The 55,565-nt window shown below is 70.6% G+C and carries 51 protein-coding genes and 3 pseudogenes (1 of these 54 running past the window's edge); 25 read left to right on the forward strand and 29 right to left on the reverse strand.

Features of this window, described 5'->3' with window-relative positions:
• A pseudogene (locus tag ACIBH4_RS34280) lies at window positions 1-183 on the forward strand (hypothetical protein); the annotation flags it as partial.
• A 121-nt stretch (window positions 184-304) separates the two neighbouring features.
• On the opposite strand, the gene ACIBH4_RS34285 reads toward ACIBH4_RS34280, so the two are convergent.
• The 6 genes and pseudogenes from ACIBH4_RS34285 to ACIBH4_RS34310 form a co-directional block, all read right to left on the reverse strand.
• The gene (locus tag ACIBH4_RS34285; protein WP_362520213.1) at window positions 305-865 is read right to left on the reverse strand and encodes an acyl-homoserine-lactone synthase; all 561 of its coding nucleotides are present in this window, start codon (window positions 863-865) and stop codon (window positions 305-307) included.
• 217 nt (window positions 866-1,082) lie between these two features.
• Complete coding sequence (locus tag ACIBH4_RS34290; protein ID WP_362770200.1) at window positions 1,083-1,547, reverse strand: hypothetical protein; 465 nt, start codon at window positions 1,545-1,547, stop codon at window positions 1,083-1,085.
• 337 nt (window positions 1,548-1,884) lie between these two features.
• Window positions 1,885-2,538 (reverse strand): hypothetical protein, encoded by a 654-nt coding sequence (locus ACIBH4_RS34295; protein ID WP_362520210.1) that lies wholly within the window; start codon window positions 2,536-2,538, stop codon window positions 1,885-1,887.
• Between the two features lie 153 nt (window positions 2,539-2,691).
• Window positions 2,692-2,883: a hypothetical protein gene (locus tag ACIBH4_RS34300; protein WP_362770201.1), complete on the reverse strand. Its 192-nt coding sequence runs from the start codon at window positions 2,881-2,883 to the stop codon at window positions 2,692-2,694.
• A gap of 201 nt (window positions 2,884-3,084) precedes the next feature.
• Complete coding sequence (locus ACIBH4_RS34305) at window positions 3,085-3,342, reverse strand: tyrosine-type recombinase/integrase (protein WP_362770220.1); 258 nt, start codon at window positions 3,340-3,342, stop codon at window positions 3,085-3,087.
• Between the two features lie 343 nt (window positions 3,343-3,685).
• Window positions 3,686-3,961: pseudogene (locus tag ACIBH4_RS34310) on the reverse strand (hypothetical protein); the annotation flags it as partial.
• A 92-nt stretch (window positions 3,962-4,053) separates the two neighbouring features.
• Between ACIBH4_RS34310 and ACIBH4_RS34315 the strand changes: the two are divergent.
• A complete protein-coding gene (locus ACIBH4_RS34315; protein ID WP_362770203.1) occupies window positions 4,054-5,718 on the forward strand; it encodes a hypothetical protein in 1,665 nt (554 codons plus the stop codon).
• A 195-nt stretch (window positions 5,719-5,913) separates the two neighbouring features.
• On the opposite strand, the gene ACIBH4_RS34320 is transcribed toward ACIBH4_RS34315, so the two are convergent.
• Window positions 5,914-6,846 (reverse strand): site-specific integrase, encoded by a 933-nt coding sequence (locus ACIBH4_RS34320; RefSeq protein WP_362770205.1) that lies wholly within the window; start codon window positions 6,844-6,846, stop codon window positions 5,914-5,916.
• An 825-nt stretch (window positions 6,847-7,671) separates the two neighbouring features.
• Entirely contained in the window at window positions 7,672-8,850 is a 1,179-nt protein-coding gene (locus ACIBH4_RS34325; protein WP_362770207.1) for a site-specific integrase, read from the reverse strand.
• Window positions 8,851-9,021: 171 nt separating this feature from the next.
• On the opposite strand from ACIBH4_RS34325, the gene ACIBH4_RS34330 reads away from it, so the two are divergent.
• Window positions 9,022-10,188 carry a hypothetical protein gene (locus ACIBH4_RS34330; protein WP_362770208.1) on the forward strand — a complete coding sequence of 389 codons (1,167 nt, stop codon included), beginning with the start codon at window positions 9,022-9,024 and terminating at the stop codon, window positions 10,186-10,188.
• An 827-nt stretch (window positions 10,189-11,015) separates the two neighbouring features.
• Window positions 11,016-12,080: a hypothetical protein gene (locus tag ACIBH4_RS34335; protein ID WP_362520191.1), complete on the forward strand. Its 1,065-nt coding sequence runs from the start codon at window positions 11,016-11,018 to the stop codon at window positions 12,078-12,080.
• A 48-nt stretch (window positions 12,081-12,128) separates the two neighbouring features.
• On the opposite strand, the gene ACIBH4_RS34340 is transcribed toward ACIBH4_RS34335, so the two are convergent.
• Complete coding sequence (locus tag ACIBH4_RS34340) at window positions 12,129-12,866, reverse strand: SDR family oxidoreductase (protein WP_362770210.1); 738 nt, start codon at window positions 12,864-12,866, stop codon at window positions 12,129-12,131.
• A gap of 93 nt (window positions 12,867-12,959) precedes the next feature.
• Between ACIBH4_RS34340 and ACIBH4_RS34345 the strand changes: the two genes are divergently transcribed.
• From ACIBH4_RS34345 to ACIBH4_RS34360, 4 genes are all read left to right on the forward strand, one after another.
• Complete coding sequence (locus ACIBH4_RS34345; RefSeq protein ID WP_362520186.1) at window positions 12,960-13,823, forward strand: LysR family transcriptional regulator; 864 nt, start codon at window positions 12,960-12,962, stop codon at window positions 13,821-13,823.
• Window positions 13,824-13,916: 93 nt separating this feature from the next.
• Window positions 13,917-14,465, forward strand: coding sequence for a YciI family protein (locus ACIBH4_RS34350; protein WP_362770212.1), 549 nt, complete (start codon window positions 13,917-13,919; stop codon window positions 14,463-14,465).
• A gap of 124 nt (window positions 14,466-14,589) precedes the next feature.
• The gene (locus ACIBH4_RS34355; RefSeq protein WP_362520180.1) at window positions 14,590-14,892 is read left to right on the forward strand and encodes a metalloregulator ArsR/SmtB family transcription factor; all 303 of its coding nucleotides are present in this window, start codon (window positions 14,590-14,592) and stop codon (window positions 14,890-14,892) included.
• Complete coding sequence (locus ACIBH4_RS34360; RefSeq protein WP_362520176.1) at window positions 14,889-15,407, forward strand: SRPBCC domain-containing protein; 519 nt, start codon at window positions 14,889-14,891, stop codon at window positions 15,405-15,407. The genes ACIBH4_RS34355 and ACIBH4_RS34360 overlap by 4 nt, the downstream gene beginning before the upstream one ends.
• Before the next feature lie 160 nt (window positions 15,408-15,567).
• On the opposite strand, the gene ACIBH4_RS34365 is transcribed toward ACIBH4_RS34360, so the two are convergent.
• The 3 genes and pseudogenes from ACIBH4_RS34365 to ACIBH4_RS34375 all read right to left on the reverse strand — a co-directional run bounded on the left by ACIBH4_RS34365 (window position 15,568) and on the right by ACIBH4_RS34375 (window position 17,381).
• Entirely contained in the window at window positions 15,568-16,107 is a 540-nt protein-coding gene (locus ACIBH4_RS34365) for a DUF1062 domain-containing protein (RefSeq protein ID WP_362520173.1), read from the reverse strand.
• Between the two features lie 346 nt (window positions 16,108-16,453).
• Window positions 16,454-16,819 (reverse strand): annotated as a pseudogene (locus ACIBH4_RS34370) (VOC family protein); the annotation flags it as partial.
• A gap of 142 nt (window positions 16,820-16,961) precedes the next feature.
• Window positions 16,962-17,381 (reverse strand): DUF6223 family protein, encoded by a 420-nt coding sequence (locus tag ACIBH4_RS34375; RefSeq protein ID WP_362770214.1) that lies wholly within the window; start codon window positions 17,379-17,381, stop codon window positions 16,962-16,964.
• 227 nt (window positions 17,382-17,608) lie between these two features.
• Here ACIBH4_RS34375 and ACIBH4_RS34380 point away from each other — a divergent pair, with 227 nt between their 5' ends.
• Both ACIBH4_RS34380 and ACIBH4_RS34385 read left to right on the forward strand, forming a co-directional pair.
• Window positions 17,609-18,736: a histidine kinase gene (locus tag ACIBH4_RS34380; protein ID WP_362770216.1), complete on the forward strand. Its 1,128-nt coding sequence runs from the start codon at window positions 17,609-17,611 to the stop codon at window positions 18,734-18,736.
• Window positions 18,733-19,395, forward strand: coding sequence for a response regulator transcription factor (locus ACIBH4_RS34385; protein ID WP_362520164.1), 663 nt, complete (start codon window positions 18,733-18,735; stop codon window positions 19,393-19,395). Before ACIBH4_RS34380 ends, ACIBH4_RS34385 begins: the two co-directional genes overlap by 4 nt.
• Here ACIBH4_RS34385 and ACIBH4_RS34390 read toward each other — a convergent pair.
• Both ACIBH4_RS34390 and ACIBH4_RS34395 read right to left on the reverse strand, forming a co-directional pair.
• Window positions 19,359-20,213 (reverse strand): isocitrate lyase/phosphoenolpyruvate mutase family protein, encoded by an 855-nt coding sequence (locus tag ACIBH4_RS34390; RefSeq protein WP_362770218.1) that lies wholly within the window; start codon window positions 20,211-20,213, stop codon window positions 19,359-19,361. The genes ACIBH4_RS34385 and ACIBH4_RS34390 overlap by 37 nt on opposite strands.
• Window positions 20,210-21,067 carry a hypothetical protein gene (locus tag ACIBH4_RS34395; RefSeq protein ID WP_362520158.1) on the reverse strand — a complete coding sequence of 286 codons (858 nt, stop codon included), beginning with the start codon at window positions 21,065-21,067 and terminating at the stop codon, window positions 20,210-20,212. Before ACIBH4_RS34395 ends, ACIBH4_RS34390 begins: the two co-directional genes overlap by 4 nt.
• A 273-nt stretch (window positions 21,068-21,340) precedes the next feature.
• Between ACIBH4_RS34395 and ACIBH4_RS34400 the strand changes: the two genes are divergently transcribed.
• Window positions 21,341-21,715, forward strand: coding sequence for a formate/nitrite transporter family protein (locus tag ACIBH4_RS34400; protein ID WP_362520155.1), 375 nt, complete (start codon window positions 21,341-21,343; stop codon window positions 21,713-21,715).
• A 217-nt stretch (window positions 21,716-21,932) separates the two neighbouring features.
• Here the strand turns inward: ACIBH4_RS34400 and ACIBH4_RS34405 are convergent, their stop codons facing one another.
• Both ACIBH4_RS34405 and ACIBH4_RS34410 read right to left on the reverse strand, forming a co-directional pair.
• Window positions 21,933-23,288 (reverse strand): serine hydrolase domain-containing protein, encoded by a 1,356-nt coding sequence (locus ACIBH4_RS34405; RefSeq protein WP_362520152.1) that lies wholly within the window; start codon window positions 23,286-23,288, stop codon window positions 21,933-21,935.
• Window positions 23,289-23,583: 295 nt separating this feature from the next.
• A complete protein-coding gene (locus ACIBH4_RS34410) occupies window positions 23,584-24,837 on the reverse strand; it encodes an MFS transporter (protein ID WP_362769260.1) in 1,254 nt (417 codons plus the stop codon).
• A gap of 132 nt (window positions 24,838-24,969) precedes the next feature.
• Between ACIBH4_RS34410 and ACIBH4_RS34415 the strand changes: the two genes are divergently transcribed.
• Both ACIBH4_RS34415 and helR read left to right on the forward strand, forming a co-directional pair.
• Window positions 24,970-25,920 (forward strand): LysR family transcriptional regulator, encoded by a 951-nt coding sequence (locus ACIBH4_RS34415; protein ID WP_362769262.1) that lies wholly within the window; start codon window positions 24,970-24,972, stop codon window positions 25,918-25,920.
• A gap of 347 nt (window positions 25,921-26,267) precedes the next feature.
• Complete coding sequence (gene helR, locus ACIBH4_RS34420; protein ID WP_362520142.1) at window positions 26,268-28,418, forward strand: RNA polymerase recycling motor ATPase HelR; 2,151 nt, start codon at window positions 26,268-26,270, stop codon at window positions 28,416-28,418.
• Between the two features lie 85 nt (window positions 28,419-28,503).
• On the opposite strand, the gene ACIBH4_RS34425 is transcribed toward helR, so the two are convergent.
• On the reverse strand, window positions 28,504-29,394 hold the full coding sequence (locus tag ACIBH4_RS34425; protein ID WP_362769264.1) for a sigma-70 family RNA polymerase sigma factor: 891 nt from the start codon (window positions 29,392-29,394) through the stop codon (window positions 28,504-28,506).
• 105 nt (window positions 29,395-29,499) lie between these two features.
• Between ACIBH4_RS34425 and ACIBH4_RS34430 the strand changes: the two genes are divergently transcribed.
• Entirely contained in the window at window positions 29,500-30,261 is a 762-nt protein-coding gene (locus ACIBH4_RS34430; protein WP_362520136.1) for an NAD(P)H-binding protein, read from the forward strand.
• 148 nt (window positions 30,262-30,409) lie between these two features.
• On the opposite strand, the gene ACIBH4_RS34435 is transcribed toward ACIBH4_RS34430, so the two are convergent.
• From ACIBH4_RS34435 to ACIBH4_RS34445, 3 genes are all read right to left on the reverse strand, one after another.
• The gene (locus ACIBH4_RS34435; RefSeq protein ID WP_362520134.1) at window positions 30,410-31,690 is read right to left on the reverse strand and encodes a YibE/F family protein; all 1,281 of its coding nucleotides are present in this window, start codon (window positions 31,688-31,690) and stop codon (window positions 30,410-30,412) included.
• 146 nt (window positions 31,691-31,836) lie between these two features.
• The gene (locus ACIBH4_RS34440) at window positions 31,837-33,336 is read right to left on the reverse strand and encodes an FAD-dependent monooxygenase (RefSeq protein ID WP_362769267.1); all 1,500 of its coding nucleotides are present in this window, start codon (window positions 33,334-33,336) and stop codon (window positions 31,837-31,839) included.
• Window positions 33,337-33,444: 108 nt separating this feature from the next.
• Complete coding sequence (locus ACIBH4_RS34445; protein WP_362520130.1) at window positions 33,445-34,065, reverse strand: TetR family transcriptional regulator; 621 nt, start codon at window positions 34,063-34,065, stop codon at window positions 33,445-33,447.
• Between the two features lie 467 nt (window positions 34,066-34,532).
• On the opposite strand from ACIBH4_RS34445, the gene ACIBH4_RS34450 reads away from it, so the two are divergent.
• On the forward strand, window positions 34,533-35,537 hold the full coding sequence (locus tag ACIBH4_RS34450; protein ID WP_362769270.1) for an RNA polymerase subunit sigma-70: 1,005 nt from the start codon (window positions 34,533-34,535) through the stop codon (window positions 35,535-35,537).
• A 327-nt stretch (window positions 35,538-35,864) separates the two neighbouring features.
• Here ACIBH4_RS34450 and ACIBH4_RS34455 read toward each other — a convergent pair whose 3' ends face one another.
• Window positions 35,865-36,428 carry a dihydrofolate reductase family protein gene (locus ACIBH4_RS34455; protein ID WP_362769273.1) on the reverse strand — a complete coding sequence of 188 codons (564 nt, stop codon included), beginning with the start codon at window positions 36,426-36,428 and terminating at the stop codon, window positions 35,865-35,867.
• 232 nt (window positions 36,429-36,660) lie between these two features.
• On the opposite strand from ACIBH4_RS34455, the gene ACIBH4_RS34460 reads away from it, so the two are divergent.
• The 4 genes from ACIBH4_RS34460 (at window position 36,661) to ACIBH4_RS34475 (ending at window position 39,219) form a co-directional block, all read left to right on the forward strand.
• A complete protein-coding gene (locus ACIBH4_RS34460; RefSeq protein ID WP_362520126.1) occupies window positions 36,661-36,894 on the forward strand; it encodes a hypothetical protein in 234 nt (77 codons plus the stop codon).
• Window positions 36,891-37,373: a Clp protease N-terminal domain-containing protein gene (locus ACIBH4_RS34465; protein WP_362769276.1), complete on the forward strand. Its 483-nt coding sequence runs from the start codon at window positions 36,891-36,893 to the stop codon at window positions 37,371-37,373. Before ACIBH4_RS34460 ends, ACIBH4_RS34465 begins: the two co-directional genes overlap by 4 nt.
• A gap of 122 nt (window positions 37,374-37,495) precedes the next feature.
• Window positions 37,496-38,389: an ABC transporter ATP-binding protein gene (locus ACIBH4_RS34470; RefSeq protein WP_362769278.1), complete on the forward strand. Its 894-nt coding sequence runs from the start codon at window positions 37,496-37,498 to the stop codon at window positions 38,387-38,389.
• The gene (locus tag ACIBH4_RS34475) at window positions 38,386-39,219 is read left to right on the forward strand and encodes an ABC transporter permease (protein WP_362769281.1); all 834 of its coding nucleotides are present in this window, start codon (window positions 38,386-38,388) and stop codon (window positions 39,217-39,219) included. The genes ACIBH4_RS34470 and ACIBH4_RS34475 overlap by 4 nt, the downstream gene beginning before the upstream one ends.
• Before the next feature lie 475 nt (window positions 39,220-39,694).
• Here ACIBH4_RS34475 and ACIBH4_RS34480 read toward each other — a convergent pair whose 3' ends face one another.
• Window positions 39,695-40,870 carry an erythromycin esterase family protein gene (locus ACIBH4_RS34480; protein ID WP_362769284.1) on the reverse strand — a complete coding sequence of 392 codons (1,176 nt, stop codon included), beginning with the start codon at window positions 40,868-40,870 and terminating at the stop codon, window positions 39,695-39,697.
• Window positions 40,871-40,960: 90 nt separating this feature from the next.
• Between ACIBH4_RS34480 and ACIBH4_RS34485 the strand changes: the two genes are divergently transcribed.
• Complete coding sequence (locus ACIBH4_RS34485; RefSeq protein ID WP_362520114.1) at window positions 40,961-41,644, forward strand: TioE family transcriptional regulator; 684 nt, start codon at window positions 40,961-40,963, stop codon at window positions 41,642-41,644.
• 16 nt (window positions 41,645-41,660) lie between these two features.
• Here ACIBH4_RS34485 and ACIBH4_RS34490 read toward each other — a convergent pair whose 3' ends face one another.
• Window positions 41,661-42,659 carry a LacI family DNA-binding transcriptional regulator gene (locus ACIBH4_RS34490; protein WP_362520111.1) on the reverse strand — a complete coding sequence of 333 codons (999 nt, stop codon included), beginning with the start codon at window positions 42,657-42,659 and terminating at the stop codon, window positions 41,661-41,663.
• A gap of 220 nt (window positions 42,660-42,879) precedes the next feature.
• On the opposite strand from ACIBH4_RS34490, the gene ACIBH4_RS34495 reads away from it, so the two are divergent.
• From ACIBH4_RS34495 to ACIBH4_RS34505, 3 genes are all read left to right on the forward strand, one after another.
• Entirely contained in the window at window positions 42,880-43,650 is a 771-nt protein-coding gene (locus tag ACIBH4_RS34495; protein WP_362520108.1) for an SDR family oxidoreductase, read from the forward strand.
• A 390-nt stretch (window positions 43,651-44,040) separates the two neighbouring features.
• Window positions 44,041-44,418 (forward strand): hypothetical protein, encoded by a 378-nt coding sequence (locus ACIBH4_RS34500; protein ID WP_362520105.1) that lies wholly within the window; start codon window positions 44,041-44,043, stop codon window positions 44,416-44,418.
• Window positions 44,415-45,392 (forward strand): hypothetical protein, encoded by a 978-nt coding sequence (locus ACIBH4_RS34505; RefSeq protein ID WP_362520102.1) that lies wholly within the window; start codon window positions 44,415-44,417, stop codon window positions 45,390-45,392. The genes ACIBH4_RS34500 and ACIBH4_RS34505 overlap by 4 nt, the downstream gene beginning before the upstream one ends.
• Here ACIBH4_RS34505 and ACIBH4_RS34510 read toward each other — a convergent pair.
• Entirely contained in the window at window positions 45,381-46,118 is a 738-nt protein-coding gene (locus ACIBH4_RS34510; protein ID WP_362520099.1) for a sulfite exporter TauE/SafE family protein, read from the reverse strand. The two genes, ACIBH4_RS34505 and ACIBH4_RS34510, sit on opposite strands and share 12 nt — an antisense overlap.
• Before the next feature lie 389 nt (window positions 46,119-46,507).
• Complete coding sequence (locus ACIBH4_RS34515; RefSeq protein ID WP_362769287.1) at window positions 46,508-47,383, reverse strand: DUF4394 domain-containing protein; 876 nt, start codon at window positions 47,381-47,383, stop codon at window positions 46,508-46,510.
• A gap of 503 nt (window positions 47,384-47,886) precedes the next feature.
• On the opposite strand from ACIBH4_RS34515, the gene ACIBH4_RS34520 reads away from it, so the two are divergent.
• The gene (locus ACIBH4_RS34520; RefSeq protein ID WP_362769290.1) at window positions 47,887-50,103 is read left to right on the forward strand and encodes an ATP-dependent RecD-like DNA helicase; all 2,217 of its coding nucleotides are present in this window, start codon (window positions 47,887-47,889) and stop codon (window positions 50,101-50,103) included.
• Here ACIBH4_RS34520 and ACIBH4_RS34525 read toward each other — a convergent pair.
• The 4 genes from ACIBH4_RS34525 to ACIBH4_RS34540 form a co-directional block, all read right to left on the reverse strand.
• Complete coding sequence (locus ACIBH4_RS34525) at window positions 50,078-50,854, reverse strand: winged helix-turn-helix domain-containing protein (protein WP_362520090.1); 777 nt, start codon at window positions 50,852-50,854, stop codon at window positions 50,078-50,080. The genes ACIBH4_RS34520 and ACIBH4_RS34525 overlap by 26 nt on opposite strands.
• Before the next feature lie 104 nt (window positions 50,855-50,958).
• Window positions 50,959-51,294 carry an STAS domain-containing protein gene (locus ACIBH4_RS34530; protein WP_362520087.1) on the reverse strand — a complete coding sequence of 112 codons (336 nt, stop codon included), beginning with the start codon at window positions 51,292-51,294 and terminating at the stop codon, window positions 50,959-50,961.
• A 6-nt stretch (window positions 51,295-51,300) separates the two neighbouring features.
• Window positions 51,301-52,386: a cobalamin B12-binding domain-containing protein gene (locus tag ACIBH4_RS34535; protein WP_362520084.1), complete on the reverse strand. Its 1,086-nt coding sequence runs from the start codon at window positions 52,384-52,386 to the stop codon at window positions 51,301-51,303.
• A complete protein-coding gene (locus tag ACIBH4_RS34540) occupies window positions 52,383-54,056 on the reverse strand; it encodes a SpoIIE family protein phosphatase (protein ID WP_362769293.1) in 1,674 nt (557 codons plus the stop codon). Before ACIBH4_RS34540 ends, ACIBH4_RS34535 begins: the two co-directional genes overlap by 4 nt.
• A 383-nt stretch (window positions 54,057-54,439) precedes the next feature.
• Here ACIBH4_RS34540 and ACIBH4_RS34545 point away from each other — a divergent pair, with 383 nt between their 5' ends.
• On the forward strand, window positions 54,440-55,565 hold the 5' portion of the coding sequence (locus ACIBH4_RS34545) for an Ig-like domain-containing protein (protein WP_362769296.1). 68 nt of this gene lie beyond the right edge of the window; 1,126 of the gene's 1,194 nt are visible here — the first part of the coding sequence; the start codon lies at window positions 54,440-54,442; its stop codon lies beyond the right edge, outside the window.

A 55,565-nucleotide genomic window follows, 5' to 3' on the forward strand; every position in this document is an offset into this window, starting at 1 on the left:
GGCTCCTCGGTCGAGATCCACGCCAAGCGGGCCGCCACCTTGAACGCGGCCTTCCTGGCCCACCCAGAACGGTTCCACGGCCGTCGCCCCTGCCCGCCGCCGCTGCCCACTCGGGTATGGATCAACAAACCATCCACGCCCCTCCAGATCGAGACCTCAGCACAAACGCCACAAGTAGCCTGATGTCTCAGCAGGTTTGACAGGTTCCGGGATGGACCGGCACGTGCCCCAGCTGCCACCGCGACATAACTGCCACAGAACGGCCAGAACACCACCCACCCGAACCAACCTAACGAAGTACTACCTAGGACTCGTCCTGGCAGGGAATCGTCGCCGCCGTTGGCGCGGCAGGCGCGTTCTCAAGGAAGGCCTGGGTTGAGACGGCATAGGCGGAACACAGAAGCTGGCCAAGGCGCGTCGCCCTGCCGTCACCGAAACGCCGGGTGGGAACACCCATGACATGCAGGCGCCGTTCCAGGGCCACGCCTGAGACCGCGACCACCGTGTCACCGTACCGATCAACCCAGCGAAACGCGTCCCGGAGCAGCGCAAGGGCAAGCGTGCCGAAACCCGCTGCCGTAGTGCGGGGCCAGGCCCGGCCAGTGGCCAGGCGGCTGAGCTCCCAGATGCTCGGATCACGAGGAGCAGGGGCGCCGCGCAGCGTCTCGGAGAAGACGTCGGGGATCATATAAGGACCGTCGGTGGGCAGGAGCCGACAGCACCCTGTGACCTCCCGGCAGACCTCCCCATGGCTGATCACATAGACCGGATCGCAGTCGTCGTAGGAATCTCGCTCCATTCCGTGGAAGCTGTCGACGTCCCAGCGGAGGCGTTCGTAGAACACCTCGTAGCGGAGGCGGAACATGCCGGTGAGTAACCACGCCGGGAGATCATCCGTGCGGCCGACGACAATCCGTTGTACGCACCCCATAGGGCTGGTCAATGAATGGTTACCGGCGTCGATGTCGTATCTCTCCAGTGATCGGGTCCCGCGCCACCCACTGGCTGGCGTTTGGCATGCGCTGCACCTTGTCGCGCCACTCGTTGACGAGCAGTCCGGCTACACCCCCAGCGTGACCACCTCACCGGCGAACCGGTAAGAAACCTTCCTGATCGGACCATACGCCCTGGGCGGGACGGGTCAAGCACTTTCTGTGCCCTCGCCAGGACAGGAGCACCCCGTGATTCTGTTGCGTGGTGTTTGTTGCCTGCCGTTTTTTAGTGGTCTGCCATGTGATGTGACTACTACCAGCATTAACCGCGAGTAACTGACCGTGTCCGCATCGTCGCGAAGTGACGATGCCTTGAACCGTAGGGACCTCCCTCTTCGGCCGCATAGCGGCCCGCTGGTGTTCGTACTCCACCGGGCAGCACATCCCGTTGGCCGAGTGCAGCCGCATCGTGTCGAAGTCATCGACCCAGACCGCGACCGCGCGGCGGGCTTGCTCACGAGTGACGAACGGGCCCAGGATACGAAACAGCTCAAATTCCAGGCTGGAGAACAGCGATTCGGCGGCGTCGTCGAGGGAGGAGCCGACCAGGCCCATTGACTGGGCAACGCCCGTCCGCTCACACGCCGCCCGGAAGTGCTTGACGGTGTACTTCTCGGGTTCAAGCTGTCGTCGCCGTTTCCCCCTTAAGGCGATGTCTCTACGTTACGAGGGAAAGCCCATTACTACCGGAACCCCCTGTAAGGGTCTTCGAGTACAGCCCGGAAGAGAGACCGCTGACCTGCATATCCGTTGTTTTCTGTGCCGCTACCATCAGGCCCCCTCCGTGGCGCGGACGCTGGGGAAGACCTCGCTGCAGCTCAAAGGGCCAAGCGTCGTGGGTGGCGTGATCACCATGCCGACGAGCTCGGCAGCCGTACTGCCCCGGGACCACCTACCCCACCTGGTACAGCCAGTACGACACGCTCTGCGGAGCACCCGGCGGCCGGTAGGCCTCCACCGTCGCGCCTTCGTATCCGTAGGTCGTCGAGACCGTGCTCGTGGCCCCCGTCTCGTAGTCCTCGTACTTCTCTTCGTAGTCCTTCGTGATGAACATCTGGCTGGTGTCGTAGACGCTTTCCACGATCACCCGCCCGGGTCCGAACACGCCGATGAGGTCCTGCCGGAACAGCTTCAGGCGGGCCTTGCATCCGGTGCACGGCCCGATGTTGCCGACCACTACGACCCGGATGTGGGCGTCATGAGGGAACGAGGAATGAAGCGCCTCGATCCAGTCCCAGGCTTCCTGCAGGACGGCGACCTCGCTGTCCTGTTTGGACATGCGCGCCTGCGCCTTGTCGACGCGTCCCTGGTAGCTGCGGCTGGCGTCTTTGGTATCTGTCAGGGAGTAGCGCGTCGTCCCCCCGGAACGCGCTCCCGCGACCGGGGTCTTGTAGCTGTGCGCCTCGTCGAAGGAGAGGTCTCCGTTGGCCATCACCAGCGCCCGGGAGAACAGGCCCGTGCCCTTGGCGCGGATCTCTGCCAGCGACTGTGCGATCTGCGGTGCCGCGGGGTCTGAGGTGAGAGCTTCGGGGGGCGTCGCGGTCATCGTGGTCCTCCTTGACCAGAAAGAAGAACCTCAGCCTTTCATCCGGAAGGGTGCTGTCAAGGCACGTCAGCGTCCGGCTCAGGCCAGCCTGCTCCGCGCAAGTAAGAAGGTCGACGCGGAACCTGTCAATTTGATCAAGGCAGCTGAACTGGTCTAATTCCGTGTCAGCTTTTCTTGTTCGCTCTTCTGGTCCAGGTCGTTGGGTTTGTTGATCCATGCCGGTCCGGGCAGATCGGGCAGGGTGGGTGTGCCACCGGAGGCGAAACGCTCGGGACAGGCGGCCTGGGCGGTGGCCAGGACGTGGACACGCCGATCGCGGACCATGCCGGCCTTGCCGTAGTGCACGTCGGCGGGATGGTGATAGCCGATCCCGGAGTGGTAGTGATCGTGGTTGTACCAGGCGTAGGACTCCTGGCGGAAGACGCGAGCGTCTTCGATCGAGCCGAACCGGCCGGGGAAGGCCGGGCAGTACTTCAGCTTCCCCGATCTTCTTGGGGTCCCCGTAGCAAACAGCGGAAATCCAACGGATATGGCTCTGATCTGCGGTTAGTGAGTTCGGTGTGGTGGGGCGAGGATGCCGGTGATCTCAGCGACGGCCTCGCTGCCTGGGCGGGCGTAGCGCATGGCGGTGCGGGGGTTCTTGTGCCGGGTCTTGCCCATGATGAGCTGCAGCGGTACTTCGGCTTCGCCGAGGTGGGTGGCGGCGCTGTGGCGCAGTTGGTGCAGATCGAGCCCGGCGTACTTCTCCAGCAGGACGCGGGCGCGGTCGTAGCCGAGGCGGGCGCGGCCGGTGTGCGGGCAGATGTCGGGGTGCCGTTAACCAGCGTGTCATGGGCCGCCAAACCTGGAGATCGAAGGTCGATCGCCAAGGCGAGAGCGAACAGGCAAAGGGGGCAACGGGACGTTTCGGCGGATACTGGGGCGCTCGGCGACCCGGTGCGAGGCCGGGCTCGTGGGGCGTAGCAGCGGCATGAAGCAGTCCGTTCGCCGAAACGGCTTCTGGATTCGCCGTCATCAAGCCGCCTCGTCCGTGGAGTCGGGAGCGGGAGCCAATCGCACGCTGCCGGACTGAGGGCTTCTCGTCGGGGAAGACCCACTTCCTGAGCGCCCAGAAGCGGAAGATCATGGCGATCAGCGTGCCGACGATCTGTGCGCTTATGAAGTCGGCGATCTCCTGGGTCACCACGCTCACGTCCGGGGTCTCCAGCTCAAGTACGTACCGGGAGATCCAGAGCGGCGCAGAGCTGAGCACCAGGCCGACGCCACTGACCAGGAAGAACAGCGCCGCCTCGTGACGTCGCTCGCGGCCGCCCCTGGTCCGGAACGACCCAGGGCCCCGACCAGGCCAGAGTTTCGCCCGGGCGTTCCTCAAGGGGCAGCCGCACAAGGCGGCCATCGCGACCACCCTGGTTAAGGACCGCATTCAGAAACTCGGCGACTAGCCCTTCACGGGGATGGCGCAACATGCGAATATACGTTCGAAGAACGAAGATCGTCTTTCAGAACGGAGTGCATGTGCGTCCTTCAGCCTCTGAACGCATCAGCCGATTAGTCGCCTCGGCCGGGTCTCTGCTCCTGGCGGCGAGCCTGCTCGCCGTCCCAGCCCCCGCCGCGGCCGCCGATCTCGTCGCCGACCTCGGGGTCGCGGGCATGGGCGGGGACCTGGTGGCCGGCCACGGCAAGGTCTTTGTCGCCGCTGACGACCGGATCGTGGTCACGCACCTCGACGGCGAGGCCGTCACCACGATCGGCGGCCTGTCCGGAGTCACCGCCCTGTCCGCGCCGGACGGCGCCAGGAAGGTGTACGCGACGCTGAGCGGCACGCATGAGGTGATCGAGATCGACACCGCCACGGTCGCCGTCACCCGGCGCATCGATCTGTCCGCCTATCCGTGCCCGTCCACGCTGGCGCAGGCCCACAACCGGCTGTGGATCGGGTACGGTTGCGGCGGGGCGGGTGAGGGAGGGGTCGTCGCGCTCGAGGTGCGGGCCACCCCCATCCTCGCCAAGGTCGGGCCGGCCACGACCAGGCCTCCGCTGGTCGCAGTCGCCGGCGCCTTCCTCGCCGTGTCAGAACCGGGAGTCAGCCCCGCCACCGTCAGGCTGTACGACGTCAACCGCGACCCGGGCAACCCGCTCGGCGAGATTCTCGGCGACGCAAACGGGCTGCCGCCCCTGGAGGACCTGGCCCTCGCCTACCAAGGGTCGGCGGTTCTGCCGGTGCCGTCCGGCACCCACCGCTTCGACGCCTGGGACACCACGACCTTCGACCGGGCCCAGGCCTACGACGAGAAGGGGCCGGCCGGGCACGACCTGGCCGCCACCGTCGCGGCCAGCGAGAACGGCTACTACGTCGTGGGCGGCTGGAACTCCGCCTTGGGTGACGCGGCGGAGCTCGTGGTCTACGACGCGACCACGAGAGAGGTGATTTACACGGCCGGCCACCAGGGAAAGGCGCTGGTGCCGGGCAGCATCGGCTTTTACGGCATCTACACCTTCGCGGTACTGAAGGAGCCCGGCACCGGGCGTATGCACCTATGGCGGCTGCCGTCCGCGCCCTACCACTCCTCGGCCCTGACCCTGACGGCGCCCGCCGAGGCGAACGCGCTCAAGCTGCTGACCATCAGCGGACGGCTCACGCTCAGCACCGGGGCGACCCCCGGCGTGCAGACGCTGGAACTGTACAGCTGGCTCCCCGACGGCACCGACCGGCCCTTCCGGGAGGTCATCACAGCGGCGGACGGGACCTACGAGTTCACCGACATCCCACCAGGCATCGGGGCGTTCAGGTATCGCCTGTCCTGGCCGGGCAACTCCTGGTACTACGGGGCCTACGCGACGGCGACCGTCACGGTGGCCAGGTACGAACCGGCGCTCACCGTGACCGGGCCCGCGACGGGCGCAGTCGGCGAGCTGCTTGAGTTCAGCGGTTCCTTCGCCGCCGAGGGCGTCGTCTACCCGCGCACGACGGTCACCGTCAGCCGCAGGGCCGTCGCGCCAGACGGCACCGTCACCACCAAGGGTCAGAAGCTGGCCGCCACCACCGACGGGACGTTCGCCTTCACCGACACGCCGGCCACGGCCGGGAAGCACACCTACACGGTCACGCTGGTCGGGAGCTCGACCGTCAAGGGAACGAGCACCAATCACGTGGTCACCGTCGTCGAGCCAGCGGGATAGCGTCCCAGGGAGCCGGGGCCTACCTCTCTCGTAGGCCCCGGCGATGCCGGCCGCGCGGCGGCGCGCAGGGGCTCCACCAGGCGGAGCAGCTCGCGGGCGCGCCACACGGACAGTACGATGCCCAGCGCAGCGACGGGCCGCCCGACCGTGACGGCCCGGAACTCCTATAGCTCCGGCGAGCCGCCACTCAGTTGATCAGTGGGTACGGCGGCGGGGCGCCAGGACCTCGGTGACGGCGGCGATGGCTTCGGCATTGGGTTTGACGTAGCGCATGGCGGTGCGGGGGTTCTTGTGCCGGGTCTTGCCCATGATGAGCTGCAGCGGTACTTCGGCTTCGCCGAGGTGGGTGGCGGCGCTGTGGCGCAGTTGGTGCAGATCGAGCCCGGCGTACTTCTCCAGCAGGACACGGGCGCGGTCGTAGCCGAGGCGGGCGCGGCCGGTGTGGGGGCAGATGTCGGCAGCCGCCGGACGGCGGGCGGGGACCGGGCGGCGTTCGGACAGGAACAGCGGACCGTGCGTGCGCGTGCTGCCGTCCGGGAGCCGGAGGAGCCGGGGCAGCAGGTGGGCGGTGCCACGGTCCCAGTACACCCACTCGATGGCGCCGCCTTTAGAGCGGACGGGGGCGCGCCGGTGCTCCAGGTCAAGGCCCTCGACGTTCAGCGCCAGGATCTCGGCGCGGGCGGCGGTCTCGTACAGCATCCGCCAGAGCGCCTTCTCCCGCAACGGGATGTCGCGGCGCGACAGCAGTCGGTCGATGGTGGTCTTGGCGACGGCGCGGGTCTCGTCGGCGCTCTCCTTGCGGCGTTCGGCGTCGGCCGGGACCGACGGCGCTGCCCAATGTTTCTTGGTCTGACACCAGAGCAGCCAGGAGGTGACGGCGGCGCGGTTCCAGGTCGCCGGCGCGCATCGGCCCCACAATTCGGTGAGCGCGGCGCCGATCTCGGCGTCGGCGACGTCGGCGAGCGGCCGGTCGCGGCCGAGCAGTGCGGTGACGCGGTCGATGGCCGAGGCGTAGGAGCGGTGGGTGTTGGGGTTGGCGGTGCGCGGGGTGGCCAGGAAAGCGTCGGCGGCCGCGGCGAGGCTGACGCCTCCACCGCGAAGGGCGGTGACCTTCGGCGCGGCGCTCATGCTGGCCGCCGGGCGGCGGTCGCTGCACAGGCCTGGGCAATGTACCGGATAACGTGCCGGAGTCGTGCACCGTCCCGGCGAAGGGTTCTCCTGATCGCCGCTCCGCCATGATCGCTTATGTACGGGATAATAGTGGGCCCCCGCGCCGTAATGGTTTTGACTGCGCTTTTGGTTCCGTCGGCGCGGACCCAGCGGTAGCGGACAACACCCTTCCTGCCGAGGTGGACAACGGCAGAGAATCCCACGCTTGCCGGGCAGTCGGTCGTCTGCCGGGCGGGTGAGGCCGTCACCTTCGTAACCGACGCCCATGTCACCGACGCTTCGGCCGGAACCGCCACCAGACCAGCCGACAATGCCAGTCCGGCGACCAACGATGACCACTTCGACCACACCGGATTTCCCTTTCCTCGGCAGTGTCGCAGCCATCTTCGGCCACTCAGCCCTCCGAAAGCCGGAGACCTCACCTTCTGACCGCTTTCGTTACCATCCTGATGCGAATTCGATCTTGTCGCCATTCAAGGATCCCGTTTCGGGCAACCATAATCACGAAATTCCGTGCGCTCAGCAGTCCAGCTGAGGGTGCAGATAACAAACGTTGGCAACTGTCATCTTTGCCCGCGCCAGACAGCCTGTCTGGCGCGCTTCACTGCAATGGTCGCAGCCCCGGTGAACCGCGCCGGGTTTCGTGGAGTGATTGGTGTGCCCCTGGTCTTGTGGAGTCGGGTTCTTGGATTCATGCCACTCGTTGAGAGGAGAGTGGCGTGGGACGGCATGGCTACCCATCGAAGTTCCGGCGCAAGGTATTAATCTCGTTAAAATGGGACGCTACAGCCCGGCCTTGCCCATGGGGTTGTCCTTCCAGCGGTCGACGGCGCGAACGTAGCCGTGCACGGTGGGGGAGGTGGGCTTCCAGCGGCCCTGTTCGGCGATTTTGCCGGTGGGCACGTTCGCGTCGGCCAGGGTGGTGGCGCCACCGGCGCGCAGTCCGTGCGCGCTGTAGCGTTCGGCGTGGGCCAGGCCCGCGCGCAGAGCGGCGTCCTTGACGATGGTGTTCAGTGTGACGCCCGATAGGCGCAGGCCGCCGCGGCCGGCCCAGCCGGGGGTGCCGCCGATGCGGCTGAAGCGGTCGATGGGTCGCAGCAGCGCCCCGGTGGTGATGCCGTGCTCAGCCAGCACGGCCAGCCATGCCTGCACCGAGCGGACCGGGCAGGTGGCAAGGTGTGAGCCGTAGGGGACCGCGACGGTCTGCCCGGCGGCGTCCTGGTCGGTTTTGCTGACGGGTATGAACACCTCCAGTCCCTGGCGTGGGAAGGTGAGGTGTTCGCAGTCGAGGGCGGCGAGCTCGCTGCGCCGGCCCATCAGCGCGAAGCCGAGCACCAGCGCGGCCCGGTCCCGGATCCCGGTGGGGGTGTCGTCGGGGGTGTGGGCGATGAGGCTGCGCAGGATGTCGATGGTGATCGGCGGGGCTTTGCGCACCGTGTTGCCGGGTTGGGTGCTCCAGGTGCGGCGGTAGGCGCGCAACGCGTCGCGGGCGGCGGTGGTGTGCGGCTTGGGCAGTCCGGCCTTGCCGTGCGCGGACGACACGCAGGCCAGCGCCTGGTCGATGCTGGCCGGGGCCAGGCCACGTCCGGTGAGTTCGGCGACGAAACTGGCCAGGGTGGCAGCGGTGGCCGGCAGTGGAGTGCGGCCGGTGGCGGTGCACCAGGACAGGTAGTCGGCCCAGATACGGGCGTAGGCGCGGGTGGTGTTGGCCGCCGGAGCCGCCGCGATCAGCCGCGCCGCCTCCTCGGTCACGTACTCGTCGGCCGAGCGCCGATTGCCGATGACCGTCACCCCGTCCAAGACGACCGGATCGTCCATCCGTGCCGCGCTATCGACCGGAGCGCGCCAGGCGAGCGCGGTCCCGGGCGAACTCGGCTCCTCGGGAGAGGCATCCACTTCGGCACCGTCACCGGCACCAAGGTCTGACATCGCGTCATCGTTGTTGGGGCGCTTCAGATGCATGCAGCCACTCCCTGCTAATTCGTAGGATCATCGGATCTATTTCGATGCTCTTAGGCTTGCGATAAGCAAAGTTATCGCAAGCCTGCCCGAGGGCACTCGATCTCCAAGATTTAGTTTCGTGACGTACGTAAATATGATCGTTCGCGAACGGTACGATGCTATTCTTTGCCGGTGAGTGAAGATCCTTCCCGCGTGTTCGACCCTTTTGCACCTCTGGAGACGGGCCCGGATGATCCCGATACGGGGCGGATGTGTGCCCGCTCGGGCTGCGTCAACCGACTGGAGCCCACCGGTCGGCGCAGCGGCCGCCCGGCCCTGTACTGCGGGGACGCCTGCCGCGCCGCCGCGCATCGCGCCCGCACGGCCACCCACACCCCGGCGGTCACCGAGGCGCTCCGCCGCACCGGCGCGCTGAGCGGAGATCTGCTGGCCGCAGGTGAGCAGTGGAGCGCCCAGCTTGCCGCCTTCACCGAGGCGCTACAGGCCGCGACTACCGGCGCGCTCACCCAGATCGATGCCGCCGAGCAGGCCGCCGAAGAGGCCCGCGCCGCCGCTGCGGCCGCCGAGCAGCGTGCCGCCGACCGCATCGCCACCGCCGACCGGCGCGCCACCGCCGCTCAGGACAAGGCCGAGGCCGCGATCACCGCCAGCGAAAAGGCGATGGAAAAAGCCGCCGCGGCGCAGCAGCGCGCCGAGGAGTCCGAACGCGTGGCCTGGCGCACCGCCGGCGAGCACGAATCAGCCCGCGCCCGCGCCCAGCAAAACGCCACCACCAGCGTCGAGCGCGTCACCGTCGCCGAACGCGAGACCCGGCGCATTACCTCCGAACGCGACGCTCTGCAGGGTGTCCTGGACGCCGAACGTCGCCAGGCCCGCGTCGCGGCCAACGAACACGACCGGCAGATCGCCATTCTGAAAACCGCCCTGGCTGACCGCACCACCGCTCTCAATCAGGCACATACCGATCTGAAAGCCGCTGCCGACCGAGCCGAGCGCGCCGAGACCGCCCGGGAAAAGGCGCACCAGGAAGCCGCGGCGGCCCGCGCCGAGACCATCCAGGTGCGCGAGGAACTCACTACTGAACGTGAGCAACTGCGGCGAACCGGCGTCCAGCGCGATGAGGCACGCACCGCAATCGCGGTGGCCGAGGCCCGGCTAGAGGTGCTGCACAAGGCGCTGGAAGGGGCCGAACTCCGTGCTCAGGCCGCCGAGCAGCGCGAAGAGGTCGCCCAGCAGACGATCAGCCGTCTGCTCACTCTTCAACCGCCTCCGGAAGCCGTATCGGCTGAGGGGGCAGGCGGTGCCGCACATCGCGAGGACTTCCCTGAGCGTCCCTGAGACGCTCGCCCTCTTCCGCCACAGCGGCCGTCGACGGAGGAAAACGCCTCTCTCAACACCGTGCTCCACCCCGACGTAGAGGTGCAGGAATCGAGTCTGACCAGGCGAAAAACCAACTACCGGGCCCGAGGCTGCCCATCGTCGACAGAGGCGCCACTGACATCCTGATGACGATTTCCACTGACAGCAGGTGACGAACCCCCAGTTCAGAGCGCCTTCTCCTCGTCGCGCCGCCCCGGAAACGTCATGTGATGTCAGTGAGCCCGGGGGCCTGTCTGCGGCTGGCGCCGCCGCCCTGCGGGCAGCGAAGAACTTCTGTGCCCGGCATGGCAGCGAGCCTCACCGCATTCTCAAGGCAAGCCATCTGGGCCCACATGGTTCGCTACGCCGGCGCTCATCAGCGCGACCACACATCCGGCGCAACGCTGCGGCCTGTAGCCCGTCGACGCCTCCGGCGGCGTGATGTGGCCTCGGAGAAGATCCCTGCAGATGATCACCAGTAGCTAAAAAGTACCTCTGCCCTGCTTGCTGACACCTCGTGCAGATTTCTACTGACATCCCAGTGCAGATTTGCAGCACTCGCCCTCGGACCCGTTCGGCGCACTAACTTGCGGGAATTTACATTCCCGGTAGTTACTTGGACCTGGGGGAGACACAACAGATCTCATTTATTTATTTTTAATTTCTGGAAAATCAAAGATGCTAGGCTACTGCGCATGCGGGAGCCGGGTGCGATGACGCCGTGTAAACACTGTGGGACGCCGATCGAGCAGAGGCCTGGGAGAGGACGGCCGAGGGCCTACTGCGCGCAGGGAGACTGCCAGGCGGTGGCCAAGCGCGAACGCGAGATGCGGCGGGCGACACCGGGGCTTGAGGGGGCGCTGGCCAGAGCCGAGGAGTTCTACGAGCGCATGGAGAAGGGGATGACCGCGGCGATCGCGCCGCTGGCGCAGGTGCTGGCGCAGGAGCTGAGCCCTGCGGGGGTGGAGGCCAAGGTGAGCGCGGTGCAGGCCGAGGCGCACACCCGGGTGGCGATCGCGCGCACCGAGCGGGAACAGGCCTTCGAGCAGGTACGCCTGGCGCGGGAGGCTTCCGAGCACGCCCGGCGCGAGCGGGACGCGATGACGCGCCGCGTGGAGGAGGCCAACGCCGAACGTGACAACGCCCTGGCCGACGCGGAGACCGCCAGGGAGCAGGCACTGGCCGCGCTGCACGAGGCGGCCAGCACCGAACGCCGGGCCAAGCAGGCCGAGCAGGAGGCCACCCGCAGGGCCCAGCGGGCCGAAGCGGCCAGAGACGCGGCGCTGCGGGAGATGGCCGAGCGCGTGGAGGCCGCGGAGGCCGAGACGCGCCGTGCCGAGGCCCGGGCCGTTCACGACCAGGAGCAGGCCGAGCGGGCACGAGCCGAACGCGACCAGGCGTTGCGGGAGGCCGCGAGCGCGCAGGAGGCCAGGGGACAGGCCGAGCGTTCTGCTTCGGCCGCTTCGGCGCGTGCCGAGGCGGCCGAAGCAGAACGGGACCGGGCGCTGGCGCGCGCCGACGTCGCGGCGACCGCCCATGCCGAAGCCCTGGCCGAGGCGGCCGAGGCGCGCACACGGGCCGACCGAGCGGACAAGCAGGCGGCCGAGGCGGAGAAGCGGACGGCACGCCGGGTGGCCAAAGCCGAGGAACGGGCCGCCGAGAAGATCGCCGAGGCGGAGGAGCGCGCGGCGGCCAGGGCCGCCGAGGCACTCGCCGAACGTGACGAGATGCGCATGCGATTGGCCATGGAACAGATGCGCCTGTCGGATCTACGCGACCAGATGGAGGCACTGCGCGCCGAGTCCGCCCAGCTCAGGGAACGCGCAGTCGCCGCGGAACTGCGGGCTGAGCCAACCGGAGCCGGGGGCTGACGAGCGCCTGGGCGCAGGGCCTGCCGCATGACCACGACAGATTGGGGATCACCAGGGAATGACGCCGTCGTCCTCGAAGAACGAACCGGTCGGGCCCCCGTCGGGCAGGGTGGCGAGCCGGATCGCTGTGGCCGCGCCCTGCTCAGGGGTGCGGGGCCCTTGGAAGCCGGTGAAGTCGGTCGCGACCAGGCCCGGGCAGGCGGCGTTGATCAGGATGTTCGTACCGGCGAACTGCCGGGCGTACTGCACGGTGACGGCGTTGAGGAAGGACTTCGACGGCGCATAGGCAGCCATAACGGGACCGATCTCGATGTCCGGGTCCGCCTGCCGGGTCAGGGAGGCGACGCTACTGGAGACGTTGACGATGCGTGGCGACGCCGAGCGTCGCAGCAGCGGCAGCATCGCGTTGGTCACCCGGATGACACCGATCACGTTGGTCTCCACAACCGTGCGGACCACGTCGAGATCGAGCGAGGTCGGGTCCTGCACCCACCCCGGACCCACCGGTCCTGAGATACCGGCGTTGTTGACCAGGACGTCCAGGCACCCAGCCTGCCGTTCGACCAGTTTCGCGGCCTCGGTGACGCTCTGGTCGCCGGTCACGTCCAGCGGCACCCCGAACGCCTCCACCCCGGCGGCGCGCAGCTTCTCGACGGCGGTTTTGAGCCGAATCTCGTCGCGAGCTCCCACGCCCACGCGGTATCCGAGGGCGCCCAGCCCGGCCGCGATCTCGTACCCGATTCCCTTGTTCGCGCCGGTCACCAGCGCGGTCTTCGTTTCGCTCATGCCCTTGATGGTCGCGGATGGACAAGCGGTGCATCCAACACCGATACGGCATCCTGTCATACCTGATAGGTATCACCGGGGTATGTTGTGGTGGTGGACACCCTAGAGACCCGCGAGTTGAGGTACTTCGTGGCCGTCGCCGAGGAACTGCACTTCGGCCGGGCCGCCGAACGCCTCGGCATGGCCCAGCCACCGCTGTCCCGGGCGATCCAGCAGCTCGAGCGGCGCCTCGGCGTCTCCCTGCTGAAACGTAACCGCCGCGGCGTCTCCCTGACCGGCGCCGGCGAGGTGTTGCTGCACGAGGGCCGCGCGGCCCTCGACGCGACCACCGCCGCCGCTCGCCGCACCCGTCGCGCCGGTGGCGCCGACGGTCCGGACGGCCCCCGCAATCGCCTGGTGCTGGCGGTGAAGGCCGCCGGCTCCCACGAGCTGCTGCGAAAGCTTCTCGACGCCTACGCGGCCGAACCCGACGCCGCCGAGATCGAGGTGCTGCCGTGCGGCCTCTGCGAGCAGGAAGGGCTGTTGCGCGACGGCCGCGCCGATGTGGCGCTCATGCACGCACCGTTCAACTCCCTCGCCGGGTTCGACAGCGAGGAGCTGCTGACCGAGGGGCAGGTCGCCATCCTGCCCGCCGGACACCCCCTCGCCGCGCGCAAGGCCCTGTCCCTGGCCGACGTCAGCGATGTCCCCGACCTTCCTCTCGCCCGCTGGCCCCGCCACGGCGTCTACCCGCCAGGGCCAGGCCCCGAGATCCGCGACCAGACACAGCTGGCCCAGCTGATCGCCCTCGGACGCACCGTGGCCGTCCTCCCCGACTCCGCCCGTTCCTGGCTGTGGGCCGAGCACACCGCCGTCCCCCTGACCGACGCGCCCTCCGTCGTCACCCACATCGCCTGGCCCGCGCACAGCCGCTCCCTCACCCTCGCCGGCCTGATCCGCACGGCCACACGGCTATGACGCTCTCCTGCCCTTCGTGCTGGAACGCGTCTCTCGGCCGAGGAGGTGAGCACGAGAAACACTTCGAGACGGCTGCCAAGGTAAGACTTCTCCATGGAGTTTTTCTGTTATCACCGCGACCGACCTGACTCAGCGGCCCTGCGCAACGAACTGGTGGAAGAGCACTGGTCCTACATGGACCGGTACGCGGCAAAGATGATCGCCCGTGGCCCGACCTTCGGCCGCGGCGGCGAGACGGCTACCGGCAGTGTGCATATCGTCGATCTGCCCGATCTCGCCACGGCGCGTGCTTTCGCCTTCGAAGAGCCCAACTACCAGGCCGGTGTGTACCGGGACGTGATGCTACGCCGATGGCGCAACGTGCTGGGGCGCACCATGTGGGATTTTCCTGGCGACCGAGACGGCGGCGACCGGTATCTGGTGGTGGGCCTCGGCTCCGGGCAGGCTGCCGACCTCGTCCCGCCGCCCGGCCGGGACGGCCTGATCGCCTATGGGCCGTTGCTGTCGGACGACGGCACCATCTGGCTGGGTACGGCGCTGCTGGTCCAGGTACCGGGACCGGACGCGGCGCGCGCCGTCCTGACTCCGGGCCGGTACGCCGATATCGAGGTCCACGACTGGAGGTTCGGCGGGCGGCGATGATGAGTGCTTGGCCGGCGCCGGGGGGGGGGGGGGGGGGGGGGGGGCGGGGCCCCCCCCCCCCCCCCCCCCCCCCCCCCCCGGCTTTACGTTGCAGCGTCATATTTCCATCTGGCAATATGAGCGCATGAGCGCCTACGCAGCCCTGGCCGAGCCGCACCGCAGACAGATTCTCGACCTGTTGCGTGACGGCGAGCGGCCCGCCGGGGAGCTGGTGAAACGCCTCGATCTCAGCCAACCCGGCGTGTCGAAGCACCTCAAGGTATTGCGCGAGGCCGGACTCGTCGTGGTGCGCACGAACGGCAAGCAGCGCATGTACGCGTTGCGCCCAGATCCCCTCGCCGAGGTCGACCAGTGGCTGGAGCCCTATCGCGTGTTCTGGTCGAGGCACCTCGACACCCTGGAACGACACCTGGAGGAGAACCCATGATTGACGGAACCCTGGAAACCATCGATGGCCGCCCGGCGCTGCGCTTCGAGCGCACGCTCGCCTACCCGGTCGAGCGCGTGTGGCGAGCCGTCAGCGTGCCCGCAGAGCTCGAGCGCTGGTTTCCCGCGGCCGCGGACTGGACACCGGCGACGGGAGAGATCTTCGAAGTCGCCGGCGTGACCGGCGAGGTGACAGAGGTCGATCCACCCCATCGCCTGGCCTGGACCTATGCCGGCCAGTCATACAGCTTCGATCTGGCCACTCATGGAGACGGCTGCCGCCTGGTCTTCACCCACGTCTTCGATGACCGCGACATCTCAGCGCAGACCGCCACCGGCTGGGACGCCTACCTTTCGCGGCTTGAGCCTCATCTCGCCGGCAAGGACCTCTCAGAAGAGGACGCGCACGAAGGGTGGGAGGAGAATCACGAACGCTACGCCGAGCGCTTCGGGGTCGACCCGGCACCGGGTCGGCGCTTCGCGGCGGCTCTGCGCGGAGACAACGGCGCCACCTGAGCCATCGCACCACGGCGGCCATCCCGGCCAATTCGGTGACGCCCTCGCACATCAATTCCATTCGCGTTCTGTGACGGGGCGTGGCTCGCACGGCCGGGGTTGGCATGGTTTCGGGAATGGCGCCGCAGCAGGTCGGAGGCCTACCGCGGCGCCATTCCCGCTAGTCCTGGGCCATCACGGTAAAAGTGAATCCGGTGCTCGTCGTACGGCGCAGCGGAATGTCGCACTTGATCCGGCGCAGCACCTCGTTCCTGCTGAGGCCTAGCCCCTGGGCGAGGAGCCGTTCCGGACGCACCGGCACCGGATCCTCGAAAACGACCTCCACCTGCACCGGCCACGCCTCGTCGGACCATGCCGACCGGGTGTCCAGCCGCCAGGCCCCTGTCCAGTCCAGGACGAAGCGGTTGCGCCTGGCGAGCAGCGGATCCAGCAGCCTGGACGCCACCAGTTCCGGATCGTTGGCGTGGTAGCCGCGGAGTTCGGTCGGATCGAAGGATCTGACCGGCGCTCGCTCGTGCACGGTGAGCTTGCCCGTCCGATCGCAGGACACGCAGCGCACCAGCAGCCACACGTCCAGCAGCTTGCCGTTGGCGTTGACGCGGAACCTGCCCTCGCCGGGGGTGGCCGACTCCGACCGGCAGTCCACGCACCGCAGCGACAGCAGAGGAAGCCTGGTCCGGTGAACGACCCAGGGCAGCACGATATGAGGTTGTGAAGACATGATCTCTCTAGACCTGACACGAGGCCGATTGCGCGCGGCCTCAAACGCTGTAGGACCGGGCGCACACGGGCAGCCCGGCAGGACCGACGGGAACGTCGGCTACAGGTGAGCGAAAGAAGGTGTCAGGTCTAAAAAGCGGGCGGGGTCACGTGGTTTCGTCCTCTGTCCTCACTGCGACGGGGCTGGGAGGCAACCTATGGGAATGCGGAAGGAAGGCTCAAACGGTTTTCCGGCCGAGCCTTCGTCGGCGCTACCGGCCCTTCGCTGACGAAGGCCGTCTGGGGGACCGGTAGCCGTCGCCGGTGTCCACGGCTTCGCGTCAGCCCGGGGTGAGGACGCAGAACTCGTTGCCCGCCGGGTCGGTGAGGACGATCCACGAGACGTCGCCCTGGCCCACGTCCGCAGGCGTCGCACCCAATTCCCGCAGGCGCGCGACCAACTCCGCCTGATGGGCCGCGGAGGTGGTGGCGAGATCGAGGTGCACGCGGTACCTCACCGTTTCCGGGTCCGGAACGGTGACGACATCGACGCAGACGGCGGTGGGGTCCGGCCAGGTGAAGCCCACGGGTCCGACGTTGGTCACCCCGGGGCCCTCGCTGGAGACGCCCCAGCCGAGGGCCTCGGCCCAGAACCGGCCGAGGGCCGAGTCGTCCCGAGCCTTGAAATTCACCCGAACGAGTCGCAGCGCCATCCCGCCAACCCTATGCCCGGGTGGATGACTGTTATGGGCGAGTCGCCATGCGTGGCCACAGAACGCCGGCTGTACGGCCGCGCCTCGCTCCGGGCGATCCACGTCGGCCCGAGCCCTGGCGGACGTCACGATCGTGTCGACGTCAGACGGCTCGGCGGGAGCGGGCCAGGGCCAGCCCGCCGAGTGCCATGGCCATCAGCCCTACCGCCAGGGCTATGAAGCCCCCGACTATTCCGTAACCGGTGCCGGGACCACCGTCTGCGGCGGCCACGACCAGCCCGCCGATGACCGCGCCGACCGCCCCCGCCACCAGAGCCACGACGGCCCCCCTTCTCCCGGAGCCGGAGCCGATACGCCCTGCGGAGCGTGCCAGGGCGAGCCCGCCGATGACCACGCCTGCCACCCCCAGCAGCGCGGCGATCAGGGACCACAGACGCCCGGCGGTCATGGTGTAGGCGCCGACGGGGTCCAGTTGGGCCGAGGCGTGCGCGGCCGTCGGTGCGGCGAGTGCGAGTACTCCGATCGGGGCGGCCGCGGCGGCGAGCAGGTGACGGACGGACATGGGACGCTCCTTTTATGTGTTTTCTCCCGTGAACCGGATGTCGTCTGATCATGTCCGCCGGGCCCGTCGCCGGTCGTCCCGCGCGGGCGGGCACTTCGCGCTGCCGCCGACGCGTACCCGGTTGCCGCGAACGCCGCAGGAGCCGCGAAAGATACCGCGGGTGCGGTAGCCGGAGACTGGTCCGCGCGCAGGAGTCGCCCGTGGGAACATCCGGCTAAGGTGCGCCCATGGGGACAGGACGGTCCGGCGTGCGGGCGGGTACCACGGACTGGGTGATCGCCGTCGGCGTGGCGGCGACGCTGCTGGTCACCGGGCTGTCCGGGCGGCACTCCGCCACCTACCTGGGGCTGCTCGGCTACGCGCTGCTGGCGGCCGGTGGCCTGGTGCTGGTCGCGCGCCGTCGTGCTCCACTCGCCGTCCTGGCCGTCACCGGGCTGTGCGCGGCGGGTTACCAGGCGGCCGGTTTCGACGTGCCCGCCGTCGCGTACCTGTTCGCGGTGTACGCGGCCGTGCGGGCGGGGCACCGCGTCTTCACGGTGGCGGCGAGCGTGATCATGCTGGTCCTTCTTCCGCTCGCGGCCCTGGCCGCGGGGTCGCACGACACGGGTGAGGCGTTCGCGCAGGCCCGAGGCGCCCTTGAGCTGGCCTGGCTGATCGCGGCCGGCGCCGCGGGGGAGGCGCTGCGGCAGGCCGAGCGGCGGGCGGACGAGGCCGAGCGCACCCGGGAGGAGACCGCGCGGCGCCGCGCAGACGAGGAGCGGCTGCACATCGCGCGGGAGTTGCACGATTCGCTCACCCACCAGATCTCGATCATCAAGGTGCAGGCCGAGGTCGCCGTCCACGTGGCCCGCAAGCGTGGTGAGCAGGTGCCGGAGGCCCTGCTGGCGATCCGGGAGGCCGGTCGTGAGGCGACCCGGGAACTGCGGGCGACCCTGGAGGCGCTGCGCGAGGAGGATCCGCCCCCGCCGCGCGGCCTCGACCATGTCGCGGAGCTGGTGGAACGGGCCCGGACGGGCGGTTTGCAGGCGACGCTGACGATCGAGGGGCGGCGACACGACGTACCGGCCGCGGTGGAGCGGACCGTCTACCGGATCGTCCAGGAGTCACTGACCAACATCACCCGTCACGCCGCCGCCGCGACGGCGTCGGTCCGGATCGACTACCGTCCCGACACCCTCGCGATACGCGTCGACGACGATGGAAAGGCCAGGTCGGACGCGGCCCCGGTGCCCGGTGTCGGTCTGCTCGGGATGCGTGAACGGGTCACCGCCCTCGGCGGGCACCTGCGGGCGGCACCGCGCGAGGAGGGCGGGTTCACCGTCCAGGCCGAACTTCCCGTGGAGCGGACGCCGTGATCCGGGTCCTGCTCGTCGACGACCAGCCGCTCATTCGCGGCGGATTTCGCGCGCTCCTCGACCTCGAAGACGACATCGAGGTGGTGGCCGAGGCCGCCGACGGGAGGCAAGGGCTCGCCCTGGCCAGGGAGCACCTGCCCGACGTCGCTCTCGTCGACATCCAGATGCCGGTCGTCGACGGCATCGAGGCGACCCGGCTCATCGCCGCGGACCCGGCCCTGGCCGGGGTGCACGTCGTCATCCTGACCAACTACGGCCTGGACGAACACGTCTTCAACGCGCTGCGCGCCGGCGCGGCCGGATTCCTCGTCAAGGACATCGTGCCCGAGGACTTCCTGCACGCCGTGCGCGTCGCCGCCCGCGGCGACGCGCTGCTCGCCCCCTCGATCACCCGCAAGCTCATCAACCGGTACATCACCCAGCCGCTCCACACCGGCACCGGCACGGGGCTGAAAGAGCTCACCAACCGCGAACGCGAGGCCGTCGCCCTGGTCGCGCGGGGTCTGTCCAACGATGAGATCGCCGACCGCATGGTGATCAGCTCGTTGACCGCGAAAACCCACATCAACCGGGCCATGACCAAGCTTCATGCCCGCGACCGCGCCCAACTCGTGGTCCTCGCCTACGAATCGGGCCTGGTGACCCCACGCGACTCCTGACCTTCACGATCACTCGTTGCGCGCGTGCCGTCGCCGGTGCGCGGGCCGTACCGGTGCAGCGCCTCGACCTGCTCGTAGGAGGGCACCTCGCCGGTGACCGGTTCGCCCCGGGCCACCGCCAGCGCCGTGGTGACGGCCGCGCCCAAAGCCGCCCGAAACAGCAGCGACCCGTAGCTGACGCGGGCCACCCCCAGTTCGGCGAGCCGTCGCATCGGCACGCCGGGGGAGACGAGCACGTTCAGCGGTACCCCGGCCCCGGCCACCAGCGCCTCGATGTCCCGCTCGGCACTCGCGCCCGGTACGAAGACCCCGTCGGCCCCCGCCTCGGCGTAGGCGCGGGTCCTTTCCAGCGCCGGAGTCAGGGCGTCGGGCAGGTCCAGCCAGAACGCGTCGGTACGGGCGTTGAGGAACACCTCGGGAACCCGTCTTTTGACCACCGCGACCAGCTCGGCCTGTGCCCGGAGGTCGGCCAGGCGGTCACCGCGCCCGTCTTCGAGGTTGATTCCCGCCACTCCCAGTCCGGCCAGCTCCGCCACCAGGTCGGCGACCCGCTCGGGCTCCTCGGCGAACCCCGCCTCGATGTCCACCGTCACCGGGACGCCCAGCCTCGTCATCGTCTGTGCCAACCGCAGTGTCTCCTCCCGCGTCGCCCGCCCGGCGTCAGGCTTGCCCGCCGCGGCGGCCACCCCCAGGCTCGTCGTCCCGATCGCGGCGAACCCCGCCTGCACCAGGGCCGCCGCGGAGGCGTGGTCCCACGCGCAGGGAAGCAGCAGTGGCTCGTCCGCGTGGTGCAGCGCCCTGAAGCGCGCGAACGTCATCGGGTCGCCGCCTCGATCGTCCCGGCCGCCAGGGCCAGCGCGACCCGCCTGCCCGGGCAGGCACGCGGCCCCGCACCGAACGTCAGATACTCCGTTTCCCCTCCTACACACGCGAGGTCCCGGCCGGCCGCCGTGACGTCGAGTATCACGAGCCTTCCGTCACCGGGCGCCCGGCGGCGCAGCGTCCGGACCGGAGGATCGTGGCGCAGCGTCTCATCCAGCAGTTCCTCCACCGTCCACGCCTCGGCCGGGTGCGGCCCCACAGGCCCGGCCCCCGCTCCCGCCGGAAACCGTGCCGCTGCGGCGGCCAGGGCGCTGCGGACCAGAGCGACCGTGGGAGCGCAGGCTTGGGCGAGCAGTCCCGCCAGCACGGCCAGCCGTTCAGGAGGCGGGTCACCCAGCAGGCGTGAGAGCTCCACCAGCCCTTTGTCGGCCACGTCCCCGCCCTCCTCCTCGCCAGGCCCGGCCCCGACGCCGGGCAGGTAGGCCGGGGCGATCGCCGCGACGGCCCGCACGGCACTCGGTCCGTCCTCGGCGCGTACGCCCAACGCGATGGCGAGGACCAGCACCGGAACCTGTTCCAGAGGGCAGGGGAGAGGGGCGATGTCCCGCGAGGCGAGCCGGAACGCCTCGGCGCGCAACGCGCCCGGATCCAGTCCTGCCAGTACCGCCACCCCCGCGGCCCGGCGCTCGGCGTGCATGGTCCCCTCGGCGAAGCGGCCGACCGCTCCGCGCAGCCACGCCACGGTCGGCGCGAACGGCGGGCGCGGTACGGGGGCGACGGTGAAACGGGAGTCGGACAGCACGGCCCGTATCTCGGCGGGATGGCTCACGACCAGCGGATCGGACGTCATCGGTTCTCCTTGAGGTGCGGCCTCCCCTCCCGGGTGGTGGACGAAGGAGGGGGGTGGAATCACGATCTCCGCCGGGAACCGCACGGTACGGGCCCTGCGACCCGGCGATCTTCAGAAGGTTAGACGCCGGACGTTTCGGCGCTCACCGAAGCGTCCGGGGGCAGGCGACGGTTCTTGAGCTGAGGGTGCCGGCCTCTCCTCGATCCGCACGCCTTCTGCTGCGAACCGTGTCTTCTTCCGTTCGCCGGATCGAGCACCGCGCACCGGACGGCTGTGGAGGCCGGCAACCACTTCGCGGATCTGGGGACGAACCTGCATTCGTTCTCTCTCGCGGTGCTGGCCGGCATGGTGATCACGTTGATGACCCGGATGCAGCACGCCACCGACGATCTCGGGGTCCGGTTGGTGCCCGCCGTGTTGTTCGGCGCTCTGCTGGCCGGTGGTCAGCTGTTCCACAGCGTGCTGGACTCGATCCTGATGTTCACCGCCCTGATCACCGGCCGGGCTCCGTTCGGTTACCTGGACTGGTTGGCGGCGTTGGGCTGGGCCGTCATGGGCAACCTCATGGGCGGTGTCGGTCTGGTGACCTTCCTGCGGCTGGCGCGGGTGCCGCACCGCCTCGCCGAGGAACGCGGCCACCGCAGCTGACAGCGTGACACGGCCGTTCTGGCCCTCGCAGCGGCCGGCGCCGCGAAGCCGTCGTCTCGCAGCGCATGACGCGGTCGGCGACAACGACGACCCGCTCGGCAACCCCTTCGACTCCCAGCCGATCGCGGAAAAACGCCCCCGCAAGCCGTTCTGGCCCGGTGCCTGGCCGTCGCCTGGCACCGGGCGAAAGCCCGGTGCGCCGAGGCCTCGTCGCCGCTCAGCCGCGCCAGCCGCCCTCGTCCACCCCGCCGGGCACCTCCGCCTGCGGGTCGTAGGGGGTACGGGTGAAGACGAAGGTGTTGAGGTCCAGGTGGCTGAGGGAACCGTCGGCCCTGCGGACCACGCGCAGAATCTCGCCCGCGTAGTAGCCGTCCAGCCCCAGCCAGGTCCCGTCGCCTTGGGCGGTGAACCGCGAGGCCCGGCCCGCGCCGCCGATCGGGGTGAGGGAGAGGCCGCCCTCGGGCAACAGCCGCAGCGCGTACGCGCTGGGCCCCCAGTACCACGGGCCGGTGAGCTCCAGCAGGCCCGCGGTGTCGGCGACGGGCTCCCACTCCTTGGGCAGGCGCGGTTCGTGCTGGTCGAGGATGGCCAGCAGGTCGGTCAGCAGGTTGCGGCTGACGCCCGCGGTGGAGTTGGCGGTGAACAGCACGCCGACCTTGTCGGCAGGGTCGGCCCACACCGTGGCCAGGAAGCCCGGCATGGAGCCGGTGTGACCGGCCAGGCGGCGGCCGCCCGCGCGCGTCAGCTGCAGGCCCAGGCCGTATCCGCCCGTCCAGGCGTCGCCGTCGTCGACGATCGCCGGCTCGCGCATCTCCGCCACGGTGTCCGGAGCGAGCACGTCCCCGGTGTCTCCGGCGACGAACGCCGCCCATCGGGCGAGGTCGGCGGGGGTGGACCACAGCTGCCCGGCCGGGGCCATGGCGACCGCGTCGTGCTCGGGTTCCGGCAGCAGTACGTCCGCCCAGGGGTGCACGGCGTAGCCGGTGGCGTGGGGCGCGCGCGGCCGGGGCGTGGTGTCACGCATGCCCAGGGGCAGCAGGATCTCCTCGTGCACGGCCTGTGCCCAGTTCACGCCGCGGTGGCGGGCCACCAGCTCACCCAGCAGGGCGAAGCCCACGTTGGAGTAGTGGTAGCGGCGTCCCGGCCGGTGCCTGGCCGCCTCGGGCCCGAGCGCGGCGACGAGTTCGGCGGCCGGCACGCCTGCGGTCCGCTCCCACCACTGGCCGGGGGACTCGGCGCTCAGCCCCGAGGTGTGCGACAACAGTTGGGCGACGGTCATCTCGCCGACCCGCAGGTCGGGAAGGTGCTTGGTGACCGGGTCGAGCAGGCCGACCTTCCCCTCGTCGCGCAGGCGCATCACCACGACGGCGACCAGGCTCTTGGTGATCGAGCCGATGCGGTACTGGGTGCCAGGGGTGGGGGCGGCCCCTTCAACCCGGCCCCGCGCGCCGAACCAGGCGAGCTCCCCGTCACGCACCACCGCGGCGGTCAGCGAAGGCAGACGTGCCTGGGACTGCTCGACCGCGATCCTGCGCAGCAGCGCGCGAGCCGTACTCTCCAGAACCGGCGACATCAGATGGCTCCTCACCCGACACGAAACCCAACGCGAAAAAGTGCCCCCAGGTTAGTGCCGCCCGATCCGGGAGGGCATCGCCGTCGGCTCGGCGCGATGGGCGACGGTCAGTGACTCTTCCGGTTCCTTGAAACGAGCGGCTACCAGTGGCCCGTCTCCGAACGTCGACCGGGTATCACGACCGGGTGACCGGCTCCCTCCAGGTCTGGTTTTCTCGGCAAGATCGTGTGACGGCACACCGGTTTGGGCCGCTTGCGCGGCATGGAACCGTGGGCGGGGTCGAGCGTGGGGATGCTCATGTGGGTGTTCGCCCTTCCTGAAGCACTTGGTCGGCGTTTTCGGGGTGGGGCGTGTGGTCGTGCCGGAGGAGGAGTGAGGTCGTCAGGAGGAGGAGTCCGGCGATCGCGATCGCGGTGCGGGGGCCGGTGAGGCCGGCCAGCAGGCCCCACGCGCCGGTCATGGCCGCGATGGTGGCCTTACTCGTGATCGACCAGGCGGACAGGGTGCGGGCGACCCGGTCCGGCGGGAGTTGCTGGAGCCGGTAGGTGGCGAATACCGGGTTGAACACGCCCATGCAGGTGATCAGGCCGAGTTCGACGGTGATGACGAGGAGGAGCCCGGTGGGGCCGGGGTGGATGAATGCCAGTCCCAGTGGCCAGCACGCGCGCAGCGTCCCGGCGGTGAGCATGACCTTGTGGTGTCCGAACCGTGCGAGGAGCGGGCGGGCCAGTCGCGAGCCGATGAGGCCGCCGATGCAGGGGAGGCCGAAGGCGACGCCGTACTGCCAGGGGGCGAAGGCGAGGTCGCCGAGCATGAGGACGGCGAGCAACGGTGAGACCGCCATGATCAGGCCGTTGACCAGGACGGTGTTGAAGAACAACGGGCGCAGCGCCGGGCTGGCGAGGATGTGGCGCCATCCTTCCAGCAGGTCACCGGCTCCAGGGCGGGAGGAGGTGGCGGTCCGCGCGGGGCGTGGCTCCCGCCCGCCGATGGCGCGGATCCCGGCGGCCGACAGCAGGAAGCTGACCGCGTTGGCCGCGACACTCGTCACCGGGCCCACCAGCCCGATCGCGGCGGTACCGAGGGGTGGTCCGAGCGCGGTGGCGGTCCAGGCCGTGGCCTCCAGCCGACCGTTCGCGACGAGCAGGTCCTCGGGGCGGACGAGCGCCTTCAGACACGCTCCGCTCGCGGCGGTGAAGGCGATGTCGGCCGCACCGACGACGACCGCCACGACCAGGAGTTGAGCGAGGCTCAGCCGGTCGAGCACGTAGGCGGCGGGAACGCTCATCAGCGCCGCGAACCGGATCAGGTCCATCGCGATCATCACCGGCCGTTTGCGCCGGAACTCCACCCACGGCCCGAGCGGCACCGCGACCATCGTCCCGACCGCGAGTCCCGCCGCGGCCAGCGCCGACACCTCGGTGGGCCCCGCGTCCAGAGCGAGAATCGCGATCAGGGCGAACGCGTCGAACGCGAGCCACGTGCCGAACGTGCTTGCCGCGTACGCGGCCCAGAACCATCCGAACCGCCGACCCGGCGACCTTCCCACCGCACGCCCTCGCTATCTCCACGAGACAAACAACCGTTGTTCGAGAGATCAAAACGTGCAGACGAAAGGCGGGTCAAACAACCAAACGATCGAATCCATACAACTGTGAGTTGTGTCCTAAAGTCAGGTGGCGTGGATCTCGATGCTGTGCGCACATTCGTCGCCGTCGTGGACGCGGGCCGGTTCCAGGACGCAGCCGCGGATCTGTCGATCACCCAGCAGGCCGTCTCCAAGCGCGTCGCCGGACTGGAGAAGGACCTCGCGGTGCGGCTGTTCACCCGCACCGCGCGCGGGGCCCGGCTCACCATCGACGGGCAGGCGTTCCTGCCCCACGCCCGGGAACTGCTGCGCGTCGCCGAGCGCGCGGCCGCCTCCGTGCTGCCCGGCAGCCGTCGGCTGCGCGTCGACGTGATCGCCTCGCGCACCGCGACGTCGGGCCTGATGCGCGACTTCCACCGCGCGCATCCCGAGATCGAACTCGACGTGGTGATGCTGCTCGACGCCGAGACGGCCGTCGCCGCCATTCGGTCGGGAGCGATCGACGCGTCCTTCCGTGCCGTCGCGGTGCCCGGCCGGCCCCTTCCCGAGGACATGGAGTCCGTCCGGGTGCTCGACGAGTCGCTCCAGTTCCTCACCGGACCCGCCCACGCGCTGGCCGACGCCCGGTCGGTGACCGTCGCTCAGCTCGCCGGGCACCGGATCTGGATGCCCGGCATCGTCCCCGGGACCGAGTGGGCCGCCTACTACGACGACCTCGTCGCCGAGTTCGGCCTCACCATCGAGGCGACCGGCCCCAACTTCGGCTCCGACGCGCTCCTCGACACCGTCGCCGACACCCCGGCCCTGGCCACCTTCATCGGCGAACACACCCGCCTGGTCTGGCCCGCCGGCCACGGCCTGCGCCGCATCCCGGTGACCGACCCGACGCCCGTCTACCCGCACTCCCTCCTGTGGCACCGCGACAACCCCCACCCGGGGCTGGTCACCCTCCGCGCCCACTTCGCCGCCACAGCGGCCGGCCGCGACGCCGCCGGGACCTGGACGCCGGCCTGGGTGATTCCGCGGCCGGCTTCTCAGCCCTGAGGAGCTGAGCTCGCAGCTCCCCGCCCTGGAACACCGCCGCGTCTGTGATCAGACTGGCCGGGCCGGCGGACGGTGCCTCGGGGGGCACGGTGACGACGTACGCGACGCGGCGCTTCGCGAGGGTCTCGTCCGTCCACGGCGGACGATGGGGAAAGGGGAGTATCCACACCTTTCCACTCTTAACGTATAGCGCACCGGGGGGCTTGCCACAAGACCCGGGTCATGCCGCAGAATCGTCGGCCGAAGCCGGAACCTGCGGAAACGGGGGATGCGAAGTGAGTGTGTTGCCGCCGACGTATGAGGGGGCCGGGAAGGCCCCTCGTCCACCTCGGATCGGAGACGATGACGTGAACCCGCTGACCACCAGCGCGTTCGACCTTCCCGCTCACCTCGCTCCCAAGGCCGACCCGGCGCTGATCGCCGGTGACGAACGGCACTTCGTGGCCATCGCACAAAGCCTTGAGCACACGATCGCCGACCTGTCCGGCCGCCTCGACGCCGAGCGCAGGGCGCCCGGCGGCAAAGGCCGGCAGGCGCTGGACCGGGACCTGGAGATCCATCGGCTGTCGGCTCGTCTGCGTACGCTGCGTCGCTTCGGTCTGGACCTGTGTCTTGGACACATGGTCGGCGCGGACGATTCCGAACCCGTGTACATCGGACGGCTCGGCCTCACCGACAGCGCGGGCCGCCGTCTGCTGCTCGACTGGCGATCTCCCGCGGCCGAGCCGTTCTTCGGAGCGACCCACGCCAACCCGATGGGGCTCGCGAGCCGCCGCAGGTACCGCTGGAGCCGCGGCCGGATCAGCGACTACTGGGACGAGGTGTTCACCCCGGAGGGATTCGCAGGACACCACGCGGCCCTTGACGACCAGTCCGCCTTCATCGCCAGCCTGGGCGGTGACCGATCGGCCCGGATGCGAGACGTGCTCGGCACCATCCAGGCCGACCAGGACGCCATCATCCGCGCGGGATCTCGCGGGGCTCTCGTCGTCGACGGCGGTCCGGGGACGGGCAAGACCGTCGTCGCCCTGCACCGCTCGGCCTACCTGCTCTACTCCGATCCCCGCCTCGGTCACCACCGGGGCGGCGTGTTGTTCGTCGGCCCGCACCAGCCCTATCTGGCCTATGTCGCCGACGTCCTGCCCAGTCTCGGAGAGGAGGGCGTGCGAACCTGCACCCTGCGAGACCTCGTCGCCGAGGGAGCCGCCGCGACGGTCGAGACCGATCCGCGGGTGGCCCGTCTGAAGTCGTCCGCGGACCTGCTGAAGGCGATCGAGCCGGCCGTCAGGTTCTACGAGAACCCGCCCGCCAAGGGGATGACGGTCACGACCCACTGGTCCGACATCTGGCTGGGCCCCGACGATTGGGCCGAGGCGTTCGGGGCGGCCGAACCCGGTACCTCGCACAACGAGGCACGCGACCAGATCTGGGAGGAGCTGCTCAGGATCCTGATCGACAAGCACGACGGCGAGGTCTCGGCCGACCTGCTGCGCAGATCGCTGCTGCGAGACGAGGAACTGCTCACGACCTTCAATCGCGCGTGGCCACTGCTGGATGCGGCCGACCTCGTCGGAGACCTGTGGTCGGTGCCGGCCTACCTGCGGATGTGCGCTCCCTGGCTCGGCCTTGAGGACGTCCGGCGACTGCAGCGCGCCGACGCCCAGGCCTGGACGGTGTCGGACCTGCCGTTCCTGGACGCTGCGCGCCAACGCCTCGGCGACCCGGAGACGTCACGACGCAGGCGCCGGCAGGAAGCCGCTCTCGCCGCCCAGCGCGAGCGCATGGCCCAGGTCGTCGACAACCTGATCGAGGCCGACGACGACGGTGAAGGGCTCGTGACGCAGCTGCGCCGCGCGGACCTTCAGCGAAATCTGGTCGACGAGTCCGAGTTGCCCACCTTCGAACCGGACCTGCTCGCCGGCCCGTTCGCGCACATCGTGGTGGACGAGGCCCAGGAACTCACCGACGCGCAGTGGCAGATGTTGCTGCTGCGCTGCCCCTCGCGAAGCTTCACCATCGTCGGGGACCGTGCCCAGGCCAGGGGCGGGTTCACCGAGTCGTGGAGCGAACGGCTTGAGCGTGTCGGGCTCGACCGGATCAACCTGGCCTCCCTGACCATCAACTACCGGACGCCGAAGGAGATCATGGCGGAGGCCGAGCCGGTCATCCGGGCCGTGCTCCCGGACGCCAACGTGCCGACCTCCATCCGCGGCGGCGCTGTCCCCGTCGTCCACGGATCCGTCTCGGAGCTGGACTCGGTCCTTGAGGCCTGGCTCGCCGAGCATGCCGAGGGGATCGCCTGCGTCATCGGTGACCCCACGTTCCGGGCGACCTCTCGCGTCCGGTCGCTGACCCCGGAGTTGTCGAAGGGGCTGGAGTTCGACCTGGTCGTCCTCGTCGACCCGGAGGCGTTCGGCACGGGTGTCGAAGGAGCGGTCGACCGCTATGTCGCGATGACCCGGGCGACCCAGCGGCTCGTCATCCTCTCAACACCCTGATCAGCGCCCTGTCCGGCCGGGGCGCGGGGGATCTCCCGCGCCCCGGCCGGACCCTCCGCCGTGTCCGGCGCGGGGCCGGCGGAGGTCAGGCGTCGGGCTCGGGCACGGCGAGGTCGATCCGGCGAAGGCGGTCCGGCTCCGCGATCACGTCGATCTCGGTGATCCCGTCCTCGGTGATCGTGAAGCCGATTACCAGGCGCAGATGGCCGTACGGGGCCATCGCGAGCCCGATCGCCCCGTCGACCAGGGCGGGTCCGGTGAACCAGGCCCGTTCCATCGCGGCCATCGCTCCCTCGGCCACGGAACGGGACCCGCGGACCACGAAGGGCTCGGGGGTGGGGATGACCGCTCTGTCGGCCCGGAGCACCACGTCGGGATGGAGCAGGGCGACCAGCGCCTCGAAATCCCCTCCGCGCGTGGCGGCCAGGAAGGCGTCGACGACCCGGCGCCGACGGGTCAGGTCGGCGTCGGGGGCCGCAGGTGCCCCTTTGACCCGGCGGCGGGCGCGGCTCGCGAGCTGTCTGGTCGCTGCCGGCGACCGCTCGAGCATCGGGGCGATCTCCTCGAACGGCACGGCGAACATGTCGTGCAGCACGAAGGCGAGACGTTCGGCCGGTGTCAGCGTGTCGAGCACCACCAGCAGCGCCACCCCGACCGAGTCGGCCATCAACACCTCCCGCTCGGGGTCGGCCCCGGCCTGCCGGCCGATGAGCGTGCCGGCCACCTGTGCGTCGATGGGTTCCTCACGCCGATGCTCGCGCGCGCGCAGCATGTTCAGGCACACCCGCGCCACCACCGTGGTCAGCCACCCGCCGAGGTTCTCCACGTCGCCGGCTCCTGCGCGGCTGACGCGCAGCCAGGCTTCCTGCACGGCGTCGTCGGCCTCGCTGAGCGAGCCGAGCATCCGGTAGCCCACCGACCGCAGATGGGGCCGATGCTCCTCGAAGCGCCCTGCCAGCCATTCGCTTTCGTCCACCGTGTCACATTCCTTCGCCGCCGGGGGTCAAAGCAGTAAATCCGAAAAACACCAGCCGAAAGTACCGGGAGGTCGACTCCCGGCCGAACGAACACTGGAGAAGTCATGACGGCACCCATCCTGGTCACCGGCGGCACAGGCACGCTCGGCGGCCACGTCGTCCCCCTGCTGCGGGAGGTCGGCCGCGAGGTACGGACCCTGAGCCGCCGTGATCACGGCCCCGGCAACGGCGTCGAGCACTTCTCCGCCGACCTGCTCAAGGGCGAGGGGGTCGAGCCCGCGGTGAAGGGCGTCGAGACCGTCCTGCACCTGGCGGGCGGCAGCAAGGGGGACGACAAGGCGACGTGGAACCTGATGGGCGCCGCTTCGAAGGCCGGCGTGCGGCACGTCGTGTACATCTCGGTGATCGGGGCGAACACGATGCCGCTGGGCTGGTTCAAGACCCAGCTGGAGGCGGAGCGGGCGGTGATGGACTCCGGCATTCCGTGGACGATGCTGCGCGCGGCCCAGTTCCACGACCTCGTCCTGAAGATCGCGGAGAAGATGGGCAAGATGCCGGTGGTCCCGGTCCCTGGCGGGCTGCGCTTCCAGCCGGTCGACTCGCGCGAGGTGGCGGCCCGGCTGGTGCAGCTGACGCTGGGGCGGCCGGCCGGCCTGGTCCCCGACCTCGCGGGACCCACGGTGTACGGGATGGGGGAGCTGGTCGGCGGCTACCTGCGGGCGCGCGGCAAGCGCCGGATGATGATGCCGATGCGGATGCCGGGGAAGGCCGGCAGGGCCTATCGGGCCGGGGAGAACCTGTCGCTGGACGGCGCCGATGTGGGCAGGCGGACCTGGGAGGAGTTCCTGGCGGAGCGGGTGCGCTAGCGCGTCGGCGTCTTCGTCCGTGACACGCGCGGCTTTCGGGATGTCCGGCTCCCTGCCACCCGCGCTGCCGGTCGTCCTGCTGGTCGGCCGGGACGCCGGCCGCCTCGGGGCGGCCCGCGTGCACGGAGCGACTGCGGTGACCGGGTCGCTAGGAGTGGGGGATGGAGCCGGTGAGGGGGTCCTCCGTCCGGCGGCGGTGGCGTGCCGCCGGGGGCGGCCGGTGCTCGGGGGCGGCCCGCCGGGCGCTGGCCAGCGCGGCCAGGGCCGTGGTGATCGGGACGGCCGCGATGAGCCCCAGGGTGCCCACCACGCTGCGGACGATCTCGGTGGCGATGACCGGGTTGGTCACCACCTCGCCGATGGGCTGGTCTCCGACGCTGACCAGCAGGAGCAGCGGCAGGGAGGCACCGGCGTAGGCGAGGATGATCGTGTTGATCACCGAGGCGATGTGGGCGCGGCCGACCCGGGCGGCGGCCCGGTACAGCTGGGCGAAGGTGTAGCCGGGGTTGGCGTGCGAGAGTTCGGTGACGGTGGCGGCCTGGGTGACGGTGACGTCGTCCAGCACACCGAGCGAGCCGATGATGATGCTGGCCAGCAGCAGGCCCTCGGTGTTGATCCGGTAGCTGACGTCCAGGTAGAACGAGCTCTCGTCGGTGATCCCGTTGAGCTGGGCGAGGCCGATGGCCGCGTACGACAGCACGCCGGTCAGGCTGAGGCTGACCAGGGTGCCGACCACGGCCATCGAGGTGGGGACGGTGAAGCCGTGGGTGAGATAGAGCACCGCGAGCATGATCGCCGCGGCGCCGACGATGGCGACCAGCAGCGGCTGCTGCCCGGTCAGGATCGCCGGGATGACGAACAGCAGGAGCAGCACGAAGGTGACGGCCAGTCCGATCAGCGCCATCACCCCGCGCCAGCGGCCAAAAGCGATCACCGCCGCGGCGAACGCGACACCGGCCAGCCACAGCGGCGAGGAGCGGTCGTGGTCGGAGATCTGGTACGGCGGCACCTCCAGCTCACCGTCACCGCCGGGGGTGTGGACCAGGATCACGTCGTCGCCCGCGGCGAACCTCTGCGAGCCGGGCCCGCTGGGAAGGCCGCTGGTGACGAAGTGGCCGGCCTCGGGCCCGCTGGTCAGCTCGACCTTGGCGTCGCCGCAGGTGGCGGGGTCGACCGGCCGCTGCTCGCCAGAGGGTTGCCCGTCGGCGGGCGGCTCCTGCGGACACGGGGTGAGGGTGATGGCGGTGATCGTCCCGGTCACCCGTTGCAGGCCGGCCGGTTGCTGCCCGCTGGAGGTGAGCTCTGCGGGCCACATCCAGATCAGGGCGATCAGCGTGGCCAGCGCCAGGGGGACGATGACGGCCAGCGTCGCCCACACCGTGCCACGGGAGCTGGGGGCGGCCGGGCCGTGCGAGTGGTTGGCACCCATGGTCGAAAAAGCTCTCCTCAGGGACGGTAAAGGCGAAAGTACCGCACCTGGGAGGTGACCGTGGCGCCGTGGCGGCTCAACAGAACCGGTGAGGGCCGCGAACGTGAGTGTCCTGCGCGTTTATCCTGATGGACGGCGCTTTCTGGTCATCGCGGAAGGCCGAAGTGGTGGGTGAGCGCAGCGCGCAGCGTGCCGGTGTCCCCGGCGGACCAGGCGACGAAGCAGTCGGGGCGCACGAGCAACGCGGTCGCGGTCGTGCCCTGCAGTGGGCCGGTGACCACGTCGACCCGGTCCCGCCATGGCGCGGTGACCCCGGCGTAGGCGCCCGTGGAGTCCAGCAGCAGCGGCCGGGCGGCACGGGTCAGTTCGGCGAGGCGTTTCGGGCCGTGCTCACCGTGCACGACCACGTCGGGGGCGCAGCGGCCGGCCAACGGGTCGGCGGGGTCGGCGGGGTAGTGGGTGTCCGCGCCGGACATCAGCGCCGCGATGTGCCCGGTCACCTCCGGCTTGCGCAGCAGTTCGGCGAAGAGTTCCCGCAGGCCGGTGATCTCGTCGCCGGGGCCGATGAGCGCCGCCTGTGCCTGGGTGGACATGACGACCCGTTCGGCGACGGGGCGGCGCTCGGTCTCGTAGGTGTCGAGCAGGCCCTGCGGTGCCCAGCCGCGCACCGTGGCCGCGAGCTTCCACCCCAGGTTGACGGCGTCCTGCAGGCCCAGGTTGAGGCCGGGGCCGCCCATCGCGGGGTGCACGTGCGCGGCGTCACCGACCAGCAGCACCCGGCCGGCGCGGTAGCGGGCGGCGATGCGGGTGTTGCCGCCGGTCAGCCGCCGCAGCAGACCGGGACCGTCGGGCGCACCGATGGGGATGTCGGCGCCGAGCACCCGGGCGACGCTGGCGCGTAGCTCCGCCAGGTTCATCGGGGTCTCCTCGCTCGCCGGCGCGTCGGGCCACTCATGCGTGCTCAGGATCGCCGGGCGGCCGGGGAACGGGGCCCAGGCGATGAGGCCGCGCGCGGTGCGGGTGTGCTGGAACGGCGGGACGACACCGTAGCCGGGGACCCGCAGGCCGCCGGTCTCGGGGTCGAGGAAGGAGTCCGGGACGGTCACGGTGGCGGTGCGGGAGATCGACCGGTCGTTGGTGAGGCCGGGGAAGTCGATGCCGGCCAGGCGGCGCACCGTGCTGCGGCCGCCGTCGGCGCCGACGAGGAAACGGGAGGTGAGCCGCCTGCCGTCGGCAAGGCGAACCTCGACCGTGTCGGGGTGTTGGCACAGGTCGACGACCTCGTGACCGCGGCGCAGGTCGACTCCGAGCTCGGCGGCCCGGGCGGCGAGGGCGGCCTCGAGCTGGGCTTGCGGCACGCCGAGCACGTAGTGCGGGTTCTGCGCGAGCATCGTGAGATCGAGCGGGAACGCGCCGAAGGTGAAGGCCGGCTGGGGTAACGGCGGAGTGCTCTCGCCGCTGAGCCGCGCGTAGAGGCCGCGCCGGTCGAGCAGGCGGACGACCTGCCCGACGAGGCCGTTGGCGCGGGACTCGCCGGTGGGCGCGGCGTGGCGTTCGAGGACGACGGGGTGGACGCCGGCGAGGGCCAGTTCGCAGGCGAGCATGAGGCCGTTGGGGCCGGCTCCGGCGATGAGGACATCGATCATGATCGTGTTCCTTTCTGGGCGTGCGTCATCGCCACGGCAGGCGCGGCACGCGGCCGGCCCGCCGCGGGGGTGTGACGCGGCTGGGGAGGTGGGTGAGGAGTGTGGGCTTTAGCGGAGCGGCGCCGGGAGGCCGGCGGCGACCTGGGTGAAGGCGTCGGTGATGAGGCGCTCGATCGGGGTGGGCGGGTCGGCGCTGTCGAGATAGTGCCGCATGGCGACGGCGATGGCGGCGCTGGCCGCGGCCGCGACGAGCCTCGGATACATGTCGGTGGCGAGGTCGGTGCCGGTGCGCTCGGCGACCGCGGCGGCCAGCTCGGCCTCGGCGATCGCGACCGCGCGCAGTCGCTCGCCCTGCAGCGCGGGCTCGGCGAGCATGGTGCGTACGCCGGTCACCCACTGGGTGTGTGCGGGGGAGGGCATCGCCTCGACCTCGGGGCCGCGCGTGAACTGCTCCAGCGCGGCCCCGGTGAGCGCAGCCCACAGCGGCTCATCGGCGGGGCGTTCGCGCAACGCGGCGGCGGTGCGCAGGCTGCGGTCGAGGTGGCGGGAGGCGATCGCCTCGGCCTTGCTGGAGAAGTAGTTGTTGAAGGTGCGCGGGGAGACACCGGCCGCCTCGGCGATGTCCTCGACGCGGACGTTGTCGTAGCCACGCTCCACGGTGAGGTGGATCGCGGCCCAGCCGAGCGCCGCCCGCGTCTCGGCCTTCTTGCGCTCTCGCAGCCCCGTCATACCGCCACACTAGCACTAGTTGCGCGTCACGCAAATATGCGTGACACGCAAAAAAGTTGCCACCGGGTGGCGCGGTGCCGGGGTCCCCGTAGTACTCGCCGAAAATCGGGCGGATATGGTGCTGACCAGCGATGATCCGACCGTCCAGGCGGCACGATCACCGGGCGGTCATGCGGTTTGCGAGTTCGTCGGCGCCGGGTGTCCAGGTACCGCGCCGGGCCTCGATGCCGTCTAGTCGGCGCTGGGTGCCTTTGCCGCCCCTAAATAGCGGGCGCCGAAAAACAACGCTTAGCCGTGCTGGCCCCACCTCGACATCGAGGGTGTACTCGACCCGGAGCACGTTTCCTGGATCGACCCCGACCCATCCGCCTGGCGAACGGCCCGATGTCAGCGGCTTCACCGATCAGAAATCCTCCGCCACGTCGTCAGTTCTGTAAGCCCTCGCACCGGTGGAAGGATTGATGACCATGACCGACGCCAGACGGCTGGGCGCCGACGAGGCCACGTTCATCGCGGCGGTCCGCGCGGAGGATACCGCGCGGTTCGCGCTCCTGACCGAGCGCCACCGGCGTGAGCTGCAGGTGCACTGCTACCGGATGCTCGCGAACTACGAGGATGCCCAGGACATGACGCAGGAGACGTTCCTGCGAGCGTGGAACAAGCGGGAGTCGTTCAAGGGCCACGCGGCCCTGCGGACCTGGCTGTACCGGATCGCGACGAACGCCTGCCTCGACTTCCTGGACAAGCGCAACGACCGCACACCCGTGCCTGCCGAGCTGCCGGGCGCGGACTCGGAAGTGCGCTACCTGCAGCCCTACCCGGACCGGATGCTTCCGGAGGACCCGCAGGAATCGGTAGTGGCGCGGGAGACGATCGAGCTGGCGTTCATCGTCGCCGTCCAGCACCTGCCGCCGCGGCAGCGGGCGGTGTTCATCCTGCGCGACGTCCTCGGCTGGCCGGCGTCGAAAGCCGCCGACGCCCTCGAGCTGACCGTCGCATCGGTGACCAGCGCACTGCAGCGGGCCCGTGTGACGATGCGCGAGCAGCTGCCCGACCGCCGCCTCGACTGGCGGAGCCCCACCCAAGAGCTGTCGAATGACGAGCGCGGCGTGGTGAAGTCGTATATCGACGCCCATGAGCGCAACGACCTCGACGGGCTGGTGTCCCTGCTGCGCTACGACCTGCGCTTCGCGATGCCGCCCGAGCCGGGCATCTTGATCATGACGGCCAAGGACGCGGTGGACGGCTGGGTCTCCAATGGGCTCTTCCAGCGCGGCTACGACGACTGGCGCTGTATCACCACGACGGTCAACCGCATGCCTGCCGCCGCGCTGTACCTCCGCACCCCCGACGACCCGGAGTACCGGCTGTTCACCATCGCGGTCCTGCACATCGTCGACGGGAAGATCGCCGAGCTCACCGGATTCGACGCCACCGACAAACCATGGCTGGGCCTGCCCCCGACACTGTAATCAGACGAGTCCCCATCGTCGACGAGTCCAGCGCACGGGCCGCCGTCACCGAAGTCACCGCGAAATGAGCACCCCGACCAGCTGAACACCAACGCGACAACGCGAACACCACCGCCCCGCCGGCGTTGTCGGCGGGGCATCTTCATTCCCGAAAGAACATCGTCACGATCAACGACGCCGTCGTCCTCATCTCCAGCAAGTCGGTCAACAGCTCACTCGCAACGCAAGGGAAGGGCCCGGGGAAGGTTCCCTCGTGGCCGAGGGTCACGGTGAGCACGCCAGGAAGGATTTCGACCTGGCCTCACGAGCCGAGCATCTGGCCCGCGCTCATCGCCTCGTCTCGTATCGGGTCAGCACCACGCCGCCGGGAAACGTCCGCCTCTCCATCAGGTTCAGGTTCACCCAGCTGTCCAGGGCCGTAAAGAACGGCGTGCCGCCGCCCACCAGGACCGGGTGGGTAACCAGCACGTACTCGTCGATCAGCCCGGCCCGCATGGCCGCTGCGGCAAGTGTGGCGCCGCAGATGTCCATCGGGCCGCCGTCTTCGGCCTTGAGCCGGGTGATCTCGGCGACCGCGTCGCCGGTGACCAGGCGGGTGTTCCAGTCGACCTTGTCGATCGTCGAGGAGAACACCGCCTTCGGCATGTCCCGCCAGCGGCGGGCGAACTCGATCTCCGCCGGGGTGGCGCCAGGCCGCTGGTCGGCGGTCGGCCAATGGGAGCTCATCGTCTCCCACAGCTTGCGCCCGTACAGCGCCAGGCCGGTCGCCCCCACCCGGTCGGACCACCGCTGGAACAGCTCGTCGCTCGGTACGCTCCAGCCGAGGTCGTCGCCGGGCGCGGCGATGTAGCCGTCCAGGCTCAGGTTCATGCCGAAGATCAGTTTCCGCATCGTGCCAGCCTCTCGTGAGTCGATCTCACACGTACAGACGGGCACGGCGCGGAAACCTAATCGGTGCGCGATCTGCGTCCGCAGGTAGTCCTCGTGTTCCGGACTCGGCACGGCGTACTCGGCTGGGCTCGAGCACTACCCGCCGGATCTCGACTTCACCCTCGTACGGGCAGCGGCGCACCCAAGCAACCACGGTTGACTATTCTCAGGATAGTCAACTAAGGTTGCTTGCATGCCGGCAGAAGACGTACCCGTACCCCAGGATCCCGCCGACGCGCTCGCGGCGGTCGCAGCGCTGCGGCGCCTGGCCGACCAGCTCGAGGACGCCGCCGTGGAGCAGGCCATGCGCGCCGGGTGGGGCTGGCCGGAGGTCGCCGAGGCGCTCGGCGTCACCCGCCAGGCGGTCCACAAGAAGCACGCCAAGCGGCTCATCGCCGCCGGCGTGACGCTGAGGAGACGACAGTGAGCACGATCGACCACTACATCAATGACATCATCGTGCGGGGAGCGGCCGAGGCGCGGGAGGAAAACTCCGCCACCACCGAGGCCCACCACCTCCTGCTGGCCATCGCCGCCGTCGAGGGCACCGCCGCGCACCGCGTGCTGACGGCGGCGGGGCTCGGGCGGCAGGCCATCAGGGACGCGCTGGACCGGGAGTTCGAGCACAGCCTCAACGCGGTCGGGGTGTCCCTCGCCTCCTACGACCTTCCGAAACCCTTCCGCGACCCCAAGGATCATCCGAAGCCCGGCGCCTCCGCCCGGCTCGCGCTCGAACGCGGCTTCGCCGCCGCCAAGGGCAAGAAGGACCTGCGTCCTGCCCATCTGCTGCTCGGCGTCCTGAGCGCCGACGTCGGTACCGTGCCGCGCGCGCTCGCCCTGGCCGGCCTCGACCGGGCCGGCCTGATGGATCTCCTCCAGGAGACGCTCGCGCGCGAAAACTGGTAACCAGCACCCCTGTCCCCACGCTCCGGCCCGGTTCGGGCCGCGATGCGCCATGCCCTCGTGCCGGGCTTGCGCCGGCATGTGCTCCGCCACGAGGGCATCCGATCACGAAGAGAGGTCATCTCATGACGAAGAGCAACGACGTCGTGCTCAACGTCGACGGGCTGCGCATGCGCTACGGTTCGCTCGACGTCCTGCACGACGTCACGTTCCAGGCCCGCCACGGCGAGGTTCTGGCCTTGCTGGGGCCGAACGGCGCGGGCAAGACCACCACGATCGAGATACTGGAGGGCTTCCGCGTCCGGTCGCAGGGCCGGGTCTCGGTGCTCAGCGCCGATCCCGCGCACGGCGACGAGCAGTGGCGGGCCAGGCTCGGGATCGTGCTGCAGTCCTGGCGCGACCACGGCAAATGGCGGGTACGCGAGTTCCTCGCCCACCTCGGCACCTACTACGCCCCCTACGCCGTCCCCGGGATCTCGCGGCCCTGGGACCCCGACGAGCTGATCGAGAAAGTCGGCCTGACCGAGCACGCCGGCAAGAAGCTCAAGACACTGTCGGGCGGCCAGCGGCGCAGGCTCGACGTGGCGATCGGCCTCGTGGGGCGCCCCGAGGTGCTGTTCCTCGACGAGCCGACCACCGGCTTCGACCCGCAGGCCAGGTCCGACTTCCATGCTCTCGTGCGCGACCTGGCCGATGCCCGCGAGACCACCGTCCTGCTCACCACCCACGACCTGGACGAGGCCGAGAAGCTGGCCGACCGCATCCTCGTACTGAACGGCGGCCGGATCGTCGCCGACGGCACCGCCGCCGAGCTGGCACGGCGGATCGCCGGCGAGGACGAGGTGCGCTGGGTGCGCGATGGGCGGCGGTACGTCGAGCGGCCGCCCGACTCGACCGCGTTCGCCCGCGAGCTGTTCGCCCGCTACAGCGACGACGTCCAGGAGCTGGAGGTTCACCGGGCCTCGCTGGAGCAGACGTACCTGGCACTGGTGCGCGAGGCCGAGGAGGTGGCCCGATGAACGCGACCGTACTGCGCGCGGGCTGGTCCCGGGGCCTGATCGAGCTGCGGCAGTCGTTCACCAACGGCGCCGAGCTGTTCTCCCACTTCCTGTGGCCCGCCCTGATGGTGGCCACGCTGTTCTTCATCCGGGACCTGCCGGTCGGCGCTCTCCTGCTCGGCGCCGTGGCCTTACCCGGCATCCTCGGCATGAACGCCGCGACCGGCATGATCGGCATGAGCCAGCAGCTCACCGCCGACCGCGAGGACGGCACGCTGCTGCGTGCCAAGGCGACCCCGCACGGGATGCCCGCCTACCTGATCGGCAAGGTGATCTCGGTGTCCGGCGGCCTGCTCGCCGACCTGGTGATCTTCCTCGTGCCCGCCGTGCTCCTCGTCGAGGGCCTGCGGATCGGCCCGGAATCCTGGCCCGGTCTGGCCTGGGTACTGGCGCTCGGCCTGCTCGCGACCCTGCCCATCGGCGCGGTCCTGGGCTCGATGTTCACCACCGCCCGCGCCCAAGGGCTGGTCCAGCTGCCATTCCTCGCCGTGATCGGCATCTCCGGCATCTTCTACCCGATCACCGCACTGCCCGAGTGGCTGCAGTGGATCGCTCAGATCTTCCCCATCTACTGGATGGGGCTCGGCATGCGCTCAGCCCTGCTGCCGGACGCGGCAGTCGCCGTCGAGATCGGCGCGTCCTGGCGACACCTGGAGACCGCCGGAGTGCTGGGCGCCTGGGCGCTGCTCGGCCTGTTCATGGCGCCGGTCGTGCTGCGGCGGATGGCACGCGGGGAATCCGGCTCGACGGTGGCGGCACGCCGTGAGCGTGCCCTGCAGCGGATCGGGTGAAGGCCATGACCGTCGATCCCTGGCGCCGGACCTGGCCCGGGACGTGATGTTGCCGGCGATCGCGGGACGCCCCACGTCCGTCCCCCGGTCCCCGGCTCGTCCCCCGAGGGCCTGTCCGGCCGGCGCTCGGCCGACTGTCCAGTCCGCCGACCGAGCGTCAGCCAGGGCGCGGACTTGACCGGTGGCAAGCGTCGGCCATACTCGGTCTGTCGGTAAGAGTGCTGCAATGAAGTACATTCCGACGCCGTCGTCCCAGGTCCCGCAGGGTTTGTGCGTCGAGCGACCAGAGCTCGGTTTCGGCTGGGGCAGCGAGGCGGGGTCTGTGGCCGCATTGGCGTACACGCTGTCATCAGGACTTTGACCTGCGACGATCACGGCAGGGAACCGGACAGAGTTTGGGTTCTGATCGATCAGAACTGTCGCGTGTACCAGATAACAAGATCCTTACTGACAGGCCGTATCAGGCGCCGCCGGGTCAGCGCTTCCATTCCCTGTCGTCCGGCGTGACGGTCTGTTTGAGGAAGACGACGCCGTCGATTCTGCCGAGCCGGGCAGGGTCCAGCGGGAAATAGGCGAAATCGGGGGAGACGCGCGGGACGGGCTTCGTGAGGGTCTCGGCCAGGCTGCGGGCGTCGATGAGAGAGTGGTCCCACGGGAGCTCGGACAAGATGCCCTCGACGGTGTCCGGGGGCGGGGTGTCGTCGCCGAACGCGCCGAAGGCCGAGGCCAGGAAGGCGTACCGGTCGCCCAGGTGCGCCTCGGTGATCGCCCCCGCGCTCCACCACTCCAGCTGCTGGTCGCCGAGCGACATGAGGCTCTTGTCGCGCTGCAGGTGAAGGTTGTGGGCGAAGACCAGGGCCGGGCCACTCTCGGCGACGGCGCGCAGGTTGGCGGCCATCATCGCATCCCGCAGACCCGACAGCCTGGCTATCCGGGCCGGGGAGGTGTCGGCCATCCAGTGGTGGTAGCGCAGCAGGCCGACGGCGGTGCGCCCGTACAGCGCCGCCCGTTCCCTGTCGTGCCGGCTCAGCCCGGGTGCCTGGATGTCGAGCAGCGCCACCAGGTCGTCGGCGAGCAGCCGCAGCCGCCGGGCGTCGGCGGACTGGCCGATCGACTGGGACGGGTCCATCACCGTGGCCTCGTTCGTCCACCGCTCGTCCGGGCCCAGCAGCGCCTCCAGGGTTTCCACGCTGCAGGGGAGCGGGCCCTCCAGGAGGGCGTACAGGGCGCTGAGCGCCTGGCACGGGCTCTCGGCCCAGTACTCCAGCGGGCCGTCGAAGCCGAAGAACCGAAGCTTTTCCTCGTGCTGCTCGTTGTGGGCGCGCATCCAGCGCACGAGTTCGCGGTTGGCCGCGAAGGCGCCGAAGTTGTGGCTGAAGCCGCGTTCCATGACGTCGTCGAGCATGCCCGCGCCCGTGGTGACGTAGTCGTCCACCACAAGGCCCTTAAGGCAGTCGCTCTCGATGGCGAACGACCGATATCCCTCGTGCTCGGCCAGATGCCGGAAGATCTCGTTGCGCAGCTCGCCCAGCTCCCCCACGAAGTGCCTGGCCTCGCCCAGGCCGAGCAGCAGGGGCTGGGCGGCGAGCGAGCGCAGGAACGCCGAGACGCCCGCGCCGTCGAGCGGCCGGGCCGTGTCCTTGATATCCATACCTTAAACGGTATCGTTGAACACTCGGTGTAAACTTTTGCGGGAATTACCCGCTGTTGTCGCGATGGACCTTCAAACGATGGTGTATTCATGAGGCCGGTGGACCTGGCGCGAGAGCACGGTCTGTCCACCCAGGCGATCAGAAACTACGAGGAGGCCGGCATCCTGCCCGCCGCCGGACGCAGCGTCCACGGCTATCGCACCTACACGCCGTTGCACGCCCAAGCCCTGCGCGCGTTCCTCGCCCTGGTGCGCGGGCACGGCCACCAGCGGGCCACGTCGATCATGCGGGCGGTCAACCGGGGTGCCACCGAGGAGGCGCTGCGGGTCATCGACGACAGCCACGGCCAGCTCCTGGAGGACCGCCGCACCCTGCAGGCCGTCGAGGCGGCCCTGGGTGACCTGGCGCCTGTGCCGCCGGAGCACGGCGACACCTTCATCGGCCCCCTGGCCAGGAGGCTCGGCATCCGCCCCGCCACCTTGCGCAAATGGGAGAACGCCGGCCTGGTCAAGCCGCGCCGTGACGCGCGGACGGGCTACCGGGTCTACAGCCCGGCCGACGTGCGCGACGTCCGGCTGGTCCACCAGCTGCGGCGGGGCGGCTACCTGCTGGAGCAGATCGCCCCGCTGATCGCCCAGGTCCGCTCCGCCGGAGGCGTCGCCCCGCTGGAGTCGACTCTGCGCGACTGGCGCGCCCGCCTGTCGGCCCGGGGCCGCGCCATGCTCAAGGGCGCCGCCGGCCTGGACGCCTATCTGCAGGCCCTCGACGCCTGAGGGCGGCTTGGGGGGGTCAGCTCGTGTCACGGAGGATCAGCTGCAGCCGCAGCGCCATCTCGCGGGCGGCGCCGGGCTGGTCGAGGCGTTGGATGAGAAGTTCCATCGCGGCACGGCCGGACTCCTCCAAGGGCTGACGCACGGTGGTGAGTTCCAGGGCCTCGGCCAGGTCGCTGTCGTCGAAGCCGACCACCGCCAGGTCCTCGGGGACGGTGAGACCGAGGTCGCGGGCGGCCCTCAGCGTTCCCGCCGCGAGGGTGTCGTCGGCGGCGAAGACGGCCGAAGGGCGATCCGGCGCCGACAACAGCTCCTTGGCGGCGGCACGGGCCGGTGCGACGCCGTGTCCGGCCAGCCGCACGTCGCCGTCGAGGAGAAGGTGGCCCGCTTCGGCCAGGGCCGAGCGGTAGCCGGCAAGGCGCTGCTGTGACGGCGAGAGGTACAGGCTGGATCTCTGCGTCTCGCCGAGGAAGCCGAACCGTCGGTGACCACGGCTGATCAGGTGTTCGGCCACCAGCCGGCCGCCGGTGCTGTCGTCGGTGTGCACGGAGTCGAAGCGGGGGTGGCGGACGTCTATCAGCACCGTCGGCAGCCGCATACCGCTCAGGCGGTCGGCCACCGCTTCGTCCAGGGTGAGACTGACGACGATGAGCCCGTCCAGACGTCCGGTGATGGGCAGGCTGGCGAGCAGGGGGGAGGAGCTCTGCGCGGCCGACTCCTGGTCGAACAGGACGGTTTCCAGGGGCCGGTGGCCCACGGCCCGCAGGATGCCGTTCAGGCGCCGGGCGACCGACGGATAGGAGGTGAACGGCGCGATGACGCCGATGCGCCCCACGCCGCGCCGCGCCTTGGCGATCGCGTCCTGCTTGGGCACGAAGCCGAGCGCGTCCGCGGCCTGGAGGACCTTGCGCCTGGTCTCCTGGCTGACCCGCGCCGGGGAGTTGAGGGCGAGTGAGACGGTGGAGATGCTGACGCCCGCCGCGGTGGCGACGTCGTAGATGGTCGTTCTGGCCGCCACGAGTCGCTCCTTCCGTAAGACGCGCTCTCACCGTCGGCAGGAATCGTATCAAGCATCCGAAGGCGTCGAAGTGCTTCGATAGAAGCATTTGACATTTTCGCCGACGACCCCGTCTCATGTGAGGAAACGGATGCGCGGCCGGTGCCCGGGCGGCGCAGGACAGGTCCGCGTGATGTTGAGGGTCTTGGCGAGCAAGCGCATCGACGACAAAGGAGAGGGCATGAGCCGTTCGTACGTGGTGACGGGAGGGGGCCGCGGCATCGGCAGGGCCGTCGTCGAGCGCCTGCTCGGCGAGGGCGCCACCGTGGTCGCCGTCGAGCGCGATCCGGCGGCCCTGACCTGGCTGGAGGGCCATTTCGCCGGCGCACGCCTGGTGGGTGTGGTCGGTGACGCGGCCGACGAGACCGTGGCGCGGCGAGCCGCCGACGCCGCGCAGGCCGCGGGCACCCTCGCCGGTTGGGTCAACAACGCCGCCGTGTTCGGGGACGCCTCCCTGCACTCGGCCACGACCGCACAGGTGCTGGAGCTCATCGCGGCCAACCTCGACACCGCCGTCGTCGGCTGCGCCACCGCGATCCGCCGCTTTCTCGCGGCCCGCACGCCGGGGGCGATCGTCAACCTCTCCTCACACCAGGCGCGCCGGGCGGTCCCCGGCTGCCTGCCGTACGTGACGGCCAAGGCGGCCGTCGAGGGGATGACCCGTGCGCTCGCGGTCGAGTACGGGCCGCTCGGCATCCGCGTCAACGTCGTGGCGCCGGGTTCGGTGGACACCGAACGCTACGCGCGCTTCCTCGCCTCCCGGGGATCCGCGGCGGCCGCCCGCATCCAGCGGGAGATGGCGCTGTTGCACCCGCTGGGCAGGGTGGCGCGCTCCGCGGAGGTCGCGGCCGCGATCGTCTACCTGCTCTCGGCCGACGCCGGCTTCATCACCGGCGCGACCGTGCCCGTCGACGGCGGCCGGTCGGTGCTCGCACACGATCCCGAGTCATGATTTTCGGCGAACGGCGGCCGTCGCGCGGGCCCACGCCGGCCACCGGTGATGAAGGGCTCCTCGTCGCCCGACCGCTGGGCGCTCAGCGACCACCGCCCCGATGCGGTGATCCGGTTTCGTGGACGACGTCGATCACGCCGAGGCAGAACAGGCCCTTTCACCAGGAATGATATGAACGCTTCCGGCAAGGTAGGGCCGGGGTCATGGACGGGGAACGGCAGGATGGCGCTGCCTGGCGCGCCGAGGTGGAAAGAGGATTCGTCGCCGAGGTGGAGTCGGGACGGCTGGAGCTTCCGCTGCCCGGTGCCGGTGGAGGGGTATGTGAGAAGGCCCGGTTTCCACCAGGGAGGCGCGGGCGTCGCCGCGTGCTGATACGGAGGGGCCAAAGGCGTGGCCGAGACGTTGCTGGCCGCCGCGGCCGAGCGGGAGGTCGGCCCGCACGCCCTGGCCCACCTGGGCGCGGTCGACGTGGCGCTGCGGACCGCGAAGGCCGCCCTGGAGGAGGCGGCCGACGAGATCGACGCCGACCCCCGCGACCTCAAGAACGCGGGCAGGACGCGCTCCCTGCGCCTCAAGACGCTGGTGGAGGCCGTGGCCACCGACGTCATGGGACGGGTGGGCAGAGCGCTGGGCGCCGGGCCGCTCGGCCACGACGCCGCGCACGGGCGCCGGGTCGCCGACCTCACGGTCTACCTGCGCCAGCATCACGCCGAACGCGACCTCGCCGCGCTGGGAGCGATCGTCGCCGAGCAGGGAGCCGGATGGTGAGCGCCGAACGAACCGACGGCGCCGAGCGGGATGTTCGGGGCGATCTTTCCCCCGATCCCATCGACGCCCCGGGCACCTCCGAGTCCGAGTGGCGCGCCTGGCCGGGACTCGGCGCGCTCCCGGCGATCGCCTACGACAACTGGCGCAGCGCGGTGGTGGTCGCCGCCCACCCCGACGACGAGGTGCTGGGCCTGGGCGGGCTGCTGTCACTGCTGGCGGCCTCGGGCGTGCGGCTGGGCATGCCGGACACCGGCCTCGCGGCCCGCGAGGCCGAACTCACCCAGGCGCTGAAGGAGGCCTCGGCCGGCTTCCAGGTGTGCCTGGCCCCGTGGGAGGCGGACGCGCACTCCGACCACGAGGCAGCCGGCAGGGCCGCGGCCGCGGCGGGGCTGCGCCCCTACTTCCACCCGATCTGGGCCTGGCACTGGGCCAGGCCCGGTGACGTGCACCGCGCCCTGGATCCGGCCACCGTCTGGGTCGCCACCACCGACGCCGACACCCTGGTCCCGCCCTGCTGGCTCAGCCGCCAGCTCAGGCACGCCGCCCAGGGCTGGGAGGCCGTCGTCGGCACCGTGACGGTCACCGACTGGTCCGGCTACCCGCCGCCCTTCCACCTCGCCTACGCCCAAAGGTACGCCGCGACGCAGACGAGCCTGACGCGCGAGAGCACGACACCGACGAGCGGCAAGAACGCCGCCGGCGCGAAGAGGGGCGACGGCGCGCGGTGGCATCCGCACGTGCACGGCGCCAACCTCGGCGTCACCGCCGCCGCCTACCTGGCCGTCGGCGGGTTCGGCCCGGTGGCGACCGGTGAGGACCAGGCCCTGGTCGGTGCCCTGGAGGCGGCCGGTCGGCGGGTCCTGCGCACCACCGGGGTGAGTGTGGTGACCTCGGCGCGCCGCGACCCGCGGGCGCCGGGCGGCTTCGGCCACTTCCTCGCCCGGCTCGAAGCCGACACCGTCTCACAGCAGTAGGCGTACCGCGGCCAGCAGCGTGAGCCCCAGCGTGATCCACTCGAAGAGGGTGCGGTCGATGCGGCTGATGACCGCGCGCCCGGCCGCGGCCCCGGCCAGGACCGCCGGGGTGCCCAGCGCGGCGAAGACGAGGCCGGAGGGGGTGATGAGGCCCAGCGCGACGCTGAAGGGCATCTTGAAGGCGTTGATCGTCAGGAAGAACCAGGCGCTGGTGCCCAAGAAGCCCAGCATCGGCAGGCCCGCCGCCAGAAGGTAGACGGCCATGATGGGGCCGGCCGCGTTCGCCGTCATGGTGGCGAAACCCGCGAAGACGCCCGTCAGGGCGGCCACCGGGCGGCGGTGGGCGAGTGAGTCCTGCGGCGCCCGGCGCCGGTTCCACAGGTGCACCGCGATGATCACCAGCAGGATCGCCCCGATGAGCCGTCTCATCTGCGTGTCGTCGACCCAGTGCACCACCACCGCCCCGGCGACCACGCCCAGGGCGACCCATGGGAACAGCCTGATCAGCCTCGGCCAGTCGGCGTGACGCCGGTAGGAGGCCACCGCGACCAGGTCTCCGACGAGCAGAAGCGGCAACAGTGTGCCCGTGGACTGCTTGGTCGGCAGCACGAGCGCGAACAGGGCGATCGCCACCATCCCGGTACCGGAGACACCGGTCTTGGAGAAGCCCACCAGGAACAGGGCGGCCAGCAGGACCACCCACTGGACGACGTCGAGGGAGGGCATCAGCCTCGCCGACGGGAGGAAAGGGGATATGAAGTCACAGATGACCGTACAACGGGCGGCAACCGAGGGCGGCAGAAGGGGGCGCTGAGCGAGATATCCAATGGTCACAGCGGCGCGGACGGCTCCGGTGATCGAACTGCCCGCTCGCAGTGCCGGACACCCCCGAGGCCGGGCCGGCCGCGGTCACGGCCGTCTTCGCGTCCGGCCCCCCGCCTTTCGCGTACGCCGTGGCGAACCCTTCCCCGCCCAGCGCGCTCCGACCGCGGCGAATGAGCTCGCGGACCTGCGGATCGGTGTGCTCGGACGTTCCCCGCAACCCAGACCGTAGCGCTCGCCGGGCCCGAGCGGGCCGTCGGACGAGCGCCTCTCAGCGCCTCTCAGCGCGTCTGTCAGCCACGGTCGGGCCGGATGGCGATGTCGAACACCTGCCGGTCGGCGGGAAAGAGGCCGTAGTTGTAGTTGACGGCGCCGGTGAGCAGGTTGATGCCGTAGAACCCGTAGCGCCCGCCGACCCTCAGCGCGGCGAAGGCGCTGTTGGAGACGGTGACGCCGTTGCGCAGGGAGCTGTGGACGTCCAAGCCCGCCGCGCCGGTCGCGGCCACCCGCAGGTTGCCGATGGCCACCAGCACGCCCGTGTTGGCGGGGGACTGCAGCAACACCCGGGCGGCCGTGGTGTCCACGACGAAGAGCGTCGCGGCGGTGGCCGGGCTGAGGTCGTTGTTGGTGTATCCGGCGCCCGAGACGCCGGTCGCGGCCACTGCGGCGACGGCCGGCGGCAGGGACGGACCGCTGGGGGAACCGGCCTGCGAGGCGGTGAGCGCGCCGGCCCCGGGCCCGGGCCGCGGGCGGGTCAGCGGATCGTCGGCCACGGTCTGCCCCGCCGCCGGAACGCCCCGCGGATCGTCGAGGTTGTGGCGCAGATTCTGCCCGGTATCGCTGATCACCCGCAGCCGGTCGGTGGCGGGGTCGAAGTCGACGCCGAAGTCGGCGCCGCTCAGCGGCACGCTCAGCTGCGAGACCTTGACCGCCCTGGCCCGCCCGCTGAGCGTGTAGACGCCGCCCTGGTCACCCACGCCGTACAGCCTGCCGTCGCGCACCCGGTAGTCGACGCCGACCAGAGCGGTGTCGCCGACGAGCCCGCGGACCCTGCCAAGGTCGCGGGTACGGCCGGGGGAGCGGATCTCGAACCCCACCAGACGCCGGTCGGCGGTCAGCCCGATGACGTCGAGGCCGCGCCTGGCCGTCCCCGACGCAGCGCCGGTCACAGCGCCGGTCACAGCGCCCGTCACAGCGCCCGTCACAGTGTCTGGCGCACGGCCTGCGGCAGGGCCTGTCGCAGCTCCTGTTGCACCTCCTGTCGCAGGGCCCGCCACCGTGCTCAGCGCCACCACGGCGGCGACGAGTGTCCTTCGCATGTGCCTCTCCTTCGCGGCCTGCTGCCAGGGCGCAGGCCTGTTCGGCGACCAGGTCGTCACAGATCGCGAAGACTTCATCACACGTCGCGACGGCGCGCACGCGAAAGGCGCGGCCCGCCACCGGCGTGTCGGGGATCGGCGGGCAAACCACCCCGCCCGCCCCCGGACGAGCCTGCCGAAACCCGCGAAACCCCGCCCCCGTGCTTCACCGGCCTCTCCCGTGGATCCGGCGGCCCCCGACCGCTTCCTCCCGGCCGGCCTCGCGCGGCCCTGTCAGGACGGGGAAACAGGCCGCGAAGGCTGCCCTACACTTGCGCGAGCGGATCCAGCCGATCCAGCGCGAAGGAGGTGGCGTGCAGCCGGAGCAACGGGCAGTCGCGGGCGTATCGATCTCGGCCGTGCTCGAGCGCATCACCTACGCCAACGAGGAGACGGGCTACACCATCGCCCGGGTGGCCACCGACCGCTCCGGTGCCGATCTGCTGACCGTGGTCGGGCCGCTGCTGGGCGCCCAGCCGGGCGAGTCGCTGCGGCTGACCGGGCGCTGGGCCTCCCACCCCAAGTACGGCAAGCAGTTCGAGGTGTGGTCCTACGCCACCGTGCTGCCCGCCACCATCCAGGGCATCCGCCGCTATCTGGGCTCCGGGCTGATCAAGGGCATCGGGCCGAAGATGGCCGAGCGGATCGTCGACCACTTCGGCGTCGACACCCTGGAGGTCATCGAGACCACCCCCGAGCGGCTGGTGGAGGTTCCCGGGCTCGGCCCCAAGCGGACCAAGATGATCGGCGTCGCCTGGGAGGAACAGAAGATCATCAAAGAGGTGATGATCTTTCTGCAGGGGGTCGGCGTGTCCACCTCCATCGCGGTCCGCATCTTCAAGCAGTACGGCGACAAGTCCATCACCGTCGTCAAAAGCGAGCCCTACCGGCTGGCCGACGACGTGTGGGGCATCGGTTTCAAGACCGCCGACACCATCGCCCAGGCCGTGGGCATCCCGCACGACAGCCCCGAGCGCGTCAAGGCGGGTCTGCGCTACACCCTGTCGCAGGCCGCCGACGACGGCCACTGCTACCTGCCGGCGCCCAACCTCATCGGCGACGCGGTGAAGATCTTGGAGGTTCCCGCCGAACTCACCGCCCGCTGCCTGGAGGAGCTGGTCGCCGAGGAGGGCGTGGTCCGCGAGGAGGTCCCGGTCGGTGACACCGGCGTCCCCGCGGTCTACCTGGTGCCCTTCCACCGCGCCGAGCTGTCCCTGGCCGGCGCGCTGCGTTCCCTGCTGGCCTGCGAGCACGATCGGCTGGGCGCCTTCGCCGGCGTCGACTGGGACGCGGCGCTGAGGTGGCTGCGTACCAAGACCGGCGCCGATCTCGCCGAGGAGCAGGCCCAGTCGGTACGGCTGGCGCTGACCGAGAAGGTCGCGGTGCTGACCGGTGGCCCCGGCTGCGGCAAGAGCTTCACCGTGCGCTCCATCGTCACCCTGGCCCGCGCCAAGAAGGCCAAGGTGATCTTGGCCGCGCCCACCGGCAGGGCGGCCAAGCGCCTGGCGGAGCTGACCGGCCACGAGGCCACCACCGTGCACCGGCTGCTGCAGCTGCGTCCCGGCGGGGAGGCCACCTTCGACCGCGACAATCCCCTGGACGCCGACCTGGTCGTGGTCGACGAGGCCTCGATGCTGGACCTGCTGCTGGCCAACAAGCTGGTCAAGGCCGTGGCGCCGGGCACGCACCTGCTCTTCGTCGGAGACGTCGACCAGCTGCCCTCGGTCGGCGCCGGCGAGGTGCTGCGCGACCTGCTCGCCGCCGAGCAGGAGATCCCCCGGGTGCGGCTGACCCACATCTTCCGCCAGGCCCAGGAGTCGGGGGTGGTCGTCAACGCCCACCGCATCAACACCGGCCTGCCCCCGGCGCTGGAGGGTATGAAGGACTTCTTCCTGTTTCCCTGCGAGGAGCCCGAGGAGATCGCGGCGCTGACCGTGGACGTGGTCGCCAACCGCATCCCGCGCCGGTTCGGCCTCAACCCGCGCCGCGACGTACAGGTCCTGTCACCGATGCACCGGGGCCCGGCCGGGGCCGGCAACCTCAACAACGCGCTGCAGGAGGCGCTCACCCCCGTTCGGGAGGGCATGCCCGAGCGCCGCTACGGAGGGCGGGTCTTCCGGGTCGGCGACAAGGTCACCCAGCTGCGCAACAACTATGAGAAAGGCGCGGCGGGGGTGTTCAACGGCACCGTGGGCACGGTGGTCGACATCAGGCCCGACGAGCACAAGCTGACCGTGCTGACCGACGAGGACGAGAACGTCGAGTACGCCTTCGACGAGCTGGACGAGCTGACCCACGCCTACGCGGTGTCGATCCACCGCTCCCAGGGCAGCGAGTACCCGGCGGTGGTCATCCCGCTGTCGACCAGCGCGTGGATGATGCTGCAGCGTAACCTCCTCTACACCGCGATCACCCGGGCCAAGAAGCTCGTCGTCATCGTCGGCTCGCGCCGCGCGCTCGCCCAGGCGGTACGCACCCGGGGCGCCGGGCGGCGCCACACCAGCCTCACCCACCGCCTGCGCGCTCGCTGAGTATCTCCTGCGGCCGCGGCGCCGCGGCGCCCGCCCAGGCGGTGAGGCCCAGCAGGCGTTCCAGGGCCTCGCCCCCGGCGCGAGTGACGGCCACGGCGCGCCCGGAGCCGATGCGGGTGACCCAGCCGCGCTCCAGCATGGTCGCACACAGCACGGCCCCGGCGCTGCCGGCCAGGTGGGGGCGGCGTTCGGTCCAGTCCAGGCAGGGCCGGGCCGGTGGGCGGCGCCCGCCGCCGGGTAGCGGTGCCCCCAGCTCGACGGCGAACCACGACAATCCCTCGTCGCTGAGCGCGAACCCGGCGTCCTGGTGCAGCAGGCCGCGCGCGGTGAGCGCGTCGGTGATCGTCACGCCGAGCCGCCCGGCCAGGTGGTCGTAGCAGGTGCGGGCCGCGGCCAGTGCGCGGGCCGCGCTCACGGCGCGCAGCGTCGCGGGCCGGGCGGCGCCCCCGGGGCCGGTGTGGGCCGCGTGGGAGGCCAGATCCTCGATGAGCTGGGCCACCCGCGGCCCGGCCAGGCGCACGTAGCGCCGGCGTCCCCGGCGCTGTTCGGCCAGCAGCCCACCGGCGACGAGCCGCGACAGGTGCTCGCTGGCGGTGGAGGCGGCGACCCCGGCGTGAGCGGCCAGCTCCCCGGCGCTCCAGTCGCGCCCGTCCAGCAGGGCCAGGCAGAACGTGGCGCGGGTGGCGTCGGCGAGCAGGGCGGCCAGCGCGGCCAGCGGCACCGGGCCGCCCGGCGTCATGGTGGGCGTCATGCCTCCATCATCGGCCGGCACCACTTCGGCGCCGGCCGAAGCCGGCCGAAGCCGGCCGAAGTCTTCGCGAAAGCCTTCGGCGCTCTAGTGGCGGCCGCCGGCGCTCACTCCTGCTCCTGGGGAAGCCGAAAGACCCGGTCCAGGGCGGTCACCCGCAGCAGATGGCGCAGGTAGGGGGTGAGGGCGACGATGCGCATGGTGATGTCGTGCTCGCCCGCGGAGTTGTAGACGTTGATCAGCGCCGCCACCCCCGAGGAGTCGATGAACTCCAGACCCGACAGGTCCAGATCGAGGTTGCGCACCTGTCCCGACAGCAGCTCTCGCGCGAAACCGAAGAGCTCAGGGGCCGTGTCGTAGTCGAGGTCACCGCTGAGGACGAGCAGGGTGGTGTCCGGAGCGGTGGTGCGCACCTCGGTACGGAACGGAGTCTTGTCGAACATCAAACGTCAGGTCTCCTGATCGGGGCCGGGGACAGGTGCCGCCTCGGCTGCCTGGACCAGCATGTGACGGGCACGGGGGAAGTCTCGCAGCTCGTCGTGGAAAACGCGCAATCCCACCGTCACGGCCTCGGCGGGGACGCCGCGTGCCGCGAGCACGGAACCGGTCCAGCCGATGAAGCCGGTGAACAGCTGCGCGTCGTCGATGTACAGGGCCGCGGCCAGGAAGTCGAGCAGATGGCCCAGGTCGGCGGCGGTGGCGTCGACCTGGTGCAGGTCGTAGGCCGCCATCGGCGGGTAGGCGCGGGCCAGGGCCTGCAGGGCGCGGGTGAGCAGCTCGGCGCGCCGGCGCGTCAGGTGGGTGTACTCCTCGTCGGCCAGATGGGCCGGCACGGCGGCCTGGCGGGGCGGGCCGGTCAGGTCGCCGCGCTCCAGCAGGTCGGCCGCGGCGTCGGCGCTGGGCGCCCAGGCGTCGGCGCCCAGCAGGCGGGCGTAGCGGCCGTCGGCGCCGAAGCCGGCTCCGCCGGCCATGACCGGCACGCCGACGGCCTGGCAGGCGGTGAGCGTGGCGTGCGCCCGGGGCAGCCGGGTGGCCAGCGCGCAGCCCAGCGCGACCGCGTCGGGCCCGCTCTGGTGCAGGTGGGTGATCAGGTGCGGGCCCGGCACGCTGGCGCCCAGGAAGTCGACCCGCCAGCCGCGCAGGCGCAAGACCTCGGCCAGCAGGCGGGTGGGCAGCGCGTGGTACTCGCCGTCGGCGCAGGCGACGGTGAGGCGCCCGCGGGTGGGCTCGGGCCGGACGCGGGCGGCGATCGCGGCCACGGCGCGCTCGCTGACGGCGGTGGCGCCGTGCTCGCGGGCGATGGACCACTCGTTGGCCGCCCACAGCTCGCCGACGCGCCGCTGGGCGGGAGCGATGAGATCGAGCAGCAGCCGCTCGGCGTCCACGCCCTGCTCCAGCAGGTCGAGCACCAGGTCGATGGCGGCGAACTCGTCGGCGCGCCCGATGTGCTGCAGGTATCGATCGAGGGCCTCGTGCGGGCCCGCCCCCCGCGGCGCGGCCGCGCCCGGGGTATCCGTCGTGCTCAGGGTGCTCATCGAGCCGGCCTCGCCTGCACCGCCAGCAGCGCCCGGTCGTCTTGGACGTCGCCGCCCAGCCAGTCGGTGCTGATCTGCTCCAGCCGCTCGACCAGTGCCGCGACCGGCATGCCCGCGCAGCCGGCCAGGGCGGCCTTCAGCCGCTGGGCGCCGTACATCTCCCTGCCGGTGGGGCCGCCGAAGGCCTCGGTGATGCCGTCGCTGTAGAACAGGCACACCTCGCCGGGGGCCAGGTCGACACCGGCCGGGGCCAAGGCGGCCTCGGCGAACGCGCCGAGCATGGGTCCGTGGGCCGCGCACTCCTGCACGGTGCCGTCCAGGCGCAGGATCAGCGGCGCCGGGTGCCCGGCGACCGCCAGGTTCACGTGAACGTGCCCGCCCGGGGCGGCGCTGAGCGCGCCCAGCACGAGGGTGGCGTAGGAGTTGGGTATGGGCGAGCCCCGCAGGGAGCGGTTGAGCAGGGCGACCAGATGCTCGGGGCGCTCTTCCAGCAGTAGCAGTGTGCGCAGGCAGTGGCGGATGTGCCCGGCCAGGACGGCGGCGCGGGCGCCCTTGCCGCAGACGTCGCCCAGCACCACCAGCGGATCGCCGGACTCGCCGGGCTCGGGCAGGTAGACGTCGTAGAAGTCGCCGCCGATGAGCCCGGCCTGGCGGGCGGCGCGCAGCGATCCGGCCAGCTCCGCCCCGGCCAGCGCCGGCAGCGGCGGGGGCAGCAGGTCGCTGCTGAGGATCGCGTTGGTGGCGCTTTGCTCCTGGTAGAGGGCGGCGGCGGAGATGGCCGCCCCGGCCCGGGCGGCGAAGATCCGCACCAGGGTCTCGGCGTCCTCGTCGAAGGGCGGCCCGTCTTCGTGACGGGCGAGCACGAGCGCTCCGGCGGGTACCCCGTTGCCGGGCAGCGGGGTGACCAGCAGGTGCCCGGCCGCCCCGAACCTGTCGGGCAGCAGCCAGCCGGGCACCTGCCCCGGATCCAGCCAGCGGCTGGGCACGGGCGGGAAACCCGCCAGTGCCTCGGCCAGGCCGGGCACCTGCGCGGTGTCGGCGACGGCGACGTTGCCCTCCTGCAGGAACCGGTCGGTGCTGGTCAGGCGGAGCCAGCCGGCGTGGCGGCGCCCCGAGGGCGGCAGCACGACCATGGCGGCATCGGCCAGGAAGGGGGTGGCCAGCTCGATCGCGGTGCGGGCGCAGCGGCGCATGTTGAGCGAGGCCGACAGCCTGCGGCCCGCCTCGATGAGGAAGTCGGTGCGCCGGCGCTCGGCCAGCAGCGCGTCGGTCCTGGCGGCCTCGGCGGTGATGTCGCGCAGGTACCAGGCCCGGTGGCTGAGGCCGAAGACCTCGCGACGTACCCGGATCCGGCGCCGCCCGTGATCGCTCTCGCGGCTCTCACCGTCGGGGTGCTCACCCTCGAACAGGGGCGCGGCCGGGCCCTGGCGCAGAAGGCGGCCCACGGCGATCTCCGGTGCCATCTCGGCCGCGGCGGCGTTCAGCATCACCACGACACCGTCGGCGCCGCACAACACGACCCCCTCGCCGCTGGCCTCCACGATGGCGCGCAGCACCTCTTCACCCGGTGGACGCGAAAGATCGCGCTCACCGGTGTCGGTGTCGCGGTCGAGGTCGGCCGCGGCGGTGAGTGCGTGGACGGGGTCGCGCAACGGGGGAGGTCTTGTCATCACCCTGGGCTTCCGTGTGGAGAGGGATCGATCAGACTATCTTCCCGCCGCGCCGTCGGGACGGGGCGGGGAACCGGTGCGTGAGGCCGGAAGGTCCTTTGCTGCCCATGCCCCCCACAGGGCCGTTGATGCGGCCGGCGCGTGAGGGTTTACGACTGGAAACCGCACCCGCGGCCGACCACCCCGCCGGAGCAGCGCTTTCACGTCAGGGCCGGTGACGTGGGCACTTTGCCGTCACCTGACTCTCAGTTGGCATTTTTCTGACCTTACGAAGAGTCCGAAACGTTACCAAACCCATCGCAACCATGCCGAGTCACCATGCATCTCCTATTAGTGTTTTTAAGAGCAGTTTGCTGTAGTGGGGGAGAGACATTGTGCTGACCATGGGACACCGACGCCTCAGGACGCCAGTGGCCGCTCTGGCTTTGGCGACCACGACGGTGCTGGTCACCGCCTGTTCCACGGGGTCGAGCCCGAAGGATCCCGCCGGTCCCGGCGCCGGATCGGGCGCCGTGGCCGCCACCGCTCCGGCCGCGACCGAGATAAAGATCAGCCCCGCCCAGGGCAGCAAGACCGTACGCCCCGACAAGAAGGTCGTCGTCGCCGCCTCCAGCGGCGCGCTGGAGGAGGTCACTGTGCAAAGCGGCGACCGGGTGCTGGAAGGCGACTTCAACGCCGAACGCACCAGGTGGGTCTCCAGCACGCCCATGGAACCGGCCAGCGACTACACCGTGTCGGCGCGGGCGGTCGACGGCACCACCGCCGCCAGCTCCTTCAGGACGCTCAAGCCCAAGCATGAGCTCGAGGTGGCGGACGTGACCCCGGCGATCAAGGGGGAGAAGGTCGGCGTGGGGGCGCCGATCATCGTCACCTTCAACCAGCAGATCGCCAACAAGGCCGGGGTGGAGAAGGCCCTGAAGGTCACCTCACAAAAGCCGGCCCAGGGCGCATGGCGGTGGATCAACGACACGACCGTGATCTACCGGACCGCGAAGTTCTGGCAACCCCACCAGAAGGTGACCTTCACCGCCCGCCTCAAAGGCGTACAGGGCGGCAAGGACATGTACGGCGTCAAGGACATGACCAAGGTCATCCAGATCGGCGCGGCCCAGATCTCCACCATCGACACCCGCAAGCACAAGATGATCGTCAAACGGGACGGCAAGGTCGTGCAGACCATGCTGATCAGCGCCGGCAACGCCAGCACCCGCGAGTACACCACCACCAGCGGCGTCCACCTGACGATGGGCAAGGCCAACCCCGAACGCATGATCTCCCCGGGCCGCAAGAAGGGCGACCCCGGCTACTACGACCTGATGATCAACCACGCGGTGCGGTTCTCCAACAGCGGCGAGTACGTGCACGCGCTGAACAACGTCTGGGCCCAGGGGCGCCAGAACGTCAGCCACGGATGCATCAACGCCCGCCCCGACCAGGCCAAATGGTTCTACAACCAGGTCCAACGCGGCGACGTGATCACCATCAAGGGCACCAACCGCGAGATGGAGT

Origin of the sequence: Streptosporangium sp. NPDC050284 (assembly GCF_044459525.1) — a bacterium.
In the GTDB taxonomy this organism is placed as follows: Bacteria; Actinomycetota; Actinomycetes; order Streptosporangiales; family Streptosporangiaceae; genus Streptosporangium.

Bases quoted from the DNA above. Each gene is read 5' to 3' on its own strand.
- ACIBH4_RS34285 (WP_362520213.1), bottom strand. From the start codon at position 865: ATGTTCCGCCTCCGCTACGAGGTGTTCTACGAACGCCTCCGCTGGGAC.
- ACIBH4_RS34290 (WP_362770200.1), bottom strand. From the start codon at position 1,547: ATGGGCCTGGTCGGCTCCTCCCTCGACGACGCCGCCGAATCGCTGTTC.
- ACIBH4_RS34295 (WP_362520210.1), bottom strand. From the start codon at position 2,538: ATGACCGCGACGCCCCCCGAAGCTCTCACCTCAGACCCCGCGGCACCG.
- ACIBH4_RS34320 (WP_362770205.1), bottom strand. From the start codon at position 6,846: ATGAGCGCCGCGCCGAAGGTCACCGCCCTTCGCGGTGGAGGCGTCAGC.
- ACIBH4_RS34325 (WP_362770207.1), bottom strand. From the start codon at position 8,850: ATGCATCTGAAGCGCCCCAACAACGATGACGCGATGTCAGACCTTGGT.
- ACIBH4_RS34340 (WP_362770210.1), bottom strand. From the start codon at position 12,866: ATGAGCGAAACGAAGACCGCGCTGGTGACCGGCGCGAACAAGGGAATC.
- ACIBH4_RS34350 (WP_362770212.1), top strand. From the start codon at position 13,917: ATGGAGTTTTTCTGTTATCACCGCGACCGACCTGACTCAGCGGCCCTG.
- ACIBH4_RS34355 (WP_362520180.1), top strand. From the start codon at position 14,590: ATGAGCGCCTACGCAGCCCTGGCCGAGCCGCACCGCAGACAGATTCTC.
- ACIBH4_RS34360 (WP_362520176.1), top strand. From the start codon at position 14,889: ATGATTGACGGAACCCTGGAAACCATCGATGGCCGCCCGGCGCTGCGC.
- ACIBH4_RS34375 (WP_362770214.1), bottom strand. From the start codon at position 17,381: ATGTCCGTCCGTCACCTGCTCGCCGCCGCGGCCGCCCCGATCGGAGTA.
- ACIBH4_RS34380 (WP_362770216.1), top strand. From the start codon at position 17,609: ATGGGGACAGGACGGTCCGGCGTGCGGGCGGGTACCACGGACTGGGTG.
- ACIBH4_RS34390 (WP_362770218.1), bottom strand. From the start codon at position 20,213: ATGACGTTCGCGCGCTTCAGGGCGCTGCACCACGCGGACGAGCCACTG.
- ACIBH4_RS34395 (WP_362520158.1), bottom strand. From the start codon at position 21,067: ATGACGTCCGATCCGCTGGTCGTGAGCCATCCCGCCGAGATACGGGCC.
- ACIBH4_RS34405 (WP_362520152.1), bottom strand. From the start codon at position 23,288: ATGTCGCCGGTTCTGGAGAGTACGGCTCGCGCGCTGCTGCGCAGGATC.
- ACIBH4_RS34430 (WP_362520136.1), top strand. From the start codon at position 29,500: ATGACGGCACCCATCCTGGTCACCGGCGGCACAGGCACGCTCGGCGGC.
- ACIBH4_RS34435 (WP_362520134.1), bottom strand. From the start codon at position 31,690: ATGGGTGCCAACCACTCGCACGGCCCGGCCGCCCCCAGCTCCCGTGGC.
- ACIBH4_RS34440 (WP_362769267.1), bottom strand. From the start codon at position 33,336: ATGATCGATGTCCTCATCGCCGGAGCCGGCCCCAACGGCCTCATGCTC.
- ACIBH4_RS34445 (WP_362520130.1), bottom strand. From the start codon at position 34,065: ATGACGGGGCTGCGAGAGCGCAAGAAGGCCGAGACGCGGGCGGCGCTC.
- ACIBH4_RS34450 (WP_362769270.1), top strand. From the start codon at position 34,533: ATGACCGACGCCAGACGGCTGGGCGCCGACGAGGCCACGTTCATCGCG.
- ACIBH4_RS34455 (WP_362769273.1), bottom strand. From the start codon at position 36,428: ATGCGGAAACTGATCTTCGGCATGAACCTGAGCCTGGACGGCTACATC.
- ACIBH4_RS34460 (WP_362520126.1), top strand. From the start codon at position 36,661: ATGCCGGCAGAAGACGTACCCGTACCCCAGGATCCCGCCGACGCGCTC.
- ACIBH4_RS34470 (WP_362769278.1), top strand. From the start codon at position 37,496: ATGACGAAGAGCAACGACGTCGTGCTCAACGTCGACGGGCTGCGCATG.
- ACIBH4_RS34475 (WP_362769281.1), top strand. From the start codon at position 38,386: ATGAACGCGACCGTACTGCGCGCGGGCTGGTCCCGGGGCCTGATCGAG.
- ACIBH4_RS34480 (WP_362769284.1), bottom strand. From the start codon at position 40,870: ATGGATATCAAGGACACGGCCCGGCCGCTCGACGGCGCGGGCGTCTCG.
- ACIBH4_RS34485 (WP_362520114.1), top strand. From the start codon at position 40,961: ATGAGGCCGGTGGACCTGGCGCGAGAGCACGGTCTGTCCACCCAGGCG.
- ACIBH4_RS34495 (WP_362520108.1), top strand. From the start codon at position 42,880: ATGAGCCGTTCGTACGTGGTGACGGGAGGGGGCCGCGGCATCGGCAGG.
- ACIBH4_RS34510 (WP_362520099.1), bottom strand. From the start codon at position 46,118: ATGCCCTCCCTCGACGTCGTCCAGTGGGTGGTCCTGCTGGCCGCCCTG.
- ACIBH4_RS34525 (WP_362520090.1), bottom strand. From the start codon at position 50,854: ATGACGCCCACCATGACGCCGGGCGGCCCGGTGCCGCTGGCCGCGCTG.
- ACIBH4_RS34530 (WP_362520087.1), bottom strand. From the start codon at position 51,294: ATGTTCGACAAGACTCCGTTCCGTACCGAGGTGCGCACCACCGCTCCG.
- ACIBH4_RS34535 (WP_362520084.1), bottom strand. From the start codon at position 52,386: ATGAGCACCCTGAGCACGACGGATACCCCGGGCGCGGCCGCGCCGCGG.
- ACIBH4_RS34540 (WP_362769293.1), bottom strand. From the start codon at position 54,056: ATGACAAGACCTCCCCCGTTGCGCGACCCCGTCCACGCACTCACCGCC.